Raw genomic sequence first — 47,975 nt, forward strand, 5'->3', positions numbered from 1 at the left:
CCACCGGCACCACCTCCACCGGGGAGCATCACCGGTCGCGGGCGCGCGATCAACTCGACCAGTTACCGAGGCAACCTTCCTGGACGAGGCACTAGCAGGCCGGACCCCCGAATGGCTTCGCGACCGCAGACCGGGGGCGCCAGCCAGTAGGTCAAGGAACGCCGGTATCGGGAGCCAGGTGTCGGGACCCCAGTTAGCCGAATACTTCTGCTCTTCGGCGTCGCGAACGAGGCGGAGTGCTTGAGCGGCAGTCACTTCGAGTCGGGTCTGGCCTGCGAGTTATGCACGCCATTGGGATTCGCTTGGGGCGGTGGTGAATTGCCAGGGTTGCGGGGTTTGTTGGTGGGGCCGAGTCGTCGAAAGGGGCGGCGGCCTCAGGGTCTATCGGGCCGGACCGGCATCATGAATGCTTCGGGCGGAGTGTAACTGGGCACGGATCCGCTCTACGGCTGATGCTTCTCCCTCGCGTGGAGCTCCTGCTCTCGTTGGTCAGCCCATTCGCGAGCTGCTGAGATGGCGTGACGCAGGCCAGCAATCTCCAATCGCTCCCTGACATCTGGCCGATCAAGGGTAAACGTCACCTTTGGCGGCCCTTCGGCACCCAGTGTGAGGGTTTCGATGAGCAGCCATTGCTGGATCTTGGAAGGGGTGGCACCGACAGCAACCGCCGGTTCTAGTACACCGTAGGCGGAGCCGTCTACCTGAAGCGTCTCAACAGCTTCCAGTAGCTGCTGGCATTGCCGCCTCATATCCTCCAGATCGGCATCGTCGGCGGCGAGACCAGCACCGTCGACCACTGCGATGGTCGTGAGCAGTCGTTCATGATTCCGTTCAAGTAGCTCGGGGTCAGGGTTGAGGGACTCATCTCCGAGCTGGCTCGTCGGACTCAGCGCAAATGGCCAAAGCTGGCCGTAGGCCGGGCGGCGGAGAGACTGAAGGAAATGTCCCACCAAATACTCGACCGCGTGCGAGGCCGACGTCGGATCGTCGCGTTTGTCTCGTCGAACCAGGTGCCGCCGCTGGCCCTCGACTCCGGGGCAGAACCAGATCTCCTCTTCACGAGTGCGATGCATCTGGAGTGGATCCCCGCAGACTGCGCAGTTCGGGATCGGGTGGAGCGGAAGAACGTCGGCATACTGGCGCTCGATCGCTTCCAATGCCGCGAAGGCGGCCGACCGATCGGCTTGCCAAGACAGCCAGAGATCGAACCCGCGGGCGGCGCGGTGGGGATGGCCATGGGCAACCAAGTTCCTAGCCTGCTCGCGAAGCATGAAGGGGTCGTGGTCGCTGTCAACAGGGCACCGAAGGATGAGTGTGCCCGCGTCAGCGTCGTAAGCGGCGACCGCGACAGCCTCACAGAATGCAATGGGCTCGGTATCGCGCAGGAGTTCGTTACATGGGCCGGTCGCCGTTGTCGCTGTCGAAGCGGGTGGCCATGAGCCCTGCGGCAACCGCTCACGACCCCAACTGCGCGTCAGTGAGTCGAGTTGATCGTCGGCCCTCTTGATCCGACTCTTCAGTTCAGTTCGTCGCTTCCGCAGCTGTTCGGCTTCTTGTCGGATGCTCTCAGTCCTTCGCCATTCTTCCGTAGCGGTGGTCGCATAGGCAGACTGTTCCTTTGTCAGCGGGACCCGCTCGTCGACCCGGCAGGTCTTGCAGGCCCGCTGCACGCCAGCAGCTGTGAGTTCCGCGAACGTGTAGTTGCGTGGCTTGGCCTTCCCCAGGCTTCGGCAATCATGCATATGGACAGTCCCGGTGCCTGTAACCGCGACGGTAGCGGTGATCGACACCAGCGGACCCGGGTCGGCTCCGCTCCCACCGCGTTCGACCGGGCAAAAGGCGCGAACCGCCACAGAAAAACTGACGTCGGACATCGGTTCCTTCCTTACTGCCTGGTGGATCGCGTCATCACTGCGGCAGAGTGCTTGGCTCACCATCCTCCCGTCCCTTGGTGTCACCGGGACAGAACCGGTGGCAAAACTACTAGAAGTGGATTGCGGCTGTGGGCGATCTGAATATGAAGTGCCAAGGCCCTCAACGCCAAATGGGTGGCCAAGTCGTTCCTGACGAGGGCGCCGGGTGCGTGGCTACTGCGTGCGGATGGTCGGTGTGGCGGCCGACCCCGACGGTAGGCTCTGTACATGGACGACGACTCACCTGCGGATCGGCTTCGGCTTGCGATCGATATGTTCGAGTTCGGCTTGGGCATGCAGCGCGCTCGACTTCGTCGCGAGCGGCCGGACGCGAATGAGTCGGTCATCGATTCAGCGATAGACGAGTGGTTGCTGTCGCGACCGTTCGAGCCGCTTGGCGGAGGGCGAGGTCGACCGTCGGCCAGGTTCGCATGAATCCGCTGGAGGCCGCACTCCGCAAGGCTGCTTCCGATCTTGATCAGCGCGGATTTCGGTGGTCGATCGTTGGCGGGTTCGCGGTGTCGGCCCGATCGAATCCAAGATTCACGGCCGATATCGACATCGCTGCTGCGGTGGCTGATGACGCCCAAGCTGAAGGCCTGGTGCAGTCGTTGATAGCGGCCGGATACCAGTTGTTCGCTTCGGTCGAGCACGACAACGGCCGGTTGGCGACTGTCCGGCTCAAGCGGCGCATCGACGGGGTTCCCGTGGTCGTTGACCTGCTTTTTGCCAGTTCGGGTATCGAGCCGGAGATTGTTCGGGCGGCAGAGCCGCTCGAGATATTTCCCGGTTTGGTCGTGCCCATCGCTCGCACTGGGCATCTGATCGCGTTGAAGCTGCTAGCTCGCGATGACGAGAGCCGTCCACAGGACAGTGCGGACCTCAGGAGCTTGGCCGCGGTCGCAACCGCGGACGACATTGCAGACGCTGCTGAGGCGATTCGATTGATCACTGAGCGAGGCTTCAATCGGGACCGCGACCTGGCCCAACTGCTGGCGGGGATGCAAGGCCAACCGAGCGCCGACTAACTCTCGACGTGATTTGCCTGCCGTCAGCGCTGGTCGGAACGTTTGTAAATCAGGGGAGATGGGCGAACCGCTAGATAATTATAGGCGTTTGATATCAAATGTTAGGCGCATCACCTCACCGTCGCTGGACGGGTTCGGGATCTCGCAGCGGTCAGTTACCGTCTCGACGGTTGGTCTAGCGTCGGCTATCCGCGAGCTCGCGGATGAGGATCTGTCGGTGAGGTTGGCGGTGTCGACGTCGCCGCTCGGCCGGTTGCCCATGCCATGGGCTCGGATCGCGTACCCGCCGGCCAACGCGAATCCGTGATCACCCGCGACGGAGCAATTTCCGTGAGTCGACGGTGGCGCGGTTCCACGCGTCTACGCCGACGCCAGGCGGCTGAGTTCAGCAAGTTCAGGGAAGCTGACTTCCCAGACGCGCCTGGTTGCCGCGGGCAGCCAGATGTACGACCAAAGTTGTTTGAGCACCGCTTGATTGAGGTAGGTATGAAGATCGCTCGGACTCATGGCCTCGTTGATAACCGCGCGGTAGAGATCGACGATTCGACCCGACCGGTCCAGGTCGTAGTCGGCGTTACCCGACCAATCGAGATGACTGGGAAGGTGCACGATCCCGCTGGTAGGGCCCTTGAGGAACCGCAGATTCTCCGGGATCACGACAGGCTTGCTGTACTTCCTGTCTGGCATTGCCTGCTCCTCGTCCTGTCAGTCGGCCGTTCGCATAAGCCTTCCGTGCGCGAAGGCTGTTGAGCAGGGATGCGGCTGGTCAGCGCGTTTGTAAACAGGGGGCATGGGCGAGCCGCTGGCCAACTACAAGCGGGTGGTGAACGCGGTTCGCCGGATCACCTCGCCCGCTCCCGACGGGCTCGGCATCTCGCAGCGGTCGGTGACGGTGTCGACCGTCGGCCTCGCGCCCGCGATCCGTAAGCTGGCCGACGAGGACATGTCGGTGCGTCTTGCGGTGTCGCTGCACACTCCCGACGACGAACTGCGCGACACCCTGGTTCCGGTGAACAATCGCTGGTCGATCGCCGAAGTGCTCGACGCCGCACGGTATTACGCCGACAAGTCCGGGCGCCGCGTGTCGATCGAATACGCGTTGATCCGCGATATCAACGATCAGCCGTGGCGGGCGGACCTGCTCGGCAAGAAGCTGCACAAGGCGCTCGGCCCGCTCGTGCACGTGAACCTGATCCCGCTCAACCCGACACCGGGTAGCGAATGGGATGCCAGCCCCAAACCGGTCGAGAAAGAGTTTGTCCGCCGGGTGATCGCCCAGGGTGTGTCGTGCACGGTGCGTGACACCCGTGGTCAGGAGATCGCGGCGGCCTGCGGTCAGCTCGCCGCCGAGGGCTAGGCCAACTTCATGCGCGTGGGCTGACGTACGCCTGCGCGTCCGTCAGACGATGCTGATCGGTGCGATGAAGTCGTCGTAGGGGAGTGGGCCTGCGACGAAGGCGTTGACCGACATGAAGTTCAGGGTGATGTCGCCGCCGTGGTTGTCCAGGAAGGCGATATCGGAGGCGTCGCGGCCGGTGGCGATGCGCACCAGGCTCGAGCGCGGCGCGAGGCCCGTCGGGTCGTAAGTGCGCCACTTGCCGTCGATGTAGGCCTCGCAGACGGCGTGGAAGTCCATCGGCACGCAGCCCGGCGCGTAGACCGCGGCGACCCGGGCGGGGACGCCGACGGCGCGTAGCAGCGCGACCATCAGGTGTGAGAAGTCGCGGCAGACGCCGGTGCCCGATAGCAGCGTTTCCACCGCGCCGTCGATGGGCGTGCTGCTGCCAGAGACGTAGGTGATCCGTCGGCCGATCCACGCCGAGACACGGTTGGCGACCTCGGGATCGGCTATGCCATAACCGAATTCGGCCGCCGCGAAGCCGAGCAGCTTGTCCGACTCCGCGTAGCGGCTCGGTCGCCGATACAGCGCGAGGTCGTAGTCGGAGGGCGGCTCGAGGAAGGCCGTGCCGAGGACGGTCGCCTGATAGTCGATCCGGAGGGTGCCCGCGCGCACATCGAGCACGTGGATCCGGGAACCGTGCTGGCCGACCACTTCGCGCGGCGTGAGGAACTCGCCGTCGAGTGAGCACGTCATGGACTCGATCAGGTCGATTCCGGGCCGACGGGCGACAGCGATCTGACACTGCAGCACCGAATCGGCATGGACCGCGACCTCCAGGCGAGCGGAAACGTCCCGTTTCACGCCCACAGACTGACAGGCCAACCGGGATCAGGCGAACCGAACCGCTCGAGCGGGTTGCGGCCCAGGCGTTATCGTCGCGGGACCGGATCGACGTGTGCGTCCGAGATCGTTGACTATGGCGCGCGAAACAGCCTCTGTCACAGTCACTCTCGAGCTCGAAGCCGGAAACGCCTCGCTGATGATCCTCGGCAAGATGCTCGGTCCGACCGGCGTCCCACCCTTCGAGGTCAAACGGCGCTACGACGCCGCGACGGCAGATCAACGCGGCGAGATCATTCCCGCCGTCATCACGATCGACGCCCGCAAGCGCTGGACGATACGGCTCAAAACCCCGCCGACGGCGTCGTTGATCCGTAAGGCCCTCGGCCGAGCGGGCTCCCCGCAACCCGGCCACCAGCCGGTCGGCGCGATCAGCCGGGACCAATTGCGCCGCATAGCGATCCGCAAGATGCCCGACCTCAATACCGCTGATGTGGAGGCGGCGATGCGCATCGTCGCAGGTACCGCGCGGTCGATGGGTGTGCGCATCGAGGAGTGAGGTGGGTGGCGCGAGACACGTGTCAGCGGCACCGTGGTGAGTCTGCCGAGGCATCGACTCGACTCCGTGGTCCACCCTGTTTGGTAGGGTCCAGCCGTCGGACGAAGAGCGAGATTCGGGGGTCAGAGTGGTTTCTGACGGGACGGTGTTCGCCGGCTACGCGATCGACCGGCAGCTGGGTCAAGGCGGGATGGGGTCGGTGTATCTGGCCAGGCATCCGCGCCTGCCGAGGTGGACGGCGCTGAAGCTGCTGAACCGGGAGCTGTTCTCCGACTCCGAGATCCGGGCCAGGTTCGAGCGGGAAGCCGATCTGGTCGCCCAGCTCGATCACCCCAATATCGTGACCGTGTTCGATCGCGGGGTCGAGGGCGATCAGCTGTGGATCAGCATGCAGTACATCGACGGAATCGACGCCTCCTCGCTGGATCCGCACACCCTGCCGCCGGACCGGGCACTGCAGATCATCGGTGAGACCGCCGCCGCGCTCGACTACGCGCATCGCGCGGGTGTACTGCACCGCGACGTCAAGCCCGCCAACATCCTGCTGGCGCGTTCCAGCAGCCAGGAGCGGGTGTATCTCACCGACTTCGGGATCGCCCGTCTGCGTGACGACTCGGGTCACCTGACCGAGACCGGGTCGTTCACCGCCACCCTGGCCTACGCCGCGCCCGAGCAGCTCACCGGCGCCGCACTGGATCACCGTGCCGACCAGTACTCCCTCGCGTGCACGCTGTACACGTTGCTGACCGGCAGCGCGCCCTACGAATCGACCAGTCCGGCCGCGGTGATCACCGGCCACCTGCAAGCACCACCACCCCCGGTGAGCCCGCGTCGCGCGGGTCTGCCGCAGGTGCTCGACGCCGTGATGGCTCGCGCGCTGGCCAAGCGACCCGCCGACAGGTTCAGCTCGTGCGAGGAGTTCGTCGACGCCGCTCAGCGCGCAGTGCGCACCGGAACCACCGGTGCCCGCCCGCTCGCCCGCCCCACCTCGGGTGCGCACGCTCAGCCGTTCGTCGGCATGCAGCCCATGCGCCCGGTGAGCACTCCCATGCCGCCGTACAACCCCGCTCCGATGCCCCCGTTGGCGCCACAGCCGCAGTACGCACCCACGCCGCAGTACTGGCAGCAGCAACCGGCCCGGATACCGAATCCGCCGCCGCAACGAGGTGGCTGGGGATCGGCGCTCGGCACCTATGCGATCCTGCTGGTCGTGGTCATCGTGATCGCCGGAGTGATCGCGCTGCTGGCAAACCTCTGATCGGCCGCCGACCTGATCGGCGGGTGCCATATTCTGGTCAGAATGAGCGACTTCGACGTCACCGCCGCCGACTCCATCGACCTCGACCGGTTGCGTCGTTTCGTCGCCGTCGCCGAGGAGTTGCACTTCGCGCGCGCCGCCAAAGCCCTGCGGATCCCGCGGCAGGCACTGAGCGCCACCGTGATCGAGTTGGAGGAAGAGCTCGGCACCCGGGTCTTCGTGCCCGGCGCCGCACCCACCCAGCTCTCCGACGACGGTAACGCCCTGCTCGTACGGGCCAGGGACCTGATCCGAGTGCGGGAGCAGGCCGAACGGGAGCAGAAGCCCGACGCGCCCGCGAGCCTGCGGGTGGGGTTCGTACCGGGGGTGACGGTGTCGAAGTGGGCGCGGATCTGGGGCGAGCGGCTACCGGACCATCCACTCGAGGTGGTCGGCGTGGCGCAGGGTGAGCAGGAGTCGGCGTTGCGTGCGGGCCGCATCGACCTGTGCTTCGTCCGGCTGCCCATCGACCGGACCGCGACGAACGCGATCTCACTGTGGCAGGAGACGCCGGTCGCGGTCGTGCAGAAGGACGACGCGCTGTCGCTGCTCGAGTCGATCAGCCCCGCGGATCTGGTCGACGAGACGATCCAGGACAGCGCCGATCTCGATCAGGCCGTCGATATTCTCGCCCTCGTCGCCGCGGTCGGTGGCGCGGCGATCATGCCGCAGTCGATCGCGCGCCTGTATCACCGCCGCGACCTGGTCTACCGCCCGGTCAGCGATACCGAGTTCACCGAGATCGCACTGGCCTGGCCCGCCGGGACCGACAGTGATCTGCTCGAGGAGTTCGTCGGCATCGTGCGCGGTCGTTCGGCCAACAGCTCGCGCGGCGGCGTGGCGGAACCCGAACAGCGCGCCGCGGCCCTGGCTCGCAAACCCGCGGCGAAGAAACCCGCAGCGAAGAAGACGCCGAAGAAGCCGGTCGCGCGTGGCCGCAAACCGGCTCGACGCGGCCGCTGACACGCGAAAACGCCTGCGGCGCAAGGTGATCGCTGCCGCAGGCGTGGACGTTTCGAGCTGGAGAGTTACCTCGGCATCCGCCGGGTGAGCGAGTCGACGACCATCATGAGCGCCATCAGGCCGGCCAGACCGACGAGGAAGATGTCCTCGACGTGACCCTGGTGGTTGCCGATGGTCATCGCGAGCAGGGCGATGACGACGAACCAACCGGCGATACGGAAGGTCTTGCGCGACTCACCGCTCCAGCCCCATGCTGCCGAGGGCACCTCGGCGGGGTCGACGCTGGTGGCGACGGCACGCTCGGTGCTGGCTTTATCGAGGTCCGTGGCTGCCACGATCGCTCCTTAGGGCTCGAGTTCTGGTTGGGCGAGTGAGCATATCGTGGCATACGACCGTCCGTCGTAGCCAGCAGCCCTGCCACAATGGGCCCGTGTCCCACCCCGCAACGCGTGCCGCGCACGACAGTTCCCCGTCCACCGATCGGGTGAAGGTGCTGCTTCTCGGCAGTACCGGTTCGATCGGTACTCAGGCGCTCGAGGTGATCGCCGCCAATCCCGACCGCTTCGAGGTGGTCGGTCTGGCGGCGCGCGGCGGCAATCCCGCCCTGCTCGCCGAGCAGATGGCGGCCACCGGCACCCGCAATGTCGCCGTCGCCGATCCCGCCGCCGCCCAAGCGCTCGATCTCGAACTCGGCGGCCCGGATGCCGTGACCGAACTGGTCCGCCGCACCGACGCCGATGTCGTGCTCAATGCCCTGGTCGGTTCGCTGGGACTGGAACCGACACTGGCCACCCTGCACGCCGGCACCCGCCTCGCGCTGGCGAACAAGGAATCGCTGGTGGCGGGCGGCTCCTTGGTGACGCGCGCGGCCGCACCCGGCCAGATCGTGCCCGTCGACTCCGAGCACTCGGCGCTGGCCCAGTGCCTGCGCGGTGGTCGCGCCGAGGAGGTCGACCGCCTCGTTCTCACCGCATCGGGCGGACCGTTCCGTGGCTGGACCACCGAGATGCTCGAATCCGTGAACCCCGCCGAGGCGAAGACCCACCCGACCTGGTCGATGGGCCCGATGAACACCCTGAACTCGGCCTCGCTGGTCAACAAGGGCCTGGAGGTGATCGAGACCCACCTGCTGTTCGGCGTGCCCTACGACCGCATCGACGTCACCGTGCACCCCCAGTCGATCGTGCACTCGATGGTCACCTTCACCGATGGCTCGACCCTGGCACAGGCCAGCCCGCCTGACATGAAACTCCCCATCGCCCTCGCACTGGGCTGGCCCGACCGCATCCCCGGCGCCGCTGCGGCCTGCGATTTCGGCACCGCTGCCACCTGGACCTTCGAGCCGGTCGACGACGAGGTCTTCCCCGCCGTGCGCCTGGCCCGACAGGCAGGCGAAGCGGGCGGCAGCGTCACCGCGGTCTACAACGCCGCCAACGAGGTCGCCGTCCAAGCCTTCCTCGACGGCAAGATCACCTTCCCCACCATCGTGCGCACCGTCACACGCGCGGTAGAGGCCGCCGACCGCTGGCACGCCGAACCCGATACCCTGGACGACGTCCTCGCGGCCGACCGCTGGGCAAGGGAGTACGCCGCGAAGACCATCGACGGCGAAACTACGACCTGACCTGAACGACCACAACGACACCACCACGTTTTCGGCCGCCCCGAATCCGAGGGGCGAGACGGAACGCCGAAGGCGCAGTATCGCCCCTCGGATTCGGGGTTACGAGGCCGAAAACACGCGGCGCCAGCCGCCAAAGAAAGGGCCACATGGTTTTCGCGCTGGGGTTCGCACTGTTCGCCCTCGGTATCACGATTTCGATCGCGCTGCACGAGTGCGGGCACATGTGGACCGCGCAGGCCACCGGCATGAAGGTGCGCCGCTACTTCATCGGCTTCGGACCGAAGGTGTTCTCGTTCCGCCGCGGTGAGACCGAATACGGACTCAAGGCGCTGCCACTCGGCGGCTTCTGCGATATCGCGGGCATGACGGCCCTCGACGAGCTCGAGCCGGAGGAAGTCGACCGGGCGATGTATCGCCAGTCGACCTGGAAGCGTCTGGTCGTGATGTTCGGCGGCATCGGCATGAACTTCCTGCTCGGGTTCATCCTGTTGGTGGTCCTGGCGATCGGCTGGGGTCTGCCGCAGCTCGAGCAGCCCCCGGCTACCGCGCTCGGCACCATGAGCTGCGTCGCGCAGGAGACCCCGGAGAAGACCCTCGCGCCCTGCGTCGGCAATGGACCCGCCCAGCGCGCCGGATTGCAGCGTGGCGACGTGGTGAAGGCCGTGAACGGCGTCGAGGTGAGTACCTGGGCGCAGTTCCAGGCCGAAACCCAGAAGCAGACCGGCACTTTCACCTACACGATCGAACGCGACGGCAACACAGTGACGGTCCCGGTCACCCCGGAGCGGGTCATGCGTTCGCCCAAGGAAGGTCCGAGTCGTGAGGTGAGCGCGGTCGGCGTCGGCCCCGATTTCGCCGAGCCGAAGCAGTACGGCCCGATCGCCGCGATCCCGGCCACCATCTCGTTCACCGGTGACTTCTTCGTCGAAACGGTGAAGTCGCTGGCGAAGATGCCACAGAAGGTGTCGGCACTGTGGGAAGCGGTCACCGGCGGTGAGCGCGACCCGGAGACCCCGGTCAGCGTCTACGGCGCCAGCCGCCTCGGTGGCGAGACCGCCGAGCGTGGCCTGTGGGGCATGTTCATCCTGATCCTGGCCAGCCTGAACTTCTTCCTCGGCGCGTTCAACCTGCTGCCGTTGCTGCCGCTCGACGGCGGTCACATCGCAGTGGTGCTCTACGAGAAGGTCCGCAACACGATCCGAGGCTGGTTCGGCAAGGCCCCTGCCGGCCCGGTCGACTACCTCAAGCTACTGCCGCTGACGTATGTGGCAGTAGTGATCGGTGGTGCGTTCATGCTGCTCACCCTGGCCGCCGACATCGTCAACCCGATCAGCTTGCGGTAATATTCGCGGCTGGCGCCGCGGGTTTTCGGTGTTCTTGGCGGCTGGCGCCGCGGGTTTTCGGCCTCGTAACCCCGAATCCGAGGGGCGATACTGCGCCTTCGGCGTTCCGTCTCGCCCCTCGGATCCGGGGCGGCCGAAAACTGCGTTGTATTCACTGTCGTGACCCTCACAGGGCGGCGGGTCACCCTGCGCGACTAAGCTCGATACCGAGTTGCACGCACGGAACTTTTTGGTACAAAGCGCGGAACCTCTCGAGTTCCGCGCACGAAACCGGCAAACGTACGAAAGAAGGCAGCCGACCGTGACCAGCACCATCGGATTGGGGATGCCCGTCGCCCCCGCTGCTGTTCTCGCACCCCGGCGCAAGACCCGCCAGCTGATGGTCGGCAATGTCGGCGTCGGTAGCGATTCGCCGATCTCGGTGCAGTCGATGACCACTACCAAGACCCACGACATCAACGCCACGCTGCAGCAGATCGCCGAGCTCACCGCCTCGGGCTGCGACATCGTGCGGGTGGCCTGTCCGCGCCAGGAAGACGCCGACGCACTGGCCACGATCGCGAAGAAGTCGCAGATCCCGGTGATCGCCGACATCCACTTCCAGCCGCGCTACATCTTCGCCGCGATCGACGCGGGCTGCGCCGCGGTGCGCGTCAACCCGGGCAACATCAAGGAATTCGACGGCCGCGTCGGCGACGTCGCCAAGGCCGCGGGCGCCGCGGGTATCCCGATCCGCATCGGCGTCAACGCGGGTTCGCTGGACAAGCGGATGCTGGAGAAGTACGGCAAGGCCACGCCGGAGGCCCTGGTCGAGTCGGCGCTGTGGGAGGCGAGCCTGTTCGAGGAGCACGGCTTCGGCGACATCAAGATCTCGGTCAAGCACAACGACCCGGTGATCATGGTCGAGGCCTACCGCCAGCTCGCCGCGCAGAGTGACTACCCGCTGCACCTCGGCGTCACCGAGGCGGGCCCGGCGTTCCAGGGCACGATCAAGTCAGCGGTAGCCTTCGGCGCGCTGCTCAGCGAGGGCATCGGCGACACGATCCGGGTCTCGCTCTCGGCGCCGCCCGCCGAGGAGATCAAGGTCGGCAGCCAGATCCTGCAGTCGCTGAACCTGCGCCCGCGCAAGCTCGAGATCGTGTCCTGCCCGTCGTGTGGACGGGCCCAGGTGGACGTGTACACCCTGGCCGACGCTGTCGCCGCCGGTCTGGACGGCCTGGAAGTGCCGCTGCGCGTCGCGGTGATGGGCTGTGTCGTGAACGGACCGGGCGAGGCCCGCGAGGCCGACCTCGGTGTCGCCTCCGGCAATGGCAAGGGCCAGATCTTCGTCAAGGGTGAGGTCATCAAGACCGTGCCCGAGCACTTGATCGTCGAGACCCTGATCGAAGAGGCGATGCGCATCGCCGAGGAGATGGACCAGCAGCCGGGCGCCGAGCCCGTTGTGACCGTGAGCTGAATCCCACTCCCCTCACGGTCACACGTCGGATTCGGCGGACCCGTACCGTTCGGCGTGCTTTCGTGGCAGGCTGGTGCCGTGCGGAGTCTGCTGGAGCCGACGCGACGGTCCAAAACCACTCCCGCGCGCCCGGTGGCCGTGCGAGATCTGGGCGAGGTGCTGCGCGTCCTCGATACCGACCCGGTGGCTTCGTGCATGATCGCCGCCCGCGTGCAGGAATTCGGGCTCGACTCCCGTACCGGCGTCGGTGAACTGTGGAGCCGCGGCGGGCCGGCCGACTCCCTGTGTTTCTCCGGCGCGAACCTGGTTCCGCTGCGCGGTGACCAGCAGGCCCTGCGCGCGTTCGCCGATCGGGCGGGCCGCTGGCCTCGGGTGTGTTCCTCGGTGGTCGGCAGGCAGGAGCTCGCCCTCCCGCTGTGGGAAATGCTGCTCCCGTCCTGGGGCCCCGCCAGGGAGTTACGTGCCGATCAACCTCTGCTGGCGCTCGCCCGCCCGGCCGCCGCGCGCGCCGACGGGGGAGTGCGCCGCGTGCGACCCGACGAGATCGACCGCTACCTGACCGCCGCGATCGCCATGTTCATCGAAGAGGTCGGCATCGACCCGCGCGCAGGCGACGGCGGTCGCGGCTATCGGCGGCGGATCAAGAGTCTCATCGAATCCGGTAGGGCCTGGGCACGTTTCGAAGACGGTGTGGTCATCTACAAGGCCGAGATCGGTGCGCTGTCACGACGCACCGGCCAGATCCAGGGCGTGTGGGTACATCCCGAATTCCGGGGTGGGGGTGTCGGCACCGCGGGCACCGCGTCCGTCGCCAATGCTGTTGTGGCAACAGGCCGTACGGCGAGCCTCTACGTCAACGACTACAACCGGATCGCCCGCCGCGCCTACAGCCGAGTGGGTTTCCGCCAGATCGCCACCTTCGCGACCGTATTGGTGGACTGAGTCCTCGGCGGCTGGTGCCGCTGGGCACTCCTTCGTCGCACCCTTTCGGTCAGTCCAGATCGAGGCGGCCGCAAACGAGAAGGGCGACACCGTGTTGCGCCGAGGTCAGCGGCCTGTTCGCCGCTACCATCGGTGCCGATGAGGACACGGATGCTCACCACTTGTGCGGTGGCCGCCCTCGCCGTTGCGGCGACCGCCTGTTCTTCCGGCGCCCAGGGGCCGGTGCCCGCCGCCGATGCCTTCGCCGCGGCGTTCGCCGAACACGATCTCTCCGCGGCGGCGGCGCTCACCACCGCGCCCGAGAGGGCAACGGCGGCACTGACTTCGACGTGGCAGGCGCTGCAGGCAGAGAAGTTGTCGATCCGCACCGGCGACGCGCGCGTCAACGGTGATACCGCGACGGTCGACTACACCTACGAGTGGACCCTGCCCAAAGGGCGCCAGTGGACCTACTCCGGGGAATTGCAGATGGGCCGCAGCGACGGGCAATGGCTGGTCCGGTGGAGCTCCGCTGACATTCACCCCAAACTCGGTGACACCCAGAGCATGGAATTGCGCACCCGCCCCGCGCCGCGCGCCAGGGTCAATGAGGCGGCGGGCAGCGACGTGCTGGTCCCCGGCAAGGTCTCGCGCGTGAAGTTCACCGTGGCCGATGCCCCCGACCCGAGTCGCGTCGCCGGTGCGCTCGCCGCGGCGCTGAGCCGCATCGACCCCGTCGCCTACACCCCGCAGACCATCCTCGCCGCGGCGCGCAAGACCGACGGCGCGCACACCGTGATCCTGCTCAACGAATACGAGGCCGAGACGATCGGTGGCGAACTGATCGGCCTGCCCGGCGTCACCCTGACCCAGGAGTGGGACATGGTGCCCACCGACCGCAAATTCGCGCCCGACCTGCTCACCCAGGTCCGCAAAACGGTGATCGCCGAGGTCGACGGGAAGGCGGGCTGGAGCGTGGTCACCCGCAATGCCGACGGTGCCGATCTCGCTGTGCTGCACGAGGTAGCGGCCGAACCGGCACCGTCGTTCGCACTGAGCATCGATCGGTTCGTGCAGAATTCCGCCCAGCACGCGGTCGACCTGCGCACCGAGCAGGCGATGATGGTGGTGCTCCGCCCGTCGACCGGTGCGATTCTCGCGGTGGCCCAGAACAAGTTCGCCGACCGTGACGGTCCGGTGGCCACCAGTGGTCAGTACCCGCCGGGCTCGATCTTCAAGACGGTCACGGCGTCGGCGGCGATGGCCGCCGGTCTGGCCACGCCCGAGACCGTGCTGGCCTGTCCGAGCAGCACCATCATCGGCGAACGCACCATCCCCAACTACAACATGTTCTCCGTCGGTGACGTGCCGATGGCCACCGCCTACGAACGCTCGTGCAACACCACCTTCGCCAGGCTGGCCAGCAGGCTCGCACCCGACGCGCTCACCGAGGCCGCGGCGCGCCTCGGTGTCGGCCAGGACTACAAGGTCGAAGGTCTACCCACCATGTCCGGTTCGGTGCCGAAAGCCGAGGGCCTGGTCCAGCGCGCTGAAGACGGGATCGGCCAGGGCCGAGTGGTGGTGAGCCCGTTCGGAATGGCGGTGATGGCCGCGACCGTCGCCAACGGCGCCGCGCCGGTGCCGTATCTGATCGCGGGCAGACCGACCGAGATCACCGGCGATCGGCCCGCGATCGCGCCGGAGGTGGTCGAGGGGCTGCGTTCGATGATGCGCATGGTGGTCACCGGTGGCACGGCCGAACGCATCAGAGATCAGGGCGAGGTCTACGGCAAGACCGGCGAGGCCGAAGTCGACGGTGGATCGCACTCGTGGTTCATCGGCTATCGCGGGGATATCGCGTTCGCGACACTGCTCGTCAAGGGTGGTAGCTCCGACAACGCGGTCGCCGTCACCCGGGATATGTTCGCCGCGCTGCCCGCCGGCTACTGATTCCCGGTCGCCAGCAGACCCCGAACCACCGCGAGCGAGGTGCTCTCGGTATGGGATGACGCGGTGTCGTGCAGCACGTTGTAGCTGACAACGGGCTCGGGTGCGGCCCCCATGGCCGCGCCGTCGAGGATATCGATGGCGGCCGCGCCGCCGAGGATCATCCCCGCAGTGGTCAAGATCAGAGTGGAACGCCTCATAGTTCGTCTCCCTCATTCAGGGTTTCGACGTGTTCGCGGGGCAGTAGTTCGATTGTCTGAGGATTAGCTGATGCATTACCGTAGAACGGCGGCTACTTCGGCAACAGGCGACGGCAGCAAGCGACACACAATTGTTGCCCTATGTGCGGGCGTGTTCGAACACAACCGCTACCGGCCTGTGATGAAAAGATGAACTACCGGTTTCGGTCGCGCAAATGCGCTGATCAAGGGGCATGTTCGGGTAAGTTACCGAATTACACGTGACTCAGCCGCGTTGCAGAGTTGCCGCTAGGTGATGCTGCAAAGATTCGCCGACCGCTGCCATCCGCAACGTGTACTCGATCGTGTCGCCGGTGACATGGAATGAGCGTCCGACCGCGGTAACCGGCTTTGCCGATTCGCTCAGGCCGATATTCGTGGAGTTCAATTCCAGACGAATTCCGTCAACCGTTTCGGTGATCGTGCCTTCACAGATCTCGGTGATTCCGGTCGGATGGGCGAGTACGAGCTCGACCCGGCCCGGCGCCGGGCTGCGCAGGTATCCGGTCTCCGCGTGCAGCGGCCTGCCGTCGGAGCCGGCCTTGGTCCGCTGCTTGTAGGTGAGGAACGGTCTGCCCAGGTGCCCGAAGGTGATCTCCTCGACGTAGTCGAAGGATTCGATGGTCGGGTACTCGCCCCTGCCCCGGCCGCGCCAGGTGCCGAGTAGTGGTGCCAGGGCGGCGATGTCGGGATGCGGGGCGATGTTGGGGGAAGGTTCGACCACGGCCGACAGCGTAGCCCTGTGGTTCCTGCGACGGTCACGGCACGCCACCGCATCAGCCGCGATAAGGTCAGCCTCGCCTGAACGCCGTCCGGCGGAGGGTCGAAAGGAAGAGAACGTGAACGGACATGTGAGGGGCGCCCGCGGGGTGCGGTCCGGGCTGGTGCGCGGTGCGGTGCTCGGCGCGGCTGTGTTGCTCGCCGCGGCGTGCTCGAGCACCGAGCCGACCGACGACGTGGCCGCGCTGGACGGCAACCGCTACAGCCAGACCAACCTGGCCGCCGACAAGGACTCCTATCACGCCCAGTTCACGCTGCCCGGCATGGTGAACGCCTGGGGCCTGGCCGATCGGCCGCAGGGCGCGGGCGGGCATTTCTGGGTCGGCGCGGGCGGCAAGTCGTTCCAGTTCCTCGGTGATGTGCAGTCGTCCTCGGATCCCAAGCTGCAGAAGCTGACCCAGGACCAGCTCAAGCTCGTCGGCATCCCCGGCGCCGATGCCGACACCTCAGACAAGAGCATCGGCAAGGCGACGGGTGTCGTGTTCAATCCGGCGCCGATCACCTCGGATCTGTTCGTGGTGCGCGACCAGTGGGTCGATGTGGACGGTATGCCGGTTCCGCTCGGCGGTTCCTCGCGCTTCATCTTCGCCACCGATTCGGGCAAGATCTCGGCCTGGACCGAGCAGGCCCCCGACGGCGCCATCGTGCAACGAGACGGCGGCGCGAACCAGGTATTCGACGGTTCGGCGCAGGGTATGGCCTTCTTCGGTATCGCGCTGGCGCCCTCGGGTGACAAGCTGCTGGCCGCCGATTTCGGCACCGACCCGCAGGTGCGCACCTTCGACAAGAACTGGCAGCCGGTCACGACCACCGGTTTCGCCAATCCGTTCGCCACCGGCGAGGTGATCGATGCCTCCTCGCCGGAGAAGGGCAAGAAGGCAGTGCCCGGCGACCCGGCGCCGTTCAACATCACCACCCTCGGTAGCCGAGTGTTCGTGTCCTACGCCGTGACTCAGCCCGACGAGGACGATCCGAAAGCCTTCGACAAGGCCGAAGAATCCTCGCTCGACGCCGATCAGGACAAGGACTCCAACGGCAAGCCCGACAAGGGCAAGGTCGCCGAGTTCGACGGCGCGGGCAAGCTGGTGCGCATCATCGACGACGGCGGCAGGCTCAACGCGCCGTGGGGCGTGGCGATCGCGCCGTCGAACTTCGGCGCGCTCTCGGGCAAGTTGCTGATCGGCAACTTCGGTGGCCTCGGCCGCGTCCTCGCCTACGACGACACCACCGGCACCTTCGTCGACTATCTGCGCGACGGTGAGGCGAAGCCGGTCGAGATCGCCGGCCTGTGGGCGCTGATGTTCGGCAACGGCGAAAGCCTCGGCGACGCGAACGCCCTGTACTTCACCGCCGGCCCCGAAGACGAGAAGGACGGCCTTTTCGGAAGCCTGCGCGTGCAGTAGGAAGCACATGGGTGACTCACCGGGCACGGGCGAACCGGACCGAACACACGTCCGTCGGCCGCCTGCCCAGCCGACCACGCTCCCAGGCCTGGCCTGAATTCACGGAGAGGCGGAGGGGCGGACAATCTGAATGTCCGGTGGGAAACTACTCCCGCCGAGGGCGTTGTGAGGGACAGTTGGTGGCGGAATGGTTGCCGGGTGGGCGCGATCCGCGTCTGCTCGGGCCGTTCGGTCCGCATGCGATGACACCCCCACCGGGGTGTCGTGCCCGAGCCGGAGGTGTGCCAGATGAAGGTGTCACGCGTTGACGTCGGCGGCTCGGCGGGGGAGCGGTGATATGCGCCTTTCGGCACGAGAGGCGATGCTGCCCGGCCGGGATGTGCTCTTGGCGGCCTTCCGCGGTTTGCCGCACGATGACCACCCCATCCTCGCCGCCGCCGGTGAGCTGGCGCAGCTGCACCAGTTGCGCGAGCGAACCTCGCTGAGCGAGTCCGAGCGCATCGATCGCCGCCGCGCCCAGTTGATGCGCGCTATCGATCGCTGGGTCATCCTCGCCGCTCCCGTGCCGCCCGCCGCGGCCGACGAACACTGCGAAACCCTCGGAGACCTGGTCGACCGCCTCGCCAAACACTGTTCCCAGGCCTTCGCCGCCTTGGCCGGTGCCCCCGAATCGGTCTTCTACGACGAGTGGGTCCGCCTCCACGACCTCGCCGACAGCTATGAGCGTCTGATCGAGGACCTGTGGTCCGGTGCACGCAGCCTGCCTTCGAACGGCTACTGATCCCCCCCCGCGGACTCATACCGATACGCGGCCTGCCTACCTCGTGGTGGCACCCAGGCGAACGGTGCGGGCCTGCCCGACACCCTGGGGTGGTTTCGTCGCCACCTGGGTGGGCGTGACCGGGCCCAGGGGTTGGTTGGGGGCCGGGCCTTCCTGCGCGACAGTGGAACTCACACCCTGTTGCCGGGGTCGGTCGAGGAGGTTCGGATGCGGGTACGGTCGGCTGCGCAGGCCCCCGAAAGTATTGGGCCGCTAGAGGTTTCGTGCGAAGTATCATTTGTTGTGAGTACTCGCGATGAGCCGGTCGGCATGCCGTCCACCTGCCGGTGGACGGCCGACCGGCCCGATTCCTGTCCGGCGGAATCCGCCGTCGACGAGCGCGCCGAGTCCGCGGCGACGGCCATCGTGCTGCCGATCCGCCCACGCACCGCCTACGTCGACGGCGCGCCCCTGTTCTGCCTGGCCGGCGAAGCGGTCCTGGCCTGGAACTATGTGGACCTCGTCGCTCACCTCGACCCCCGCGTCCCGATCTACGGTCTGCAGGCGAGCGCCGAACCGCGCACGATTCGCGAATACGCCGCCAGCTACCTCGCCGAGATCCGCCGCGTCGCCCCGCACGGCCCGTACCAGCTCCTCGGTTGGTCAGCAGGCGGTTTCGTCGCTCACGAAGTCGCTGTGCGACTCCGCGCGGCAGGCGAACGCGTCCGTGTCGTCCTGCTTGCCACCGACCCCGCGGCCCCCACGCCCGCGCCGCTGTCCGCCGACCGATTCGCCGCACGGCTCGACATCGACACCCCGGCCTTCGAGGCGAACACCTCGACCGAGGCAACCGCCGCGGCGATCAACGCCGCACTGGCGGGAACGATCGACCTCACCGGCGGCGATCTCGACCGTATCGCGGAGGTGAGCACCGCGGCTGCGGGCATGGTGACCGGCCACCGACCCTCGTGGCTCCCCGGTGACCTCACCGTGTGCGTGGCGGGCCGCGCGCCCGACGGCACCGATCGCCTCGATCCTGGTGCCACGGTGCGCAATTGGCGCCCCTACGTCGAGGGTGCGATCACCGGCTTCGTTCTCGACGCGACCCCTGACGAACTCGCCGCACCCGAGCTTCTTCCGGAGATCGCCCAGATCCTGGCGAGAACCAGCCGCTACTGAGCGGTCGCCGACTGTGTGATCGCGGCCCGTGCTTCGGTGATCAGCTTCGCCGAGTCACGAGGGCTCAACGCCATCGCTCGCAGCTGATCGAAGATCACGCCGAACCGGCGGATCTCGGAGTGCCCCTCGACCAGATCGTGCACCGACATGCTCTCCACGTACACCAGTTCCGGGTCGACCGGGTTCTTGAAGTCGAGCAGCGTGAACGAGCCCGCCATGCCGGGGTGCGCGCCCGCGTCGAACGGAAGTACCTGCAGGATCACGTTCTTGCGCTTGGTCTCGTCGAGCAGCCGGTCGAGCTGACCTGCCATCGTCGCGGGCCCGCCGACCACCCTGCGGATCGCGGCCTCGTCCATCACCACCCACAATTCCAGTGGGTCGTCCTTGGTCAGGTTGATGGCGCGATCCATGCGCGCCTGCGCCCTGCTCTCCATCACCGAGGCGTCCAGACGTGGCATCGAGGTGTCGATGACGGCGGCGGCGTACTCGAAGGTCTGCAGCAGGCCGGGCACCGTCGAGGTCTGGTATTGCCTGGCCGACAACGCTTCCGCCTCGAAGTTGATGTAATTCGCATACACCTCCGACACCGCGCCTTCGTAAGGGCGCGACATGCCGGGTTTCAGCGCGTCGGTCAGCAGACTGAGTGCCTCTTCGCGCATTTTGTCGTCGACCTGATACAGGTCGAGCATGGCGCCGAGAGTGCGACGTTGTGGACGCGCCTGTGCCATTTCGATCCGGTACAGCGTGGTGACGTTGATTCCGGTTCGCGCGCTGACGTCTTCCTTGCTCAGCTGGGCGCTTTCACGCAACTCGCGCAACATTGCTGCGAGCCGGCGAAGCCGGACGGTCAGGGTCGTGCGCTTGCCTGCCATGAATCGCATTATTGCGCTGTGTGGCCCCCATGTCACGCGTTCGGCGAAGACAGCGACGTCGGGGTTGTCATGGTGTTCGGCGAGTCCGCGAGGCGCGCCGGAAGGCCGTGCGGCGCTGCGGATGTGACCACAGGTTCTGTCAGGGCGGCTTTACTGCAGGAGTGATAACGCAATCTTGCGTTTCGTCTTCTGAGCGAGCATGATCCAGTTAGCCTGGTTGCGAACAATCCGAACAGATGACCGGGACAACCGAATCGAGAGCCAATCATGTTGGTAGACAAATCTTGGGTGTCGGGTGAATTCGGGGCCGTGCGATGAGCGCGCCGGTGATGGGGATACTGCCGACCGCTCCACAATTGTTGTGTGCATTTCAGGGGCGGCGATTTCAAGATCGCGAATTGTTGCGTTCAGCGCATGCGCTCGCTGAACTGCACGAACGGCGGGGGCAGGTGCGTGACACGGCATTGATCGCCGAGATCGATTGCCGTCGAAGTGAACTCGTCGACGACATCAACGACTGGTGTGTCCAGGAGATCCCGTTGCACCGCAACGGCGCCTCGCTGCACACCGAAAGTCTCGGTGCGGTCGTCGACCGGATGGCGCGTAGCTGGGTGGATGCCAACCAGGCCATCGACGTCGGCGGCGCGCGAAGCGACAACACGCACAAGCACTGGTACCACCTGGCCGAGCTTGTGGATGGTTACACAGATCTGGTCACCGATGTGACAGGCGGACGGCGAAGGCTGCCCGAGCAGTAGGGGTTACGCCGGCTCCGGTGACAGCCTCGCCTCGAAGGCGATGCGGTCGCCACGGTAGAGCGAGCGCACCCGTTCGATGGGTGCGCCGTCGGCGTCGACACTGCGCCGGTGCAGTAGCAACATCGGTAGTGCGGTGGTGCAGTCGAGTAGACCCGCCTCTCGCGGGGCGGCGAGTACGGTTTCGATGCGTTCGCGCGCACCGGCGAGTTCGACGCCGGTGGCGCGGATCGCGGCGTACAGCGACGTGGTGGGGTCATAGGTGCCGCGCAGGGCGGCGAAGCGGTGCAGCGGTAGGTAGGTGCTCTCCAGTCCGACGCGTTCACCGTCGGCGAGCAGTACCCGCTCCAGGTGCATCACCTCGGTGCCCAGTTCCACCTCGAGGTCGGCGGCCGTCGCCGCGTCGGCGGCGACGTCTTCCCACGCGACCAGAATGCGGCCGGGGGTGCGGCCGAGGCTGATCGCGCCCTCGGTATAGGAGCGCAGCGACAGCGGCTGCGTGAGCTTGGGCCGGGAGATCACTGTTCCGCGGCCCTGTCGTCGAATCCTGCCCTCCACCAGCAGTTCTCGCAGTGCCTGCCGCACGGTTTCGCGGGCGACGCCGAAGCGGGTGGCGAGGTCGCGTTCGGAGGGCACGGGGTCGCCCTCGGTGAGATCGGCCAGGAGTAGATCGATCTCGGTGCGAACCAGGAACACCTTCGGAACTCGGGTCGGCTGCGGCGAATCCATGCCGTCAAGCCTACCCGGATTGGTCTATACCAAAAATTAACTTGCCGTTCTCGCGGCCCACACCTATCGGTCTAGACCATTTGCCACTATCGGTGGCATGCGATTGGTCATCATCGGTGGAGGGATCCTCGGCACCGCACACGCCTGGGCGGCGATAGCTCGTGGACACGAGGTCGTGCACCTCGAACGCGAACGCGAAGCCCGCGGCGCGACGGTCCGCAACTTCGGTTTGGTCTGGGTATCGGGCCGGTCGGCGAACGAGCTCGAGCTGACACTGCGTTCGCGCGAGCTGTGGGAGGAGATCGGCGGCCGGGTCGCCGGCGTCGGCTTCCGGCCCGCGGGTTCGATCACGCTCGTGCGCACTCCCGCCGAACTCGCCGTCGCCGAGGCCGCGGCAGCCGGTGCCACCGCGGATGCCCGTGGATTCACCCTCCTCGACCCCGACCGGGTGCGCGCGATCAACCCGGCTGTGCGCGGTAAATATCTTGCGGGCCTGCACTGTTCGACCGATGCCGCGGTGGAGTCGCGCCAGGCGCTGCCCGCGCTGCGCGCCCACATGGCCGCGACCGGCCGCTACACCTTCCACGAGGGCACCGAGGCCCGCTCGGTGCTCGACACCGGCTCCGGCGCGGTCGTCGTCGACGATCACGGTCGCCGCCACGAGGCCGATCTCGTGATCCACTGCCCCGGCGCTGCCCACTCCGGGCTCACCCGCGAGCTGGCGGGCGAACTGCCGGTGCGTCGTGTGCGGCTGCAGATGATGCAGACCGCCCCGCTGGGCGAACCGCTCACCACCGCGATCGCCGACGGCGACAGCTTCCGCTATTACCCGGGTTTCGCTGGCCCACAGGTGGATTCGCTGGCCGCCGAGCAGTCTCAGACCGCCACCGCCGCCGAGCACAAGATGCAGCTGCTGTGCGTGCAGCGCCTGCACGGTGGCCTGACGATCGGTGACACCCACGAATACGTCGAACCGTTCGCCTTCGACGTCGACGAAGCGCCCTACGACCACCTCACCGAGGTGACCGAGGAACTGCTCGGCCGCAAGTTGCCGCCGATCGTGCGGCGCTGGGCGGGTGTCTACAGCCAGAGTGTCGACCCCGACGCGGTCGTCACCCGGGTACAGGCCGATACCAACGTGTGGGTCGTCACCGGCCCCGGCGGTCGCGGTATGACGCTGGGCCCCGCCATCGGCGAACAAACCGCCGGCCAGATCGGACTGTGAGGAATATCTATGTCGAACAACAAGATTCAGCTCGCCGCCCTCGACATGGCAGGAACCACCGTCGCCGACGGCGGACTCGTACTGCGCGCCTTCGAGAGCGCCGCCACCGCCGCCGGGATCGAGACCGAGGGCCCGCGCCGTGAACAGGCTCGCCGCTACGTCGTCGACACCATGGGTCAGTCCAAGATCGAGGTGTTCCGCGCGCTGCTCGACGGCGACGAGGCTGCCGCCCAGAAAGCCAACCGAGCCTTCGAAACCGCCTACGACGCCCTGGTCGACGAGGTCGAGATCGCGCCGATCCCTGGTGCGGTGGAAGCGATCACCGCGCTGCGTGACGCCGGTGTCCGGGTCGCGCTCACCACCGGATTCAGCCGGGGTACCCAGGACAAGCTCCTCGCCGCGCTGGGGTGGGCCGATCTGGTCGACCTCACCCTCGCGCCGTCCGATGCCGGTCGCGGCCGCCCCTACCCCGACATGGTGCTGGCCGCCGCGCTGCGCCTGGGCGTCGACGCCGTCGACCGGATCGCCGTACTCGGTGACACCACCAGCGATATCGCCACCGGTCTCGCTGCCGGTGCGGGCATCGTCGCGGGCGCCCTCACCGGCGCGCACAGCGCCGATCAGCTGCGCGCCGCCGGTGCCACCCATGTCGTGGCTTCGGTCGCCGAGTTCCCGGCGCTGGTCTTCGCCCACTGAAATGTGCCGTCGCGGTACTCACCGCGGCGTCTCCCTCCGATCCACCCGTCCCTGCGATTCCCCCGACATCTGAACGAAAGTTGCTGTAATCGTGCGTACTTCCCTCACCGCGCGTCGGCTGTCCAAGGCCGCGCTGCTGCTGGCCGGCGTCACCGCCGTCGCGTTCACCGGCGCCTGCGGTGGCACCGGTACCGAATCCGCGGACGGCAAGACCGTCACCGTGTACTCCGCCGACGGTGTCGGTGGCTGGTACAAGTCCCAGTTCGACGCCTTCACCGCCGAGACCGGTATCGCGGTCAACCTGGTGGAAGCGGGTTCCGGCGAGGTCGTGAACCGGGTCGACAAGGAGCAGTCCAACCCGCAGGCCGACATCGTGGTCACCTTGCCGCCGTTCATCCAGAAGGCCGAGCAGTCGGGTCTGTTGCAGCCCAGCGGCATCGACACCGCCGCTGTTCCGGCCGCGGCCAAGGATCCCGATGGCAACTATGTGACCCTGGCCAACAACTTCCTGTGCTTCATCGCCAACCCCACGGTCGACGCCTCGGCACTCACCTGGGAGGACCTGCTGAAGCCGGAGTACAAGGGCAAGCTGCAGTACTCCACCCCCGGCCAGGCCGGTGACGGTACCGCGGTGCTGGTGCTGCTGCAGCAGTTGCGCGGCAAGCAGGGCGCCCTCGACTACCTGGCCGCGCTGCAGGCCAACAATGTGGGCCCGTCGTCCTCGACCGGCAAGCTGCAGGCCAAGGTCGACAAAGGCGAGCTGCTCATCGCCAACGGTGACGTGCAGATGAACCTGACCACGGTGCAGGAGAAGGGCTCCAAGTTCAACGTCTTCTTCCCGGCCGCCGACGGCAAGCGCTCCACCGTGGCTGTCCCGTACATGATGGGTCTGGCCAAGGGCGCGCCGCACAAGGACGACGCCACCAAGCTGATGAGCTTTCTGATGGCCCCGGCCGCGCAGGCGAAGCTGGGCCCCGAGGCCTTCGCCGTGTCGCCCCGCACCGATGTGCCGGCCCCGGCCGATGGTGGTCCAGCGGCCGCGCTGACGGGTGTCGAGGTGGTCCCGGTCGACTGGAACAAGGTGCTGACCGAGCTGGACGCCGATGTCGCGGCGTACCAGAAGGCAACCGGCAGCTGAATGCGGCTGTGATCCAAGGGAGTTGATGATGTCCGACGGTGACCTCCAGATGAAATCCGCGACCTCGGTGGCGGCAACCAACGAGCCCGCGATCGTGTTCGACCGGGTCGGGGTCAGCTATGGCAGGGGCCGCAAGGCCGCCGTCGCGCTGGCCGATTTCACCCTGCGCGTCGCCGTCGGCGAGACCGTCGCGCTCCTCGGCCCGAGTGGGTCGGGCAAGTCGACCGCGCTCAAGGCGCTGGCAGGCTTCGTCCGGCCCACCTCGGGAACGGTCCGCCTCGCGGGCCGCGACGTCACCGATCTCTCGCCCGCCAAGCGCGGCATCGGCGTTGTCGTGCAGTCCTACGCGCTGTTCCCGCACATGACCGTGCACAGCAATGTGGCGTTCGGCTTGACATCGCATCGGGTGGCGCGGGCGGAGATCGCCGCGCGGGTCACCGAGGCGCTCGACATGGTCGGGATGGGTGGTTATGCCGAGCGGCTGCCGCGTGAACTGTCCGGCGGTCAGCAGCAGCGCGTGGCGATCGCTCGCGCGTTGGCTATCAAGCCCAGCGTGTTGTTGCTCGACGAGCCACTCGCGGCCCTCGACGCGCAGCTGCGACATTCGATGCTCGGCGAGTTACAGGCACTGCGAAAAGCGTTGCCCGACACCGCGATGCTCTACGTCACCCACGATCAGGCCGAGGCGCTGGCGCTGGCGGACCGGATCGCGGTGATGCGCGATTCCCGGCTCGTCGACATCGACACCGCCGAGAATCTCTGGCAGCGCCCGCCCACCGACTTCACCGCCGGTTTCCTCGGTGGCGCGAACCTGGTGCCCTGCACGGTCAACCACGTCACCGGCACCGCCGCCCTGGTCACCGCGGGCACCAAGACCCTGCGCGCGCAGGCTCCACAACCCGGTGTCGGACTGGCGGAGTGGGCACTCGACGACGATGCCCTACTCTGCATCCGCCCACACACGATCACGATCTGTAGGCCCAGCGATCGGGATGCCTTGCGCGCCACCGTCCTCACCTCGGTATGGCGGGGCGCGACGACCAGGGTCGAACTCGCGGTCGACGGGCTGTCCGATGCGCTGGCTGCCGATGTGTCGGGGCATTTCACCACAGAAGTCGGTGCCGTCGTCGGAGTGCAGCTCCCTGATCCGGCGGGGGTGCTCATCCCTCGCGTGATCGGTGAGGCATCCACCGTGACGGGCAATTCCATTCCACCGGAGAACGCGTCATGAACACAACGTCGTCGATCCTGCCACGAGGCGTACGGCCCGGTGAGAGCCTCGTCTCCTCGGAGCCACTCGGTAACGTCGCCGGTCGACCGACCGCCGACGCGGCACACGATCTGCTCATCACAGCCGACCGACACACCATCGGACTGTGCGAGTGTGAGGTGCTGTCGTGAGTGCTGTCGTTCTCGATCAGCCCGATATGTCGCCGCCGTCGAAGGATCGCGCACCGCGTCGGTCGTGGTTGCCGATTCTCTGGACGCTGCCGCCCGTGCTCGTGGTGCTCGGCATCGCCGGTTATCCGATTCTGCGGGTGCTGACCGAGTCGACCCAGACCCCGACCGGTCGCGGCATCGAGGTGTGGACCTCGGTGCTCGCGTCCGAGACGTTCCGGGAAGCGTTGTGGCGCACCGTTTCCATCGCCGTCTGCGCCACGGCTGGGTGCCTGGTCCTCGGCACGTTCCTGGCGATCGTGCTGGCCTTCGTGCCGTTCCCTGGATCCGGTCTGGTCGGCAGGCTCATCGACACGATTCTGACGTTGCCGTCTTTCCTGATCACGCTCGCCTTCACCTTCCTCTACGGGACGGCAGGCGCGGTGAATGCCCTGATCGCCGAATTGACCGGTGCGACAACACCGGTCATCGACTTTCTGACGACTCCGCTCGGCGTGATCCTCGCCGAGATCACCTACTTCACCCCGTTCGTGGTGCGCCCGGTGCTTGCCGCGTTCGCGCAGATGCCCCGCGAACAACTCGATGTGGCAGCAAGTCTCGGCGCTTCGCCGTGGCGGGTGCTGCGTCAGGTGGTGCTGCCCGAAGCATGGCCCGCGCTCGCGGCGGGCGGCTCGCTGGTGCTGCTGCTCACGCTCAACGAGTTCGGCATCGTGTTGTTCACCGGCGCGAAGGGTGTCATCACCCTGCCCGCGCTGATCTACACCCGCGGCATCGTCACCTTCGACCTGCCCGGCGCGGCCGTGCTGGCCTCGGTACAGGTGCTGCTCTCGCTGAGCCTCTATCTCGTCTACCGGTTCGTGTTCGCCCGGTTCATTGCCCGCCCGAAGGGGGACTGATCGTGCTCGTCTGGACTCCTCGCGGAAAAGCGCTGGTACTCGGTGTTTTCGCGCTGGTCGTCGGGGTGGTCTTCGTCGCCCCGATCGCGACCGTGATCGCCGCCGCACTGGCGGGCACTTGGACCGGCCCACTGCCCTCGGACCTCGGCTTCACCAATATCGGCAACGCGCTCAGCGGCGAACAGGCGGCCAGCCTCTCGGTGAGCCTGCAAACCGCCCTGCTCGCCGGCGCGATCTCCCTCGTCCTCGGCACCTGGGCGGCCCTGGCCTCCCGAGAAGCCCCCTCCTGGTTGCGCCGGCTCACCGACGCGGTCTTCCACCTGCCCGTCGCAGTTCCCTCGGTGGCGGTCGGCCTCGGCGTTCTCATCGCCTTCAACGAGCGCCCGCTCCTGCTCGGCGGCACCAAGTGGATCGTGATCCTCGCCCACGCGGTCTTGGTCCTGGCCTACGCCTTCAGCGCCGTCTCCGCCGCCCTCGACCGTCTCGACCCCGCGTACCGCCAGGCCGCCGAATCCCTTGGCGCAGGACCAGTCCGAGTCCTCTGCCGAATCACCCTGCCGCTGCTGTTGCCCGCCCTCGGTGCCGCTGCGGGCTTGGCGGTCGCCCTGTCGATGGGCGAACTCGGCGCGACCATCATGGTCTACCCCGCCACCTGGAAGACGTTGCCCGTCAGCATCTTCGCCCAGACCGACCGCGGTGAGGTGTTCGATGCCGCGGCCGGAACCACCGTCCTCGTGGTGGTCACGCTGGTGGTCTTGGTCGTCCTCGGCCGCATTCGAGGACGCGCGGCTCTGCGCTGAAGGCAGATGGTCGTGCCGGACGGGCTGCGCTGCGCGTTCACCAATCGGTTCGTCGGTCGATTTCCGACCGAAACGCGAAGTGGTGAACGCTCAGCGCAATTCCCCGCGATCAGGTTCCACTGCGCGCGACCCGGTGACTACAGGAGCGCCGATGCGTCGACTGCGGTGAGCCCGCCGTCGACGCGGAGGTCGTGGCCGTTGATGAAGGTTGCGTCGGACGAAGCCAAGAAGGCGACGGCGGCGGCGACGTCTTCGGCAGTGCCGACACGGCCTGCGGGGGACAGGGCAGCGACTCCCTGCTGAGCGGCTTCGGAAAGCTCCGCGCGGAAGGCCGGGGTATCGATGTAGCCGGGGCTGACCGAGTTCACGCGGATACGCCGGCCGCCAATTCCGCTGCGAGAGTGCGGGTCAGGTTGTGGACTGCCGCTTTACTCGCGGAGTACAGGGCGGAGCCGGGGACGCCGCGGTGCAGCCCGAATGAGGCGTTGATGACGATCGAGGCATGGTCGGGGAGCAATGGGAGGGTCTTCTGAATAGTGAAGAAGGCACCCTTGAGGTTGCTGCCGATCACCTGGTCGAACAGTGCCCCGGTCACCTGATCGATCGGCTGAAACGAACCGATGCCCGCGTTCGCGAACACCAGATCAAGGTGATCGAAGCGGTCGGCAACCGCCGTGGCGAGAATATCCAGATCGCCGAGATCATTAGCGTCACCGGCGATTCCGTGCGCCTGCCCACCGAGCTCGGCAACGGCCGCATCGAGCCGCTCCTTGTCTCGCCCGGTGACCACCACCCGAGCCCCCTCCGCGATCAACCGACGCGCGGTGGCCAAACCCATCCCGCTACTGCCGCCGGTGATCAGCGCGGTCTTGCCTTCGAATCGAGAACTGTTGTGCGTCATGGATTCAGCGTGGCGGGCGGCCGACCGAGTAGGCAGTGCGCATTTATCAGGGGTGTGCCACCACCAGGCTGGCCGTCGTCGCAGAGACGGCGGCAATTCGATTGTGTAGACCCGGGCCGCGCCACTTAGCCGTCCGACGCCTCACGGTGTATGACTATGCGCGCAGTCGGTGGCTACGCCGATTCGGTCAGGTGCAATCGGGGGAGTCCGGCCAGGCGTTGGGCGGTGTCGGTGTTCAGTTGCGGGTTGTATAGCACCAGTGACCAATTCGGGTGGTCGGCGACGGTGAGCGTGGTGGCATCGAAGTAGAGATCGCCGACCTCGGGATGGTGCAGGGCATTCACGGCTTGGAGCGGCGCACCGACTTCGTGGCGCTCCCAGAGTTCAGCGAACTCCGGCTCCGAAGCAGCGAGTTCGCTTGCTACACGCTGAAATTCGCTGTCATGCGGCACGAGGGCCGCGTCCGCGCGATAGGCGGCGACCACGCCAGGGGCGGCATCGGCCCACAGCTCAGGCAGTTCTCGGTAGCGGGGGCTGGTGAAGAACGTCACCAGGCAGTTGTGCGGCTCGCCGTCGTCGCACCCGAACACGCGCCCCGCAAGCGCGTTGAACGCCAAGATGTTCCAGTACCGATCGCGCACAACAGCAGGCCCCCGCTCCCACCCGTCGATCACCGCCCGCACCTGCGCGGTCACCTCCGTCGCCGACCCACCCGCAGGCGGCGGATTGAGTCCCGCGAGCAAATACAAATGCACCCGCTCCGACCCACTCAACCGCAACACCCCCGCCACCGAATCGAGCACCTCACCCGACACCGTGATGTCACGCCCTTGCTCCAGCCAGGTGTACCAAGACACCCCAACCCCGGCCAACATCGCCACTTCTTCACGCCGCAGCCCAGGCGTCCGCCGCCGCCCCACCACCGGCAGCCCCACCTCGCCCGGACCGATCCGCGCCCGCCGCGACCGCAGGAAATCGCGCAGCTCCTCGCGCCGCCGGGCAGATGACGCACTGACCATGCAACCAAGGTAGCAACGTGGAAGTCGGGGTGCCGCTCGATGCAACTGGCGAACAGGCATATTTCTGCCACCGAACCTGGCTCAGTGAGCGTTTGGTCAGCGGCTTCGCTGCTGCCGGTGGAGCAAACCGGCCCACTTCGAGTGGCAACCCGGGCCCGAAGGCTTGCCACTCAAAATGGGCTACCGCAGGTCAAGGGCGGCACGTGGCTCAGATTCACTGACAAAGGACAATTCACCGATAAACGACGTCAGAATTCACCAGCACAACCAAGCGCAGGCGAGCAAGTCTTCTCGAGACGTCTACCCACGTGCTCGAGCCAAGTCAAAGGCGGTAAATGCAGGTACCCACGCACGACCGGTCATCGAGGACGCGATAATCGGCAGCGGCGCGTTCACCTGACACGACCAGGTCGGCGCGCACGGTCTGATTGCCGCGGTACCAATCGGTTTCGCGCGCGATCGTCTCGATGCAACGTGCTGAGTTCCTGTTCGGACAGTGGACGCGGCCGTGTCATCCGAAATGCGCCAGACTTGCGGTCGATGTAGAGATATGTTGGGTAGCTCCCGGATTCAGCGCACTGCCAGTGCTTTTTGCTGGCGGCAATCTGTACCGTCAGCCTTTCGGCGGGGCCGGTCAGCAGATCCGCCGACATCTGCTCGGCGTCGGCACGGCTCACTGGTCCGGCATCGCTGAGGTACGAGAACAACCGGGTCACATAGTCCGCCCATCGGCGCACCCACGCATCATGGCTCGTCGGCGCTCGTGCGGCGGCAACTTGCAACGCTGAATAAGCGTCCGAGATTTGCCAGCCCACAATCCGGCGGGAGTAGTCGTGCAAGACTGCGGCACAGTAGCGCTGTTTGGGGCAGTCGGCATCCTCGGCAGCACCCAACAGGAGTGTCAGCCCTGCCGGGTCGTGGAGCATCACGTCTTCGTCCTGGTCGATCAACACCGCATCGGGATCAGTTGCCCAGACCCAGAAGGAATGTTCGTCGACGAAGGGCCACACTCCCGTAACCTATCTCAGGCGCCGTCGGCTGGGCCGGTCAACTCGTTCAGCGGCATGTCAGTGCATTCCGGTGCCGCGCTGGTCGGCGGTTACTGCAGCTTTGTTGTAGACCAGCGAATACCGCCAGAACAGGCGTCGACGGATGCGCGCTCCAGGTAGATACTCGGCTGCCGCACAGCGGATCTCGGTCAGCGTTTCGCATGGTGTCGCGGTCGGCACGGTCATCTTGATCGGGAGTTGGTCGCTCGGGTGAGGGTGCTTGATCTTGCCCACAATCAGATTCGCTACCGAGGCGACGGCGCCCGTTGCGTAGTCGATCGGGCCTGCATCGCGGAAGCACCCGATGACGACCAGTCGGCCGCCGGGGGACAAAAGCCGGTCCAGCTCACGCAGGGTATCGATCAACGGAAGCTGGTGCAGGGTAGCGACCACCTGATCGGCCCCGTGGATTCTCGGCCGTGTGGACCAGCCGCACGGCCGAGCGGGCTACCCCCCACCAAGCCTCCACTATTGGCCTTTCAACGCTCGATCGGCACGGTTGACGAAGGTCGCGGTTGTGAAAGTGCCGATTGCGAGGACGACCATCAGAATCTTCGCGGGCCAAGGCCCTTCGATGAGGGCGCCCACCGCTCCCAGTAGGACGAGGCCGCCCGTGATGACCAACATCGCGGTCGCCCTGGTCGTTCCGTTGATCTCGCCACGTAGAATCCGCCGCGACGCCGTGAGCAGGCTGAGAGCGGGAATCCCAGGCAACAGCGCGACCACGCAGACGACGATCAGATACTCAGGATTGACCAGCCCGGACACCACGAGTCCGACAGAGCAGGCCGCAAGCGCGACGCCCAGCGCAATTCCGGCGGATCCGGCAAGGCGGGTCAATCGCCGAACGGCGGGCTGGTTCGCGTAGGGCGACTGCACGCCCGCCTGCATCGCATCGATCTGAGACATTCGAAAACCCCCATGTGACAGTTGAAATGGCGAGCGAGGACGGGTTTTCGCATCTCATCCGACTACCCGAATACCCCCGGTCCGTACGCTACCGCCCACCATCGAGTTCGGTGACGAGATGTGGCGATCCGCCCCGGAACTGCGTGCCGCACTCGCCACGGATCCGGAGTATCGAGACATGGTTCGCGAGGCCCTCGACTTCGTGATCGCACGACACCCAACACCGGAAGAGTGGTCCGACCCGACCCACATTTGATTTTTCGATCAACAAGAACTAGACGAGTACCTGCACGCCTTCCGCGACTATCTTTTCGATCATCGTCCGGAGCCGATCTACCCTCCCGATAACGAGCGGCTCCCACCGGAGCTGGACCCCGCTTCATCCACCAACGATCAGTGACGGGCCGGATGACTATGGACGGGCTGCCAGAGGAAGCGCGCCGCTACATTACAGGATGTGTTCGCATGAGTATGCGCGAGTGAACTCAGTTCGTTCGGCTCACAGCTCGAACAACGGTTCGTATCGGGTTCCTTCGGATGTGAAGATCAGAATGTAGTCCTCGCAGGCCGGCGTCGTGGTCTGCCGAAGTTGTTCCAGGACTTCTGATTCAGAGGAAAGCTCCAATCCGAGCGCTACGGCGGCGCGGTCGCGGCGATCGAACATATCCGGAAGTTCGCGCAAACATTCTGCTGACGCTTTGTGGCTCAGGTCCGGGTGAGCGATGGGCAGTCGCGCCACCAGGGGACAACGAACAAGAGCTTCGTCTTGCCGAGGGCGCGAACCTGCGACGGACCCTGTCGACATTCAGAAACGCACTGGCAGCGCTCAGTGCGCTGCGGTGTGCTTCACGGTCATTTCGGTCAGCGAGCCTGGTCGGCGCCATCTGTGCCGGCGCCCAGGTCCGCAAACTGAAAGGTGGCTAGGTCGATGCGGTGCCACGCGATTCCACGCCGTGTCACCATCCGCCACGGCCGCGCAACACAGGGGTCTTCGACCATGCCAGCACATGCACGAGGCCGCCGTGTCGGAAATGTCGCTCCCTCAACGCAGCTCGTCGGTCATCGCACCAGGCCAAGCGATCCGTTCCCGTCGGACTCACGGGAACGATACTGCTAGGCCTAATCGCGGCAATGTATCCGCTCTGCCGGTACTCGAGCGAGACCGACAACTTCCGCGACACGATTCTGGTGGCCGTCAGACCCGTCGCTCAGTCTCAGAAAGGTGGGCCCAGCCCAACCGTGGCCGCGATGCTTCGAAAGATCGCCGGGGTGCTTGACGCCCGTGACGCCACGTGGTCGAGACTGCACGAGTCCTGCTCACAGAGCCTGTGGGAAGGACACTACAGAACCGACGCAGCAACTCGCATAGCCGGTGGACCCGCGATCAGGGCCCAGTCAATACGACTGGTGCGCACCAGCTTCGCGATATGTATTCGATCGCTCTCGATCACACATTTCCGAAGCTCTGATGCCAAAGGTCGATGCGAGTCCCCTATCGCGCACCCGCCGACATTCTGCGCGTACAAATTCGGCCTGCGGATAGGTCGCTCTGATCCGGTCTCGACCGGTAACCAGAACGAGGAACGTCTCTCGCCGACTGTGAATTCGGAGCGTTCGCAAATGATCAATCGGCCACGAGTCTGACCGCGAGATTTGCCGCGCGGCCCGCTCGGCACCAGCTTTTCATTGAAGTATTCGAAGCACGCGTCTGCAACTTTGTGCGATTCTCGCCATTCGGATGTGTCACATGACACTAGTACCGAGGAGATCTGCCGGGAAAGAATGCATTTGGGTAAGTCGCCGAAATTTCACCCGCTTTGTCCCGATCCGCAGTGTCCAAATCGTCGAACCTTTGCAGTAGTTTCACCGCGACTAACGCGGTGGTTCGATGCTTCGCCACAGCACCAGCGAAGGTCGCATCAGGGTCGTTAAGGCTGAAGACCTTGGCAGTTGCATGCACTGCTTCGTTGCGGACCTTAGTCCACTCCCAGATCGCCTCGATGACGGCGATAAAGGAGGGATCCTTTTCAACAGCTGGGTTATCGTCGAGTTTGTACCCTTTCAGGAGTTTGGCACATAAATTCCCAGTTGTGTCTTTAGCGGTGGGTAACTGTTTGCGAATATGCCAGTACCGGCTCGCTAGGCGGTCACTCAGCAATGAATCAAGAATCGCCACGGCCTCCAGGTAGTGCCCGGTTTCGATCGATTCCATCACCCAGTCGAAGGCCGCCGTGTAACGGCGGGTACGTCGGTCTCCGAGACGGTCATCATACGCGGGTAGTCGAATATTACTGTGCGGCAATGATTTTCCCATCTCGAAACCAACCTGCTACCCACACCGTACTCGATCTCCTACCCTCAAGCTCCCACGCGCCCGACGTGCGCGAACGACTAGTGTGCAGCAGTCCGTGCTTCACCCTGACCTGCACCCAGGTGCCCTCGATACCAGGCCTGGTGGGCCAATCCGGCAAGGTCTCGTGGCGGCGCAATTCTGCTCGTGCCCAGTCGAACGGATTCTCATCGTCTCCGAACCTATGCACAGTCCGAGCCAGATGCTTTGCTCGCGCCACGATCGCGCCTTCGCTGCGATGGTGTTCCGCTGTGGTCGCCGCCAGTGGGTCGTCGGCGCGCAGGGCTCAAAGTAGCTGCCGGTCCTCATCTTCAGGCCACTTCTGGCCTGTCCTCGCCAGCGTCACTGTTCGACCATATGCGACGACCACTCGGAGTCTCCATGCCTGGAACCGACCACGAGAGTGGTCCAGATCCGGTCACAGCCCAGACGGACACGCTATGGATGCCCGCCCCTCCGACGCGGTACATGATCTTCATGTACCGGATCAGAGACTGGAAGCGGTGGAATGCGTTCCTGGCAGATGTCGTTTGACGCGGCAGTCTGTACTCGTCAAGTATGTTGTTGCGCTTGATAGTTCGATAGTAGAGGGTAAGTATCGTCGCAGCGTTTGCGGTCGCATAGGGGGAGATCTGAGCGTCGACGAAGTATGGAAACTCTGCCGAGATGCCCTGCTAGAAGTTGGCATACGACGCCAATGGCCGGCTGGGACCGTGCTGATGCACGAAGGCGAACGGTCAGAGCACGTCGTGGTCATAGAGGTCGGCCGGGTCAAGGTGACCTCGGCGGCGGCCAGCGGCAAACAGGCATTGCTGGCGATTCGCGGGCCCGGTGACCTGATCGGCGAGTTCTCCGCTATCGACGGCCGCGCGCGGTCGGCGACGGTGACCGCTTTGTCGGCGGTCACTGCGACCTCGCTGTCGGGCTCGGCTTTTCGTGACTTGCTCATCGGCGACGGCAAGATCGCGTTCACGCTCCTGCAGGTGGTAGTCAACCGCCTGCGCGAAGCCGATGTTCAGCGCCTCGAGTTCGGTGCCTACAGCGTCACCGAGCGGATCGCGCGTTTGCTCATCGACTATGCCCGGCGCTACGGGGAGCGCGGCGATGACCGAGTGATCATCGCTCTGGCGTTGTCCCAAGAGGAACTGGCCCATGCTGCGGGAGCATCCAGAGAAGCAGTCTCTAAGGCGCTGAAGCAGCTCCGCAGCTTGGGCGCGGTGCGGACCGGGAGACGGCGAGTGGAGTTGCTGCGACCAGACCTCCTCGCCGACATCGTAGAGGGACTTCCGAGTGTGCATTTGGACGCAGACGCGGCGGGATACCCCCGATAGACATGAGGCGACCCACACCGTATGGAGGTAGACCATGAACGGACCGGTGCACCGCACATTTGTCGTCGTCGATGTCGAGAATTCGAGTCGACTGAGCAACCCTGAAATCACGGCGATGCGTTCGAACCTGTACCGAATCCTCGATGAGGTGACCGATCGCACCGGATCCGTTGTCGCCAATGATGATCGGGGCGACGGTTGCCTGCTCGTCCTCGAGCTTCCCGTACTGGAGGTGCTCGACAAGGTTGTCGAGTCGGTCATCGCGGGGGTGCGTGCCCACAACCACACAGTCGGTCCGCTCGAGTGGATCCGAGTACGCATCGCTGTGCACGAGGGCTATGTGAACAGGGATGATCGGGGTTGGTCGAGTGATGCGCTGACTGCTACGTTCCGGCTCAACGAAACCTCTGTAGTCAAGAGCACTCTGAAGAATGCGAGCAGGGCCGTTGGGGTCGTCGCCGTCTCCGATGTCGTGTATCAGGGGGTCGTGCGGCACAACTACCGGCCGACGGTGACTGCTGCTGCGTATCGCGCCGCCGACATCAGGACCTCCGAAGGCGAGGTCAGGGCATGGCTTCGGGTGCCGGGCTATCCCGAGCCGCCGCTTCCCGTCGACGTTGCCGAACCGAAGAGGACGAGGGCCGAGCAAGCCGTCCGGCCGGATGAGTTCGGGTCGATCAACGCCAACAACATGATTATCGGGGATGTCCGGGCCCGCACCATTATCGGCGGCGACAACCGAGGGGGTGCCGTGTGAGTGATTCGGAGGAGTCGGTCCCAAGTGAGACGTCGGCACCAGATCCGGAGCCGCTCGAAGACGCTGAGGCGGAGGCGGACAAGATCCGCGAACGAGCCACTGATTCTGAGCGTCGACGCGAATCGCGTGCTGCAGCGAGCGCTAGGTTCGAAGCGCTAGGTGCGATGGACGGGCGGCCCTCGGTCATCGCAAATACGGTGATCTTCGGTGACGCACAGGTCGGCACACTGACCGGCCGCGACAATTACGGGGGCGGGTCCGGGGCGGGTTTCGAACGAAGCGGTCGAGTGGAACCGCGCAAGCTCCACGATCTCGAGCAGATTTTCGCACCGCCGCCGAGGTTCGAGCAGCTGTGCGATCGGCTGGGGTCGCAGCAGGTACTGCTGTTGCGTGCTCCGAAAGGGTGGGGCAGGACCGCCACCGCTCTGCGAGCGCTGAGCCGGCAATGCGCGGCAGGTGTGCACAAGCTCAGCCCTGATGCGGAGTTGAGATCGCTGGACATCCAGTTCGAACGTTGCACGGGCTACTTGTTCGATACACCGCACAGCCAGCAGCTACGCGCGCTGAGCGAATTCCACCTCGAACAACTAGGGCGGCAGTTGGCCGAGGTCGAGAGTCGATTGATCGTCGTTGTCGATGCTCAGGCCGAGCTCAGCCCCGACGCCGGGACATTCGTGCTGGACGTCGGTGAGCCGGCCGACGTTCCGGCGTTCCTGAGGAAGCACCTGCTCCAGCAGCTCGCCGAGGACGACCTCGGCGTGCTCTCGCGCCTCGAGGTCACGACGCTGCTGAGCATGATGGAAGAGCGCCGTCCGTCCGCACAGGAACTGGTCTACCTGGCTGCGCAACTGGTCGATGTTTCCGAAGGTCGAATCGACATCGCCGAGGTGGTCGGTCGGTATGCGGCCGCCGAGGACAACCGGTTCCGGGAGTGGTTCGACGAGCTCGACACCGATACTCGACCATTCGCCATCGCCTTGGCGGTGTTCAACAACATGCCGCTGCACATCGTGTCCGAAGCGGGTCGAGCACTGGCGAGGTCGATCGTCGACGTGGAGGCTCTCGACGATGACTCCCGGTCAGGTCAGAGGGTGTTCGGCGTGCGGAGCACCGAATTACTGAGTAGAGCTCAGGCGCAGTCGTATCGGTCCTATGAGGACACGGTGTACGGCCGAATCACCGTAGACGCAGTGAGATTCGTGGATGAACGTTTTCCACAGCGGCTGCTCGAATACACATGGCGGGAGTATTCGGCCGCGCACCAGTTGGTTCGTGACTGGCTACGCGAACTCGGCGGTGCAGACGACCTCAGAGTGAGCACTCGTGCGGGTGTTGCCGTCGGGTTGTTGTCCACCTTCGAGTTCGAGTACGTCAGACGGTTGGTGATCGAACCATGGGCTGACAGCGGTCAGCGGCACGACCAGTACGCCGCGATCGGCGCGCTGCAGTTTTCCAGTCTGCAGCCCGAGCTCGCGCCGCTGGTCGCAGAGATGCTCGAGGCATGGGTCCAGCCGACGCAGCCGATGGCTCGGCGGGTCACGGCGACGGCTGCTCTGGGCAGCACCGTGGGGCAACTCATGCCGGACCGTGCCCTCCGGCTGTTACGACGCTCAGCTCGTAGCCCCGACCCAGATCTACAAGATGCTGTGTGTTACAGCATGATCGAGCTCTTCAGCAGTCGCGAGCTGGCTGTCCGTGTGTTGGGTGATCTGCGGAGGTGGACCGTGTCGCGACGGCGGGGCGTGCGCTACACCGGATTCTTGTGCATCCTGCAACTGAGCTTCGATCTGGTAGTCGAGACAGTCGGCAGTGTTCTGCCGTGGCCGAGGCTGGTCTGGCTGGCCGATCAATCCGACGAGCACCGGGATCACATCGTCGTGCTCTTCGCCCGCCTCATGCAAGCGCCGTACTACCCGCCCGCCGCCTACGCCGAAATCAAGCGATGGGTTCATGTCGCCGAACGCGACCCGCAGTTCCGCCGGCCGCTGGGACGACTGCTCGTCGACCTGGAAAGGGCAGATCAGAACAACGGAATGGTGCCGTATCACCTCCGTGAATGGGCTGACGAGGACAGCGGTCCGAGGGCAGCCGTCGACGAACTGCTGACAATGCTCGACGTGAAACAGGGGGTTTGACATGACAATCGAGCGGACACGGCAACTTGTCCAATATGCGGAAGTGCAGAGGTCCGCATGGCGCGCCTTCCGCCCTCCGACAGACGGGCATGCGGCCGTATCGGTAGACCGGGCAGGAAGACTGACGCTACTGACGCGCCAACCATCGGCAGGGGAGATATTCTTCCGGCCGCCGATGGGTGTGTACTGGGTGGACGTCGCCATTCACCACAACTCGTGCAGATTCGATTTGCCTACGGCTGAGGGCGTCTTCACCTTCACGGCCGACGTCGATGTGACCTGGCGGGTAGTCGATCCTGAGAAGGCGGTCAAAGACCGGCCGGCCACCGGTGAACAGGTGTATCGGCCCTACCTCGAACAGCAACTGCGCCGACTGAGTCGCGAATACCAGGTGGAGCACTTCGCGATAGCAGAACGCGAGATCAACGACCACTTCGACAAACCGATCGAGTTGGATTGCGGCATATCGCTATTGAACTGCTCGGTGAAGCTATCCCCCGAAGCCGGTACGCACGCGTATCTCCAAGAGGTCACATTCGATCACCGGAAAGCTCAACGTCGTGAAGCCGAACACGGTGCCCGAATGCACACTGCGCATTTGCAGTCGAGTGAGAACGAAACCCAGCATGGGTTGCAGCTGCAGACGTCCCACCAGACCTATGAGCTCACCAAGTTCGCCCAGCAGCGCAGCCTCGAGCTGGAGCAACAGCGGATGACCTTCTACGCCGAGGCGATTCAGCGCGGCGACCTCAGCCCTATCGCGCACCGGCTGTCATCGAACCGCAGCGATGTCAACGAGGTCATCGGCCTGATGATGCAGCAGAAGCAGGTGGAATTCGATTCCGCGCATGCCATGTTGAAGGCGCTGCTGAACCAGAACCTGGTCAACAAACGTGATGTCCAGGACATCCTGGCGTACGCGTCCGCGGCGATCGCCGACCAGGTGAATCCGGCGTCGGTGGGGTCTGCTTCGGTGGCACCACCGAAGCCCGAGCTGGTCGTGTCGCCGATGGCGGCGCTCGTGCAGAATGCCGAGGTGCTCGACCGGTCCGACGACAATGACGACGACGATGACTAACCCCGGCATCACGGTGAACCCGTTGACCGAGCTTCCTTTCGGCGGCGGACTGATCAGGCAGTTCGACAAGTTTCTGCTCGACCTGGGATTCACCGCACGATGGGCCGAGACTGTCGAATTCTTGATCATCGTGGGGGTGATGTTCGCCGTGCTGACCCTTGTCGTGGGCACATTGGTGCCGTGGGTGAGCGGCAAACTGGCCGGACATGAAGAACGTCTCACGGCTCCTGTTCCCGCCGCGCTGCTGGCGCCGGAATGGGTGGTTACCAAGACTCTGGTGAAGGCTGGGCGCGTACCAGGGGCCTTCGTGCATGGCTACGGTGATTGCGTGCTCGTGCTGGTCGATTGGTTGCAGGCGGCATTGGCCGCTGTCCTGCGACTACTCGGATCGGTCGGCAAGCATCGCCGACCGATCGCGGGTGTGCTGCTCGTGCTGGGAGTTCTATCGTGGAACAGCAATTCATGCGTGGCCGATACCCTGCCCTGCGTGTCTCCGGTCCAGCACTGGACCACGCAGTTCGAAGGACCGCTGGTCACGCCGGTGCGCTGAGCAGTGCCGCGGTAAACCAGGCCAGAAAGACGACGAGGCTGATCGACGTCCAGCGCAGTGCCACACCGAAGCGGCGGTACTTGTGCTGCGCGATATCGGCGAGCGTGCCAGCCTGCTGCCACGCCTGATCGGCCAGCGTCGGAGCTGTCGGCCGTTCGCTCACTTCGATGGGGAAGCTCGGAAAGCAGAACCAGTTCCCGGGACCGGCGCTACCGAGTCGCGGCCGCAGGGTCGCGGCCAGGTAGCCCATGCACACGATCAGGCTCACTGCGAGTCCGATCGCCGACACGACCAGAGTGGTGCTCATGGATGTGCGTGTGGTGGTGACCAGCCCTGTCAGTGCGAATCCGTTGGCGGTCAACAACAGTCCTGCTTTGGTGTCAGCGGCGAGTATGACGCGGTTGAACTCGGCGACTGTGCGGAGCGCGGTGTTGAGGTCCTCGACTGGGCTGAGGCGGTTGCGAAACATCATGGGATCAGCACATCAGTGGTTTGAGGTGCACTCCAGGTACAAAGGCACACACTGCAGCAGCAAGTCTTACCGCTGCTCAAGACCGCGGCGAACCATGGGAACGCCACCACGCGGGCGAAGCGGCGATGGACGCACTACGAGCGTTGGATAATACCGCTCCGACACGAGGTTTCTGGCGTGACTGGAGCGCCATGATTAGGTTGAACGGTAGCGAAAGTTCTGATGGACCAGGACCGCTCACGGTGACGCCCTACGGAGTGTGCGAGCACCACCTCACCCCCGCGAGCGGGGCAGCCTCTGCACTCTCGAGGCCCGGAGCAGCCCGCGCGATCAGCGGCATGTGCGTGCGTTTCGCGAGATCGTCTGGCCGACCCAGCCAAGCATTCTCGCTTGTCTCCGCCAGTACACGAGTGCATAGGATCGGCACCTCGCGAAGGGGAGAGATGTTAGCCAATCAAGCCGATGGCTTGGGAATGTGCGCCTTGACAGGTGATGAGGATGACGAACATTGGGGCGTTGTGCACGACGTCCGAGGACTTTTCGCGGCGCGAGCCGAGGAGGAGGACAGGCTCGAGGTCAAGCTTCTGGGCTGTATCCCACAGGGGAAACTGCGGAAGTGTCTGGACTCCTTGTCTGCTGGTGGAGTCCAGGTCGGTGGCGCTTCTCTCGAGGTTCTCGACTCCAACGGTGTATCTATGGGCTCCTATTTCGTCGACGACATGACGGTTACCGCGGCTCGTCCGTCGAGCCTCGATTCGAGTTCGGTCGATCTCAGTGTGACGCTGATCTGCGACAACGCCCATTTCGGTGGCGAGTGGATTTGGAACCTGATCCGTGACGGTCGGCTGAACCGTCGTGACATCTGGCACGGGCTCGACACCGATGACAGGATCGCGTGGTTGGCGGTGGCTCTCTGGACGAGTGCCTACCAGCGCCGAGGCAGGCCGGATTCCGCTGCAGGCCAAGTCTTCACATTGGATGGACAGGCTGTCACCGACATCGTCAGCTTCTACTGCGCGCTCGGAGAAGCGATCAACGGCCCTGGGGGCTATTTCGGCTGGAACCTCGATGCTCTATCGGACTGTCTGCGCGGAGGATGGGGGGCGTCCAGTCCATTCGTGCTGGAGTGGCTGTACTCCGACGTGGCGTGGGAGCATCTGCTGACACACCAGCCCGTGGCCACCGGGCACGCCTTGTTCGACCTGCTCTTGGAGATCTTCGAGGAGAAGAACATCGAGGTCATCCTGCGATAACGCACTTCGCCCGGACCGATCCGTGCCCGCCGCGATCGGAGGAAATCGTGCAGCTCTTCGCGCCGCCGGGCAGATGACGCACTGACCATGCAATCAAGGTAACAACGTGGGAGTCAGGACAACCGTATGTTGGAACGATGACTGTCGATACATACGGCGTGCGCCCGAAGGCCGCTGTCGTCGCAACGGATCAGGACGTCGCTGTAGCCGCGATCACGGCGGTGTTCGAAGGTCTCGAAGCCGCGCTCGCGGCGAAGGATGCTGTCGCGTTCGACAGTGTCTTCACCGATGATGTGGTCTTCATCAATCCGGCGGGCTCGGTCTTTCTGAACTGGGACGAGCTGCATTCCTACCACCTGACCGCGTTGCGGAACAGCCCGGACGCCGAGGCGCACTACGAGATTCTGGCGGTGCGGCTGCTCGCCGGTGGACATGCGATCGTCAATGTCGAGCAGACGTTGCGGACACCGGATTTCTCGGTAACCAACCGCGGAACTTGGGTTTTCACGGAACGAGACGACAGCTGGTGGGTCTGTTCGGTGCACAATACGAATGTGGCGGGCAGCGCCGGAGTTTAGCGGCTACACCGACGAATCGTTCGTCGTCGAAACCGCCGTTCGGTAGTCGCGCACGATGAGTGCGGCCCGAAGCCGCCAAATGACATTCGGATCGTGCGGGGTGAGTCCCACGAGCTCGTAGATACGCCGGAGCCGGTAGTCGACGGTGTTCATGTGGATATGGGTTTCGCGTGAGGTGAGCCGGCGATTGAGGCCATTGTTGATATGTGCGCGCAGCGTGTTGATCAAGTCCGGAAACTCGGCCACCGAATCGAGGAACATTTCGAGACGATCGCGTCCAGGCCCTGGCCGAGTCAGTTGATACTCGATAGCGAGGTCTTCGATCTGGTACAGGCCTGGTGGGTGATGGAGTCTCGTTGCCACGTCCAGCAGTTCGTGTACTTCCTCTGCCGCCTCGGGAATCCGATCCCGGTCGACGGTGACCCCGACAACGGTGAGTGAGGTCAGGCCGACCATGCCGCGGATCTTCTCGGTGTCACACGAGTCCGGCACCAGAATTGTCGCGCCGAATTCGGACTGCAACCCCGGCACGTGCTGCCCGAAGCTTCTCGACAGCATCGCCCGGAAATCGCGGGGTGACACCGCATCGCGCGCGGACCGATCCGCGGCCACCGCGAGCACGGTGTACCGCTCATCGAGTGGTGCCCCGTGCTCACGGGTAGCTCTCATCGAATGGCGGCCACTGAGCAGAGTGTGCGCCACATACCCACCGCGATCGCCGCTGGGCGGTGCGATCTCCGTGTATACCGTCGACACCGCCGCGGTCACCGAGTTCAAGGCATTCATCAGTCGACGAACATCGTCGAAGGGTGCGGAAAGGGCTTCGAGATCGTCCAGGTGTAGTCGGAACCCTGCGTGAACATGCTGCTGCACTGTTTCGATCGGTACACCGATGCTGGCCCACCGCGCGGCGGCCGGCCGAATGCGCGGCATCCGGGCGCCGTGGTGTGTCCGATCCGCGTCGGACATCAGTGCCAGACAGTCGGCGACGACGGCGCTGATCTCCTCGCGCAATACGTTTCCTCGTCGGCTACGACGCGGGATGGTCTCGAGAATCTTGTGTGCGATCCGGTCGGTCGACCGCGAGAGTTGCGCAGGCGACCCGAGTTCGAGGTGGCTGGTCATCGAGGGCTCACAGTGTGCCGCCGCCACCGATCAACCACGGGTTGAACGTGCAGTTCAAGGCCGGGTGGTTGACGGGGTCGAGGGCGTTGAGGGCGATGGAGGCCGCGCGAGGTGAGTACATGAGGGTCAGGTGATCGGACAGGTCCTGTTCGCACCCTTCCTGCAGGGTGATGTTGCGGACCGTCGCGCCTTCGCCGGCGCGCAGGAACGCCCAGTCATAGGGGTTGGTGACCTCGTCGTAGCGCGATGCCACCGCGGTGTAGTCGACGCCGGGAACGGTGTCGCCCTTCGCGTTCAGCGTGGCGTAGAACGGGGACCCGACCGCCTGCTGGATGTTCGATATTCCGACGATCGGCTCGTTGAAGCCGAGGATGTCGATGCCGAGGTTGTTGATGGCCCGGCCGAGCGTGGCGATGCCCATCAGGGTGGTGCCGTGGTGGGTGGCACCGTAGGTCACCACCTTCTCGACATTGTCCGCGCCGCCTTCGAACTTCAGGTAGTGGTTCGCGATCGTGCCGCCCTGCGAGTGGCCCACGATGTCGACCTTGTCGGCACCGGTGGTTGTGCGCACCCGCTCGATGAAATCGGCGACCTGGCGCGATGATTCCTCCATCGGACCTACCCCGTAGCGGCCGGGCAGAACGGCACCGAGGCCACCGCCCTCGAGGAGCCCGGAGCGACCGAAATTGACGGCGAACACGCAGAATCCGGCGCGGGCGAGCTGCGGTGAGAGGTAGCTGAAGGTGTCGAAGGCGTTGAGCCAGGTGCCGTGCAACAGGACCACCGGGCGCGGATGCTCAGCGCTGGGCTTGCAATCCCACTTGTTCGCACCGGCGGGGGCGACGTCCGGACTGGCGAGCCCATAGGCGAATGCGGCTAGCGGGGCGGTGAGTTCCGGTCCCTGTCCGACAGGCGCAGCGGCAGTGCTGTGTCCATACCCAGAGCTGCTGCCCGACGCGCTACCGGATCCGCTTCCCGAGCTACCGCCCGAGTCGACGATCGCCTTGGGCTGCCTGCCATCCGGCGAAGGCCTCAACCCATCGGTGATCGTGTCGGCGAGCGACTGCAAGTCCGAGGGGAGGACGGGCTCCGCGCCGACGGCCGTGGCTCCGAGTCCGTGCCCGACGGCGACTCCCACGGTGAGCGCGGCGGCCACCACGGACCGGCGAATGCGCTGCTTCATTGCAAGCATCTTCAACAATTCCTATCTGATCGACCGCACACCCCGATTCCGGTGACTCAGACCACAATCGAATGAGACTGTGATGCGCATCGCTGCATGGTGGCGGCAAGGAAAAGTCTGTACCGATCGGTATGCGCCGTCACTGCACTGAGGTCCAGAGTCGGCCGACGCGACCTTGTAGTCGGCGCCAAACTCCGATTGGCCAGTGGCGCGACGTTGTCCGATCGACTGCCCTGGGCCACAATCGACCCGGCCGGCCGCTGCACCACCGGCGTCGGCGTCGAGCCGAACCAGGGCACCGCAGCATGACCCATCACGCACAACACCGAAGCCGACCGCATCTGGGTCGCCACCCGACACCGTGGCCGGCACTTCTGCGGCACATCGAGCCGTCCCGAGGACTCGACAGCGAGGATTTCACAGCCCTCGATCACTGGCTGCGAGCAACCGGGTCACCCGAGACACCACGAATGAGACTGCCTAGGCCGCGCTGCGAAATCGATACGGGGCGGCCATGATCGCGCTCGCGTACGTCGTCGTGCCCAGGTGGTTCCCGCTCACCCGGCCAGTTTGATCCGGATGCCCACCATCCGCTCGGAGCCGCCGCGCAACCTGCTGCCCAGCAGCCCGATCCGGGCGACCAGCCCGTACTTGCGCTTCATCAGAGTGGTGAAGTGCGCGCTCGCGTCCGGTGCCAGCACCTCGGCGAAGCCGGGAACCGGGGCGCCGAGCGATTTGCCGCGCCAGTCGCAAGGGGCCGCCGTTATCCGGCTCCCGTTGCGGATCCGCTTCACCTTGCCGGCGTCCGCCGCACTCCACACCGCCAGCGTCTGGTCGTCGCGCATCACCCAGACGGGCGTGGGGACCGCCGTGCCGTCTCGCCGAAACGTGGTGAGAAGCAGATGCTTTCCGGTCGCCAACTCGTCCAGCACCGTGTCGGTGTGTTTCATGCCAAGATACTAACCAGTTAGTTAACTTGTGGTCGTCGGAACCGCAGCGAAGTGCTGAAGGGAATCTGCATGGGGCGATTCGTTGGAACGTTGCTCGCGGGCTTTGTGTTAGGCACCCCCGCGGTCCCGGTCGGCCTGTCGCTGTCCCTGTCGGGCCCGGTCGCGCTGTTCGCGGTGCTGCTGGGCGCGGCCTGCTGTGTGGTCTTCGCGGTGTTCGCTATGGAACGCGCCCGGCTGCTCTGGCAATCCTGGCGTGTCCGACGGAAGTCGGCTGCGGCACTGGCCGATTCGGCGACGGAAGGCGGCGGTGCGTCCGTCATTTCCGCGACCAGCGGAGAGGTGCTCGCGGCGGACGCCCGGCTCTCCGGCGCCTCAGGGCGTCGGGCCCGGCGAGTCCTCGACCGATACGGCGTGGCGGGCTTCGGCATCGTGGGGCCTGCCCTCTTCGGCACGTGGGGCTCGGCCCTACTCGGTGCGGCGCTCGGCATCCCCAGCTGGCGGCTGATCCGCTGGTTGATGACCGGTGTCGCCCTGTGGTGCACGGTGCTGCTCGTCGCATCGGACGCGGCGCTGGCCGTCTTCGGAATCGGATGACGCAGCGGATGTCCCGAGCCGACGCCACCAAGGCCCGCATTCTCCAGGCCGCCACCGATGAGTTCGCCACGTACGGTATCGCCGGCGCCCGGGTGGACCGGATCGCCAAGACCGCGGCGGCCAACAAGAACCTCATCTACGTCTACTTCTGCAGCAAGGACCAGCTCTTCGACGCGGTCTTCGACGCCCACGTCACTCACGGCCTGGATTCGGTCCCCTTCACCCCCGGCGACCTCCCCGAGTACGCGGGACGGTTATTCGACTACTGCCGCCAGAACCCCGAAGTCATTCGGCTGGCCACCTGGCACCGCCTGGAGCGTGGCGAACTGGCCATCGCGGCGCCCGCGCGCGACGCGAAACTGGACGCACTCGCCGCGACACAGCGGAAGGACGGCATCGGCGCCGACTTCTCACCCGCGACGCTGCTGACACTCGTCCTGAGCATCGCTCTCGCGTGGAACCCGAGCAACGTCACCAGCATTCCCGCCGGCTCCTCCGAGACCGAGAGTGTCGATGACCGCCGCCGCGCGATCGTCGAGGCCGTGCGCCGGCTCCTGTGAGCGGCGCCCGGTATGGCTGCCCAAACGGCAAATACCGTGGCGAATTCCACGGTCGCATCAGTGAATCCGGCAGCGGCGTGGCACAAACCGATTGAACTGAAATCAACCCCGATGCGCCGTTTACTTTTTCGTCACCGATGGCGTGTTGAGTGCACGATGAATGCGTTGCTACTTTGCGATGGAAGCGCTGATCTGGACGCATCAAATAGTTCGTAACCGAGTGCTCGGGAAAGCTGGGAATGCGAAGGCATGTAATATCGCGTGGCTGTTCCCGCTGGTAGTGGCCATGCGGGCGTGATCGGAACCCTCCTCTTCGCGATTCCTGAGTCCGGCGCGGACAGCTGAACATTCGAGAAGGTGCTGACGCATATCTAGTTCTCCGATCTCCCGCTGTGCAAGATCGAACTGCGCAATGATGGTCGGTAACATTTACACACCGAATGTTCTTATCCCTGGTTTAAGAGTGCTGTGGCGGTCAAAATCGTCAATGTTTGATCAGCACGTACCACTTCCACTTCGAGAAGGGATACAGATGCATCACACGATCAAAACCACTCTTATGGCCGCGCTCGTCGCTCCGACAGCCCTCGGGTTGTTCGGCGTCGGCGCGGTAGCCGCGGACACCGGCGTGCAGTCCGGTGATACCTCGCTGTCGGCCGCCCAGAACGACGACGGCGCTGAAGAAGGCGGCGCGGAAGAAGGCGCCGTTGTGGACAGCGGCGCTGCAAATGTCGACGCTGAGGACAGCAACGCTGAAGACGGCGACGCTGAGGACGGCAACGACGCAGACGGCGACACCGGGGAGAGCAGCGCTGAAGATGGCGACGCTGGGGAGGGCGGCGCTGAAGCCGGTGGCGGAGACGCCGGATAGGACGGGTGCGTCCTGGGGTCTCGCCGTAGGTAGCGGGCGAATCCCGACGACTTCGTAGCAGCAATCACGGCCGCGGGGGGGGGGGGGGGGGGGCCCCCCCCCCCCCCCCCCCCCCCGCCGCCCCCCCCCCCCCCCCCCCCGCGCCCCCCCCAACGGCTCACGACCCGCCCTAACGCCCCCCGCCCGCCGCCCCGAACCTCCCACGCC

General features: G+C 65.4%; 47 protein-coding genes and 4 pseudogenes. 32 read left to right on the top strand and 19 right to left on the bottom strand.

From position 1 onward, the window contains the following. Nucleotides 1–443: 443 nt before the first annotated feature. The gene (locus tag ACFWO8_RS05445) at nucleotides 444–1,874 is read right to left on the bottom strand and encodes a hypothetical protein (protein ID WP_378943926.1); all 1,431 of its coding nucleotides are present in this window, start codon (nucleotides 1,872–1,874) and stop codon (nucleotides 444–446) included. Between the two features lie 267 nt (nucleotides 1,875–2,141). Here ACFWO8_RS05445 and ACFWO8_RS05450 point away from each other — a divergent pair, with 267 nt between their 5' ends. From ACFWO8_RS05450 to ACFWO8_RS05460, 3 genes and pseudogenes are all read left to right on the top strand, one after another. Beyond that, nucleotides 2,142–2,348, top strand: a complete 207-nt coding sequence (locus ACFWO8_RS05450; RefSeq protein WP_378943929.1) for a hypothetical protein — start codon at nucleotides 2,142–2,144, stop codon at nucleotides 2,346–2,348. Then, nucleotides 2,345–2,941, top strand: coding sequence for a nucleotidyl transferase AbiEii/AbiGii toxin family protein (locus ACFWO8_RS05455; protein WP_378943934.1), 597 nt, complete (start codon nucleotides 2,345–2,347; stop codon nucleotides 2,939–2,941). Before ACFWO8_RS05450 ends, ACFWO8_RS05455 begins: the two co-directional genes overlap by 4 nt. Nucleotides 2,942–2,999: 58 nt before the next feature. After that, nucleotides 3,000–3,176: pseudogene (locus ACFWO8_RS05460) on the top strand (23S rRNA (adenine(2503)-C(2))-methyltransferase RlmN); the annotation flags it as partial. Between the two features lie 125 nt (nucleotides 3,177–3,301). Here ACFWO8_RS05460 and ACFWO8_RS05465 read toward each other — a convergent pair. Then, nucleotides 3,302–3,628 (bottom strand): hypothetical protein, encoded by a 327-nt coding sequence (locus ACFWO8_RS05465; protein WP_378943937.1) that lies wholly within the window; start codon nucleotides 3,626–3,628, stop codon nucleotides 3,302–3,304. Between the two features lie 100 nt (nucleotides 3,629–3,728). On the opposite strand from ACFWO8_RS05465, the pseudogene ACFWO8_RS05470 reads away from it, so the two are divergent. Further along, nucleotides 3,729–4,298 (top strand): annotated as a pseudogene (locus ACFWO8_RS05470) (radical SAM protein); the annotation flags it as partial. Between the two features lie 42 nt (nucleotides 4,299–4,340). Here the strand turns inward: ACFWO8_RS05470 and ACFWO8_RS05475 are convergent. After that, nucleotides 4,341–5,144 (bottom strand): transglutaminase family protein, encoded by an 804-nt coding sequence (locus ACFWO8_RS05475; protein WP_378943940.1) that lies wholly within the window; start codon nucleotides 5,142–5,144, stop codon nucleotides 4,341–4,343. A gap of 115 nt (nucleotides 5,145–5,259) precedes the next feature. Between ACFWO8_RS05475 and ACFWO8_RS05480 the strand changes: the two genes are divergently transcribed. The 3 genes from ACFWO8_RS05480 to ACFWO8_RS05490 all read left to right on the top strand — a co-directional run bounded on the left by ACFWO8_RS05480 (nucleotide 5,260) and on the right by ACFWO8_RS05490 (nucleotide 7,942). Then, nucleotides 5,260–5,682, top strand: a complete 423-nt coding sequence (locus tag ACFWO8_RS05480; protein ID WP_378943945.1) for an uL11 family ribosomal protein — start codon at nucleotides 5,260–5,262, stop codon at nucleotides 5,680–5,682. A gap of 127 nt (nucleotides 5,683–5,809) precedes the next feature. Next, a complete protein-coding gene (locus ACFWO8_RS05485; protein ID WP_378943950.1) occupies nucleotides 5,810–6,940 on the top strand; it encodes a protein kinase in 1,131 nt (376 codons plus the stop codon). Nucleotides 6,941–6,982: 42 nt separating this feature from the next. Beyond that, nucleotides 6,983–7,942, top strand: coding sequence for a LysR family transcriptional regulator (locus ACFWO8_RS05490; protein WP_378943953.1), 960 nt, complete (start codon nucleotides 6,983–6,985; stop codon nucleotides 7,940–7,942). 65 nt (nucleotides 7,943–8,007) lie between these two features. Here the strand turns inward: ACFWO8_RS05490 and ACFWO8_RS05495 are convergent, their stop codons facing one another. Then, entirely contained in the window at nucleotides 8,008–8,277 is a 270-nt protein-coding gene (locus ACFWO8_RS05495; protein WP_378943956.1) for a DUF2631 domain-containing protein, read from the bottom strand. Nucleotides 8,278–8,372: 95 nt separating this feature from the next. Here ACFWO8_RS05495 and dxr point away from each other — a divergent pair, with 95 nt between their 5' ends. The 5 genes from dxr to ACFWO8_RS05520 all read left to right on the top strand — a co-directional run bounded on the left by dxr (nucleotide 8,373) and on the right by ACFWO8_RS05520 (nucleotide 15,236). Next, complete coding sequence (gene dxr / locus ACFWO8_RS05500; protein ID WP_378943959.1) at nucleotides 8,373–9,566, top strand: 1-deoxy-D-xylulose-5-phosphate reductoisomerase; 1,194 nt, start codon at nucleotides 8,373–8,375, stop codon at nucleotides 9,564–9,566. A 146-nt stretch (nucleotides 9,567–9,712) separates the two neighbouring features. Then, a complete protein-coding gene (locus ACFWO8_RS05505; RefSeq protein WP_378943962.1) occupies nucleotides 9,713–10,909 on the top strand; it encodes a M50 family metallopeptidase in 1,197 nt (398 codons plus the stop codon). A gap of 301 nt (nucleotides 10,910–11,210) precedes the next feature. Further along, nucleotides 11,211–12,365, top strand: a complete 1,155-nt coding sequence (gene ispG, locus ACFWO8_RS05510) for a flavodoxin-dependent (E)-4-hydroxy-3-methylbut-2-enyl-diphosphate synthase (protein WP_378943966.1) — start codon at nucleotides 11,211–11,213, stop codon at nucleotides 12,363–12,365. An 87-nt stretch (nucleotides 12,366–12,452) separates the two neighbouring features. Then, nucleotides 12,453–13,307: a GNAT family N-acetyltransferase gene (locus tag ACFWO8_RS05515; protein ID WP_378946109.1), complete on the top strand. Its 855-nt coding sequence runs from the start codon at nucleotides 12,453–12,455 to the stop codon at nucleotides 13,305–13,307. Between the two features lie 138 nt (nucleotides 13,308–13,445). Further along, nucleotides 13,446–15,236, top strand: a complete 1,791-nt coding sequence (locus ACFWO8_RS05520) for a penicillin-binding transpeptidase domain-containing protein (protein ID WP_378943969.1) — start codon at nucleotides 13,446–13,448, stop codon at nucleotides 15,234–15,236. On the opposite strand, the gene ACFWO8_RS05525 is transcribed toward ACFWO8_RS05520, so the two are convergent. Both ACFWO8_RS05525 and ACFWO8_RS05530 read right to left on the bottom strand, forming a co-directional pair. After that, nucleotides 15,230–15,433: a hypothetical protein gene (locus ACFWO8_RS05525; protein ID WP_378912378.1), complete on the bottom strand. Its 204-nt coding sequence runs from the start codon at nucleotides 15,431–15,433 to the stop codon at nucleotides 15,230–15,232. The genes ACFWO8_RS05520 and ACFWO8_RS05525 overlap by 7 nt on opposite strands. A 265-nt stretch (nucleotides 15,434–15,698) precedes the next feature. Beyond that, the gene (locus tag ACFWO8_RS05530) at nucleotides 15,699–16,196 is read right to left on the bottom strand and encodes a peroxynitrite isomerase (RefSeq protein WP_301902106.1); all 498 of its coding nucleotides are present in this window, start codon (nucleotides 16,194–16,196) and stop codon (nucleotides 15,699–15,701) included. 115 nt (nucleotides 16,197–16,311) lie between these two features. Here ACFWO8_RS05530 and ACFWO8_RS05535 point away from each other — a divergent pair, with 115 nt between their 5' ends. The 3 genes from ACFWO8_RS05535 (at nucleotide 16,312) to ACFWO8_RS05545 (ending at nucleotide 19,594) form a co-directional block, all read left to right on the top strand. Continuing rightward, nucleotides 16,312–17,655 (top strand): TIGR03118 family protein, encoded by a 1,344-nt coding sequence (locus ACFWO8_RS05535; protein WP_378943974.1) that lies wholly within the window; start codon nucleotides 16,312–16,314, stop codon nucleotides 17,653–17,655. A 337-nt stretch (nucleotides 17,656–17,992) separates the two neighbouring features. Further along, the gene (locus ACFWO8_RS05540; RefSeq protein WP_378943977.1) at nucleotides 17,993–18,436 is read left to right on the top strand and encodes a hypothetical protein; all 444 of its coding nucleotides are present in this window, start codon (nucleotides 17,993–17,995) and stop codon (nucleotides 18,434–18,436) included. A gap of 282 nt (nucleotides 18,437–18,718) precedes the next feature. After that, nucleotides 18,719–19,594 carry a thioesterase domain-containing protein gene (locus ACFWO8_RS05545; RefSeq protein ID WP_378943980.1) on the top strand — a complete coding sequence of 292 codons (876 nt, stop codon included), beginning with the start codon at nucleotides 18,719–18,721 and terminating at the stop codon, nucleotides 19,592–19,594. On the opposite strand, the gene ACFWO8_RS05550 is transcribed toward ACFWO8_RS05545, so the two are convergent. After that, nucleotides 19,588–20,466 carry a helix-turn-helix domain-containing protein gene (locus ACFWO8_RS05550; protein WP_378943983.1) on the bottom strand — a complete coding sequence of 293 codons (879 nt, stop codon included), beginning with the start codon at nucleotides 20,464–20,466 and terminating at the stop codon, nucleotides 19,588–19,590. The two genes, ACFWO8_RS05545 and ACFWO8_RS05550, sit on opposite strands and share 7 nt — an antisense overlap. 398 nt (nucleotides 20,467–20,864) lie before the next feature. Here ACFWO8_RS05550 and ACFWO8_RS05555 point away from each other — a divergent pair, with 398 nt between their 5' ends. Further along, nucleotides 20,865–21,224 carry a DUF4254 domain-containing protein gene (locus ACFWO8_RS05555; RefSeq protein ID WP_378946113.1) on the top strand — a complete coding sequence of 120 codons (360 nt, stop codon included), beginning with the start codon at nucleotides 20,865–20,867 and terminating at the stop codon, nucleotides 21,222–21,224. A 3-nt stretch (nucleotides 21,225–21,227) separates the two neighbouring features. Here ACFWO8_RS05555 and ACFWO8_RS05560 read toward each other — a convergent pair whose 3' ends face one another. Beyond that, nucleotides 21,228–21,950, bottom strand: coding sequence for a GntR family transcriptional regulator (locus ACFWO8_RS05560; protein ID WP_378943988.1), 723 nt, complete (start codon nucleotides 21,948–21,950; stop codon nucleotides 21,228–21,230). A 97-nt stretch (nucleotides 21,951–22,047) separates the two neighbouring features. On the opposite strand from ACFWO8_RS05560, the gene ACFWO8_RS05565 reads away from it, so the two are divergent. The 6 genes from ACFWO8_RS05565 (at nucleotide 22,048) to ACFWO8_RS05590 (ending at nucleotide 28,103) form a co-directional block, all read left to right on the top strand. Then, complete coding sequence (locus ACFWO8_RS05565) at nucleotides 22,048–23,175, top strand: TIGR03364 family FAD-dependent oxidoreductase (protein ID WP_378943992.1); 1,128 nt, start codon at nucleotides 22,048–22,050, stop codon at nucleotides 23,173–23,175. Between the two features lie 9 nt (nucleotides 23,176–23,184). Next, complete coding sequence (locus ACFWO8_RS05570; protein ID WP_378943996.1) at nucleotides 23,185–23,871, top strand: phosphonatase-like hydrolase; 687 nt, start codon at nucleotides 23,185–23,187, stop codon at nucleotides 23,869–23,871. A gap of 91 nt (nucleotides 23,872–23,962) precedes the next feature. After that, nucleotides 23,963–25,009 carry a 2-aminoethylphosphonate ABC transporter substrate-binding protein gene (locus ACFWO8_RS05575; protein ID WP_378944001.1) on the top strand — a complete coding sequence of 349 codons (1,047 nt, stop codon included), beginning with the start codon at nucleotides 23,963–23,965 and terminating at the stop codon, nucleotides 25,007–25,009. 28 nt (nucleotides 25,010–25,037) lie between these two features. Further along, on the top strand, nucleotides 25,038–26,240 hold the full coding sequence (locus ACFWO8_RS05580; protein ID WP_378944005.1) for an ABC transporter ATP-binding protein: 1,203 nt from the start codon (nucleotides 25,038–25,040) through the stop codon (nucleotides 26,238–26,240). Nucleotides 26,241–26,436: 196 nt separating this feature from the next. Further along, nucleotides 26,437–27,303: a 2-aminoethylphosphonate ABC transporter permease subunit gene (locus ACFWO8_RS05585; RefSeq protein WP_378946117.1), complete on the top strand. Its 867-nt coding sequence runs from the start codon at nucleotides 26,437–26,439 to the stop codon at nucleotides 27,301–27,303. Between the two features lie 2 nt (nucleotides 27,304–27,305). Further along, nucleotides 27,306–28,103, top strand: coding sequence for an ABC transporter permease (locus ACFWO8_RS05590; RefSeq protein WP_378944008.1), 798 nt, complete (start codon nucleotides 27,306–27,308; stop codon nucleotides 28,101–28,103). A 137-nt stretch (nucleotides 28,104–28,240) separates the two neighbouring features. Here the strand turns inward: ACFWO8_RS05590 and ACFWO8_RS05595 are convergent. From ACFWO8_RS05595 to ACFWO8_RS05625, 7 genes and pseudogenes are all read right to left on the bottom strand, one after another. Next, nucleotides 28,241–29,004, bottom strand: a pseudogene (locus ACFWO8_RS05595) (glucose 1-dehydrogenase). A 173-nt stretch (nucleotides 29,005–29,177) separates the two neighbouring features. After that, nucleotides 29,178–30,023 (bottom strand): helix-turn-helix transcriptional regulator, encoded by an 846-nt coding sequence (locus ACFWO8_RS05600; protein ID WP_378944011.1) that lies wholly within the window; start codon nucleotides 30,021–30,023, stop codon nucleotides 29,178–29,180. A gap of 392 nt (nucleotides 30,024–30,415) precedes the next feature. Further along, nucleotides 30,416–31,033 carry a hypothetical protein gene (locus tag ACFWO8_RS05605; protein WP_378944014.1) on the bottom strand — a complete coding sequence of 206 codons (618 nt, stop codon included), beginning with the start codon at nucleotides 31,031–31,033 and terminating at the stop codon, nucleotides 30,416–30,418. Between the two features lie 57 nt (nucleotides 31,034–31,090). Next, complete coding sequence (locus ACFWO8_RS05610) at nucleotides 31,091–31,465, bottom strand: hypothetical protein (RefSeq protein ID WP_378944017.1); 375 nt, start codon at nucleotides 31,463–31,465, stop codon at nucleotides 31,091–31,093. 75 nt (nucleotides 31,466–31,540) lie between these two features. After that, nucleotides 31,541–31,981, bottom strand: coding sequence for a hypothetical protein (locus ACFWO8_RS05615; protein WP_378944020.1), 441 nt, complete (start codon nucleotides 31,979–31,981; stop codon nucleotides 31,541–31,543). A gap of 499 nt (nucleotides 31,982–32,480) precedes the next feature. After that, complete coding sequence (locus ACFWO8_RS05620; protein ID WP_378944023.1) at nucleotides 32,481–32,720, bottom strand: hypothetical protein; 240 nt, start codon at nucleotides 32,718–32,720, stop codon at nucleotides 32,481–32,483. A 1,014-nt stretch (nucleotides 32,721–33,734) separates the two neighbouring features. Further along, a complete protein-coding gene (locus ACFWO8_RS05625) occupies nucleotides 33,735–34,295 on the bottom strand; it encodes a hypothetical protein (RefSeq protein ID WP_378944026.1) in 561 nt (186 codons plus the stop codon). Between the two features lie 476 nt (nucleotides 34,296–34,771). Here ACFWO8_RS05625 and ACFWO8_RS05630 point away from each other — a divergent pair, with 476 nt between their 5' ends. The 5 genes from ACFWO8_RS05630 to ACFWO8_RS05650 all read left to right on the top strand — a co-directional run bounded on the left by ACFWO8_RS05630 (nucleotide 34,772) and on the right by ACFWO8_RS05650 (nucleotide 40,182). Continuing rightward, complete coding sequence (locus ACFWO8_RS05630) at nucleotides 34,772–35,662, top strand: Crp/Fnr family transcriptional regulator (RefSeq protein WP_378944029.1); 891 nt, start codon at nucleotides 34,772–34,774, stop codon at nucleotides 35,660–35,662. A gap of 148 nt (nucleotides 35,663–35,810) precedes the next feature. After that, on the top strand, nucleotides 35,811–36,419 hold the full coding sequence (locus ACFWO8_RS05635; protein WP_378944032.1) for a hypothetical protein: 609 nt from the start codon (nucleotides 35,811–35,813) through the stop codon (nucleotides 36,417–36,419). A gap of 164 nt (nucleotides 36,420–36,583) precedes the next feature. Next, entirely contained in the window at nucleotides 36,584–38,554 is a 1,971-nt protein-coding gene (locus tag ACFWO8_RS05640) for a hypothetical protein (protein WP_378944035.1), read from the top strand. A 1-nt stretch (nucleotide 38,555) separates the two neighbouring features. After that, a complete protein-coding gene (locus ACFWO8_RS05645) occupies nucleotides 38,556–39,632 on the top strand; it encodes a hypothetical protein (RefSeq protein WP_378944038.1) in 1,077 nt (358 codons plus the stop codon). Then, nucleotides 39,625–40,182, top strand: coding sequence for a hypothetical protein (locus ACFWO8_RS05650; protein WP_378944042.1), 558 nt, complete (start codon nucleotides 39,625–39,627; stop codon nucleotides 40,180–40,182). Before ACFWO8_RS05645 ends, ACFWO8_RS05650 begins: the two co-directional genes overlap by 8 nt. Here ACFWO8_RS05650 and ACFWO8_RS05655 read toward each other — a convergent pair. Next, nucleotides 40,166–40,654, bottom strand: coding sequence for a hypothetical protein (locus ACFWO8_RS05655; RefSeq protein ID WP_378944045.1), 489 nt, complete (start codon nucleotides 40,652–40,654; stop codon nucleotides 40,166–40,168). The genes ACFWO8_RS05650 and ACFWO8_RS05655 overlap by 17 nt on opposite strands. 974 nt (nucleotides 40,655–41,628) lie before the next feature. Here ACFWO8_RS05655 and ACFWO8_RS05660 point away from each other — a divergent pair. After that, nucleotides 41,629–41,758: pseudogene (locus ACFWO8_RS05660) on the top strand (barstar family protein); the annotation flags it as partial. 286 nt (nucleotides 41,759–42,044) lie between these two features. Continuing rightward, complete coding sequence (locus tag ACFWO8_RS05665; RefSeq protein ID WP_378944049.1) at nucleotides 42,045–42,485, top strand: YybH family protein; 441 nt, start codon at nucleotides 42,045–42,047, stop codon at nucleotides 42,483–42,485. A gap of 3 nt (nucleotides 42,486–42,488) precedes the next feature. Here the strand turns inward: ACFWO8_RS05665 and ACFWO8_RS05670 are convergent, their stop codons facing one another. The 3 genes from ACFWO8_RS05670 to ACFWO8_RS05680 form a co-directional block, all read right to left on the bottom strand. Further along, nucleotides 42,489–43,610 carry a PucR family transcriptional regulator gene (locus tag ACFWO8_RS05670; protein ID WP_378944052.1) on the bottom strand — a complete coding sequence of 374 codons (1,122 nt, stop codon included), beginning with the start codon at nucleotides 43,608–43,610 and terminating at the stop codon, nucleotides 42,489–42,491. Nucleotides 43,611–43,617: 7 nt separating this feature from the next. Continuing rightward, entirely contained in the window at nucleotides 43,618–44,793 is a 1,176-nt protein-coding gene (locus ACFWO8_RS05675; protein ID WP_378944055.1) for an esterase/lipase family protein, read from the bottom strand. Nucleotides 44,794–45,350: 557 nt separating this feature from the next. Next, the gene (locus ACFWO8_RS05680; protein ID WP_378944058.1) at nucleotides 45,351–45,743 is read right to left on the bottom strand and encodes a PPOX class F420-dependent oxidoreductase; all 393 of its coding nucleotides are present in this window, start codon (nucleotides 45,741–45,743) and stop codon (nucleotides 45,351–45,353) included. 69 nt (nucleotides 45,744–45,812) lie between these two features. Between ACFWO8_RS05680 and ACFWO8_RS05685 the strand changes: the two genes are divergently transcribed. From ACFWO8_RS05685 to ACFWO8_RS05695, 3 genes are all read left to right on the top strand, one after another. Further along, nucleotides 45,813–46,337, top strand: a complete 525-nt coding sequence (locus ACFWO8_RS05685) for a hypothetical protein (RefSeq protein ID WP_378944061.1) — start codon at nucleotides 45,813–45,815, stop codon at nucleotides 46,335–46,337. Then, complete coding sequence (locus tag ACFWO8_RS05690; RefSeq protein ID WP_378944068.1) at nucleotides 46,334–46,897, top strand: TetR family transcriptional regulator; 564 nt, start codon at nucleotides 46,334–46,336, stop codon at nucleotides 46,895–46,897. The genes ACFWO8_RS05685 and ACFWO8_RS05690 overlap by 4 nt, the downstream gene beginning before the upstream one ends. Nucleotides 46,898–47,429: 532 nt before the next feature. Further along, the gene (locus ACFWO8_RS05695) at nucleotides 47,430–47,768 is read left to right on the top strand and encodes a hypothetical protein (protein ID WP_378944071.1); all 339 of its coding nucleotides are present in this window, start codon (nucleotides 47,430–47,432) and stop codon (nucleotides 47,766–47,768) included. The last annotated feature ends 207 nt before the right edge of the window (nucleotides 47,769–47,975 follow it).

The organism is Nocardia sp. NPDC058480 (genome assembly GCF_042720495.1).
Lineage (GTDB): Bacteria > Actinomycetota > Actinomycetes > Mycobacteriales > Mycobacteriaceae > Nocardia.

What these genes read in the sequence shown, in the direction of transcription:
- ACFWO8_RS05465 (WP_378943937.1), bottom strand. Translation starts at nt 3,628, where the DNA reads ATGCCAGACAGGAAGTACAGCAAGCCTGTCGTGATCCCGGAGAATCTG.
- ACFWO8_RS05505 (WP_378943962.1), top strand. Translation starts at nt 9,713, where the DNA reads ATGGTTTTCGCGCTGGGGTTCGCACTGTTCGCCCTCGGTATCACGATT.
- ACFWO8_RS05650 (WP_378944042.1), top strand. Translation starts at nt 39,625, where the DNA reads ATGACTAACCCCGGCATCACGGTGAACCCGTTGACCGAGCTTCCTTTC.
- ACFWO8_RS05570 (WP_378943996.1), top strand. Translation starts at nt 23,185, where the DNA reads ATGTCGAACAACAAGATTCAGCTCGCCGCCCTCGACATGGCAGGAACC.
- ACFWO8_RS05640 (WP_378944035.1), top strand. Translation starts at nt 36,584, where the DNA reads ATGGACGGGCGGCCCTCGGTCATCGCAAATACGGTGATCTTCGGTGAC.
- ACFWO8_RS05490 (WP_378943953.1), top strand. Translation starts at nt 6,983, where the DNA reads ATGAGCGACTTCGACGTCACCGCCGCCGACTCCATCGACCTCGACCGG.
- ACFWO8_RS05455 (WP_378943934.1), top strand. Translation starts at nt 2,345, where the DNA reads ATGAATCCGCTGGAGGCCGCACTCCGCAAGGCTGCTTCCGATCTTGAT.
- ACFWO8_RS05450 (WP_378943929.1), top strand. Translation starts at nt 2,142, where the DNA reads ATGGACGACGACTCACCTGCGGATCGGCTTCGGCTTGCGATCGATATG.
- ACFWO8_RS05615 (WP_378944020.1), bottom strand. Translation starts at nt 31,981, where the DNA reads ATGTCTCAGATCGATGCGATGCAGGCGGGCGTGCAGTCGCCCTACGCG.
- ACFWO8_RS05690 (WP_378944068.1), top strand. Translation starts at nt 46,334, where the DNA reads ATGACGCAGCGGATGTCCCGAGCCGACGCCACCAAGGCCCGCATTCTC.
- ACFWO8_RS05645 (WP_378944038.1), top strand. Translation starts at nt 38,556, where the DNA reads ATGACAATCGAGCGGACACGGCAACTTGTCCAATATGCGGAAGTGCAG.
- ACFWO8_RS05520 (WP_378943969.1), top strand. Translation starts at nt 13,446, where the DNA reads ATGAGGACACGGATGCTCACCACTTGTGCGGTGGCCGCCCTCGCCGTT.
- ACFWO8_RS05540 (WP_378943977.1), top strand. Translation starts at nt 17,993, where the DNA reads ATGCGCCTTTCGGCACGAGAGGCGATGCTGCCCGGCCGGGATGTGCTC.
- ACFWO8_RS05565 (WP_378943992.1), top strand. Translation starts at nt 22,048, where the DNA reads ATGCGATTGGTCATCATCGGTGGAGGGATCCTCGGCACCGCACACGCC.
- ACFWO8_RS05655 (WP_378944045.1), bottom strand. Translation starts at nt 40,654, where the DNA reads ATGATGTTTCGCAACCGCCTCAGCCCAGTCGAGGACCTCAACACCGCG.
- ACFWO8_RS05560 (WP_378943988.1), bottom strand. Translation starts at nt 21,950, where the DNA reads ATGGATTCGCCGCAGCCGACCCGAGTTCCGAAGGTGTTCCTGGTTCGC.
- ACFWO8_RS05665 (WP_378944049.1), top strand. Translation starts at nt 42,045, where the DNA reads ATGACTGTCGATACATACGGCGTGCGCCCGAAGGCCGCTGTCGTCGCA.
- ACFWO8_RS05550 (WP_378943983.1), bottom strand. Translation starts at nt 20,466, where the DNA reads ATGGCAGGCAAGCGCACGACCCTGACCGTCCGGCTTCGCCGGCTCGCA.
- ACFWO8_RS05625 (WP_378944026.1), bottom strand. Translation starts at nt 34,295, where the DNA reads ATGGGAAAATCATTGCCGCACAGTAATATTCGACTACCCGCGTATGAT.
- ACFWO8_RS05600 (WP_378944011.1), bottom strand. Translation starts at nt 30,023, where the DNA reads ATGGTCAGTGCGTCATCTGCCCGGCGGCGCGAGGAGCTGCGCGATTTC.
- ACFWO8_RS05680 (WP_378944058.1), bottom strand. Translation starts at nt 45,743, where the DNA reads ATGAAACACACCGACACGGTGCTGGACGAGTTGGCGACCGGAAAGCAT.
- ACFWO8_RS05480 (WP_378943945.1), top strand. Translation starts at nt 5,260, where the DNA reads ATGGCGCGCGAAACAGCCTCTGTCACAGTCACTCTCGAGCTCGAAGCC.
- ACFWO8_RS05675 (WP_378944055.1), bottom strand. Translation starts at nt 44,793, where the DNA reads ATGAAGCAGCGCATTCGCCGGTCCGTGGTGGCCGCCGCGCTCACCGTG.
- ACFWO8_RS05695 (WP_378944071.1), top strand. Translation starts at nt 47,430, where the DNA reads ATGCATCACACGATCAAAACCACTCTTATGGCCGCGCTCGTCGCTCCG.
- ACFWO8_RS05585 (WP_378946117.1), top strand. Translation starts at nt 26,437, where the DNA reads ATGTCGCCGCCGTCGAAGGATCGCGCACCGCGTCGGTCGTGGTTGCCG.
- ACFWO8_RS05685 (WP_378944061.1), top strand. Translation starts at nt 45,813, where the DNA reads ATGGGGCGATTCGTTGGAACGTTGCTCGCGGGCTTTGTGTTAGGCACC.
- ACFWO8_RS05630 (WP_378944029.1), top strand. Translation starts at nt 34,772, where the DNA reads ATGGATGCCCGCCCCTCCGACGCGGTACATGATCTTCATGTACCGGAT.
- ACFWO8_RS05670 (WP_378944052.1), bottom strand. Translation starts at nt 43,610, where the DNA reads ATGACCAGCCACCTCGAACTCGGGTCGCCTGCGCAACTCTCGCGGTCG.
- ACFWO8_RS05580 (WP_378944005.1), top strand. Translation starts at nt 25,038, where the DNA reads ATGTCCGACGGTGACCTCCAGATGAAATCCGCGACCTCGGTGGCGGCA.
- ACFWO8_RS05445 (WP_378943926.1), bottom strand. Translation starts at nt 1,874, where the DNA reads ATGTCCGACGTCAGTTTTTCTGTGGCGGTTCGCGCCTTTTGCCCGGTC.
- ACFWO8_RS05525 (WP_378912378.1), bottom strand. Translation starts at nt 15,433, where the DNA reads ATGAGGCGTTCCACTCTGATCTTGACCACTGCGGGGATGATCCTCGGC.